Annotated in this window: 39 protein-coding genes; 27 read left to right on the top strand and 12 right to left on the bottom strand. The window is 63.4% G+C overall.

Going from position 1 to position 45,663, the window contains the following annotated elements; all coding sequences use genetic code 11:
• Nucleotides 1–203 precede the first annotated feature (203 nt).
• On the bottom strand, nt 204–665 hold the full coding sequence (locus tag UNPF46_RS25825) for an Lrp/AsnC family transcriptional regulator (protein WP_100180759.1): 462 nt from the start codon (nt 663–665) through the stop codon (nt 204–206).
• Nucleotides 666–799: 134 nt separating this feature from the next.
• Here UNPF46_RS25825 and UNPF46_RS25830 point away from each other — a divergent pair, with 134 nt between their 5' ends.
• Nucleotides 800–3,163, top strand: coding sequence for a thiamine pyrophosphate-binding protein (locus UNPF46_RS25830; RefSeq protein ID WP_142251876.1), 2,364 nt, complete (start codon nt 800–802; stop codon nt 3,161–3,163).
• Between the two features lie 249 nt (nt 3,164–3,412).
• Entirely contained in the window at nt 3,413–4,843 is a 1,431-nt protein-coding gene (locus tag UNPF46_RS25835) for an aldehyde dehydrogenase family protein (RefSeq protein WP_142251877.1), read from the top strand.
• Nucleotides 4,844–5,033: 190 nt separating this feature from the next.
• Here the strand turns inward: UNPF46_RS25835 and UNPF46_RS25840 are convergent, their stop codons facing one another.
• Entirely contained in the window at nt 5,034–6,014 is a 981-nt protein-coding gene (locus tag UNPF46_RS25840) for an SMP-30/gluconolactonase/LRE family protein (protein WP_142251878.1), read from the bottom strand.
• 89 nt (nt 6,015–6,103) lie between these two features.
• Here UNPF46_RS25840 and UNPF46_RS25845 point away from each other — a divergent pair, with 89 nt between their 5' ends.
• Nucleotides 6,104–6,928, top strand: a complete 825-nt coding sequence (locus UNPF46_RS25845; protein ID WP_142251879.1) for an NAD-dependent epimerase/dehydratase family protein — start codon at nt 6,104–6,106, stop codon at nt 6,926–6,928.
• Between the two features lie 142 nt (nt 6,929–7,070).
• On the opposite strand, the gene UNPF46_RS25850 is transcribed toward UNPF46_RS25845, so the two are convergent.
• On the bottom strand, nt 7,071–7,754 hold the full coding sequence (locus UNPF46_RS25850; RefSeq protein WP_100180764.1) for a nitroreductase: 684 nt from the start codon (nt 7,752–7,754) through the stop codon (nt 7,071–7,073).
• A gap of 895 nt (nt 7,755–8,649) precedes the next feature.
• Here UNPF46_RS25850 and UNPF46_RS25855 point away from each other — a divergent pair.
• Nucleotides 8,650–8,916: a hypothetical protein gene (locus tag UNPF46_RS25855; RefSeq protein WP_142251880.1), complete on the top strand. Its 267-nt coding sequence runs from the start codon at nt 8,650–8,652 to the stop codon at nt 8,914–8,916.
• Nucleotides 8,917–8,951: 35 nt separating this feature from the next.
• Here UNPF46_RS25855 and UNPF46_RS25860 read toward each other — a convergent pair whose 3' ends face one another.
• Together UNPF46_RS25860 and UNPF46_RS25865 are read right to left on the bottom strand one after the other, a co-directional pair.
• Nucleotides 8,952–10,508: a deoxyguanosinetriphosphate triphosphohydrolase family protein gene (locus UNPF46_RS25860; RefSeq protein ID WP_100180765.1), complete on the bottom strand. Its 1,557-nt coding sequence runs from the start codon at nt 10,506–10,508 to the stop codon at nt 8,952–8,954.
• A gap of 188 nt (nt 10,509–10,696) precedes the next feature.
• Nucleotides 10,697–11,377, bottom strand: coding sequence for a GntR family transcriptional regulator (locus UNPF46_RS25865; RefSeq protein ID WP_100180766.1), 681 nt, complete (start codon nt 11,375–11,377; stop codon nt 10,697–10,699).
• Nucleotides 11,378–11,551: 174 nt separating this feature from the next.
• Between UNPF46_RS25865 and UNPF46_RS25870 the strand changes: the two genes are divergently transcribed.
• The 4 genes from UNPF46_RS25870 to UNPF46_RS25885 all read left to right on the top strand — a co-directional run bounded on the left by UNPF46_RS25870 (nt 11,552) and on the right by UNPF46_RS25885 (nt 16,374).
• Nucleotides 11,552–13,267 (top strand): IlvD/Edd family dehydratase, encoded by a 1,716-nt coding sequence (locus tag UNPF46_RS25870; RefSeq protein ID WP_174719257.1) that lies wholly within the window; start codon nt 11,552–11,554, stop codon nt 13,265–13,267.
• 57 nt (nt 13,268–13,324) lie between these two features.
• Nucleotides 13,325–14,332 carry a TRAP transporter substrate-binding protein gene (locus UNPF46_RS25875; protein WP_100180768.1) on the top strand — a complete coding sequence of 336 codons (1,008 nt, stop codon included), beginning with the start codon at nt 13,325–13,327 and terminating at the stop codon, nt 14,330–14,332.
• Nucleotides 14,333–14,458: 126 nt separating this feature from the next.
• On the top strand, nt 14,459–15,037 hold the full coding sequence (locus UNPF46_RS25880; RefSeq protein WP_100180769.1) for a TRAP transporter small permease: 579 nt from the start codon (nt 14,459–14,461) through the stop codon (nt 15,035–15,037).
• Entirely contained in the window at nt 15,034–16,374 is a 1,341-nt protein-coding gene (locus UNPF46_RS25885; RefSeq protein WP_100180770.1) for a TRAP transporter large permease, read from the top strand. The genes UNPF46_RS25880 and UNPF46_RS25885 overlap by 4 nt, the downstream gene beginning before the upstream one ends.
• Here UNPF46_RS25885 and UNPF46_RS25890 read toward each other — a convergent pair.
• Both UNPF46_RS25890 and UNPF46_RS25895 read right to left on the bottom strand, forming a co-directional pair.
• Nucleotides 16,334–16,939 carry a histidine phosphatase family protein gene (locus tag UNPF46_RS25890; protein WP_100180771.1) on the bottom strand — a complete coding sequence of 202 codons (606 nt, stop codon included), beginning with the start codon at nt 16,937–16,939 and terminating at the stop codon, nt 16,334–16,336. The genes UNPF46_RS25885 and UNPF46_RS25890 overlap by 41 nt on opposite strands.
• Nucleotides 16,936–17,730, bottom strand: a complete 795-nt coding sequence (locus UNPF46_RS25895) for an enoyl-CoA hydratase/isomerase family protein (protein ID WP_142251881.1) — start codon at nt 17,728–17,730, stop codon at nt 16,936–16,938. The genes UNPF46_RS25890 and UNPF46_RS25895 overlap by 4 nt, the downstream gene beginning before the upstream one ends.
• A gap of 228 nt (nt 17,731–17,958) precedes the next feature.
• Between UNPF46_RS25895 and UNPF46_RS25900 the strand changes: the two genes are divergently transcribed.
• The gene (locus UNPF46_RS25900) at nt 17,959–19,179 is read left to right on the top strand and encodes an NAD(P)/FAD-dependent oxidoreductase (protein WP_100180773.1); all 1,221 of its coding nucleotides are present in this window, start codon (nt 17,959–17,961) and stop codon (nt 19,177–19,179) included.
• Here UNPF46_RS25900 and rbsK read toward each other — a convergent pair whose 3' ends face one another.
• Complete coding sequence (gene rbsK / locus UNPF46_RS25905) at nt 19,180–20,097, bottom strand: ribokinase (RefSeq protein WP_142251882.1); 918 nt, start codon at nt 20,095–20,097, stop codon at nt 19,180–19,182.
• Between the two features lie 18 nt (nt 20,098–20,115).
• Nucleotides 20,116–21,009: a sugar kinase gene (locus tag UNPF46_RS25910; RefSeq protein ID WP_100180775.1), complete on the bottom strand. Its 894-nt coding sequence runs from the start codon at nt 21,007–21,009 to the stop codon at nt 20,116–20,118.
• Between the two features lie 210 nt (nt 21,010–21,219).
• Between UNPF46_RS25910 and UNPF46_RS25915 the strand changes: the two genes are divergently transcribed.
• The 9 genes from UNPF46_RS25915 to UNPF46_RS25955 all read left to right on the top strand — a co-directional run bounded on the left by UNPF46_RS25915 (nt 21,220) and on the right by UNPF46_RS25955 (nt 30,502).
• Nucleotides 21,220–22,068: a VOC family protein gene (locus UNPF46_RS25915; RefSeq protein WP_100180776.1), complete on the top strand. Its 849-nt coding sequence runs from the start codon at nt 21,220–21,222 to the stop codon at nt 22,066–22,068.
• A gap of 248 nt (nt 22,069–22,316) precedes the next feature.
• A complete protein-coding gene (locus UNPF46_RS25920) occupies nt 22,317–22,976 on the top strand; it encodes a TetR/AcrR family transcriptional regulator (RefSeq protein ID WP_100180777.1) in 660 nt (219 codons plus the stop codon).
• Between the two features lie 208 nt (nt 22,977–23,184).
• Entirely contained in the window at nt 23,185–23,994 is an 810-nt protein-coding gene (locus tag UNPF46_RS25925; RefSeq protein ID WP_142251883.1) for an ABC transporter permease, read from the top strand.
• A gap of 62 nt (nt 23,995–24,056) precedes the next feature.
• Entirely contained in the window at nt 24,057–25,049 is a 993-nt protein-coding gene (locus UNPF46_RS25930) for an ABC transporter substrate-binding protein (protein ID WP_181770110.1), read from the top strand.
• Complete coding sequence (locus UNPF46_RS25935) at nt 25,046–25,894, top strand: ABC transporter ATP-binding protein (RefSeq protein ID WP_142251885.1); 849 nt, start codon at nt 25,046–25,048, stop codon at nt 25,892–25,894. Before UNPF46_RS25930 ends, UNPF46_RS25935 begins: the two co-directional genes overlap by 4 nt.
• Nucleotides 25,895–25,898: 4 nt before the next feature.
• Complete coding sequence (locus UNPF46_RS25940) at nt 25,899–27,296, top strand: enolase-like domain-containing protein (protein ID WP_142251886.1); 1,398 nt, start codon at nt 25,899–25,901, stop codon at nt 27,294–27,296.
• Nucleotides 27,293–28,444: a Gfo/Idh/MocA family protein gene (locus tag UNPF46_RS25945; protein WP_142251887.1), complete on the top strand. Its 1,152-nt coding sequence runs from the start codon at nt 27,293–27,295 to the stop codon at nt 28,442–28,444. The genes UNPF46_RS25940 and UNPF46_RS25945 overlap by 4 nt, the downstream gene beginning before the upstream one ends.
• A gap of 4 nt (nt 28,445–28,448) precedes the next feature.
• Entirely contained in the window at nt 28,449–29,639 is a 1,191-nt protein-coding gene (locus tag UNPF46_RS25950) for a dihydrodipicolinate synthase family protein (protein WP_142251888.1), read from the top strand.
• Nucleotides 29,639–30,502 (top strand): sugar phosphate isomerase/epimerase family protein, encoded by an 864-nt coding sequence (locus tag UNPF46_RS25955; protein ID WP_142251889.1) that lies wholly within the window; start codon nt 29,639–29,641, stop codon nt 30,500–30,502. The genes UNPF46_RS25950 and UNPF46_RS25955 overlap by 1 nt, the downstream gene beginning before the upstream one ends.
• Before the next feature lie 47 nt (nt 30,503–30,549).
• Here the strand turns inward: UNPF46_RS25955 and UNPF46_RS25960 are convergent, their stop codons facing one another.
• The 3 genes from UNPF46_RS25960 to UNPF46_RS25970 all read right to left on the bottom strand — a co-directional run bounded on the left by UNPF46_RS25960 (nt 30,550) and on the right by UNPF46_RS25970 (nt 33,986).
• Nucleotides 30,550–30,837: a hypothetical protein gene (locus UNPF46_RS25960; RefSeq protein WP_142251890.1), complete on the bottom strand. Its 288-nt coding sequence runs from the start codon at nt 30,835–30,837 to the stop codon at nt 30,550–30,552.
• A 17-nt stretch (nt 30,838–30,854) separates the two neighbouring features.
• Complete coding sequence (locus tag UNPF46_RS25965) at nt 30,855–32,444, bottom strand: MAC/perforin domain-containing protein (protein ID WP_142251891.1); 1,590 nt, start codon at nt 32,442–32,444, stop codon at nt 30,855–30,857.
• A 321-nt stretch (nt 32,445–32,765) separates the two neighbouring features.
• The gene (locus UNPF46_RS25970; protein ID WP_142251892.1) at nt 32,766–33,986 is read right to left on the bottom strand and encodes a cytochrome P450; all 1,221 of its coding nucleotides are present in this window, start codon (nt 33,984–33,986) and stop codon (nt 32,766–32,768) included.
• Between the two features lie 120 nt (nt 33,987–34,106).
• Here UNPF46_RS25970 and UNPF46_RS25975 point away from each other — a divergent pair, with 120 nt between their 5' ends.
• The 9 genes from UNPF46_RS25975 to cnbZ all read left to right on the top strand — a co-directional run bounded on the left by UNPF46_RS25975 (nt 34,107) and on the right by cnbZ (nt 45,582).
• Nucleotides 34,107–34,649, top strand: coding sequence for a phosphonopyruvate decarboxylase (locus tag UNPF46_RS25975; protein ID WP_142251893.1), 543 nt, complete (start codon nt 34,107–34,109; stop codon nt 34,647–34,649).
• Nucleotides 34,646–35,236 (top strand): thiamine pyrophosphate-dependent enzyme, encoded by a 591-nt coding sequence (locus UNPF46_RS25980; RefSeq protein ID WP_142251894.1) that lies wholly within the window; start codon nt 34,646–34,648, stop codon nt 35,234–35,236. The genes UNPF46_RS25975 and UNPF46_RS25980 overlap by 4 nt, the downstream gene beginning before the upstream one ends.
• Before the next feature lie 146 nt (nt 35,237–35,382).
• Complete coding sequence (locus UNPF46_RS25985) at nt 35,383–36,084, top strand: TetR/AcrR family transcriptional regulator (RefSeq protein WP_142251899.1); 702 nt, start codon at nt 35,383–35,385, stop codon at nt 36,082–36,084.
• Between the two features lies 1 nt (nt 36,085).
• On the top strand, nt 36,086–37,279 hold the full coding sequence (locus UNPF46_RS25990) for an efflux RND transporter periplasmic adaptor subunit (protein WP_174719259.1): 1,194 nt from the start codon (nt 36,086–36,088) through the stop codon (nt 37,277–37,279).
• 70 nt (nt 37,280–37,349) lie between these two features.
• On the top strand, nt 37,350–40,445 hold the full coding sequence (locus tag UNPF46_RS25995) for a MexW/MexI family multidrug efflux RND transporter permease subunit (RefSeq protein WP_142251896.1): 3,096 nt from the start codon (nt 37,350–37,352) through the stop codon (nt 40,443–40,445).
• A gap of 153 nt (nt 40,446–40,598) precedes the next feature.
• Nucleotides 40,599–43,193 carry an ATP-binding protein gene (locus UNPF46_RS26000; RefSeq protein WP_142251897.1) on the top strand — a complete coding sequence of 865 codons (2,595 nt, stop codon included), beginning with the start codon at nt 40,599–40,601 and terminating at the stop codon, nt 43,191–43,193.
• Nucleotides 43,190–43,579: a response regulator gene (locus UNPF46_RS26005; RefSeq protein WP_097659480.1), complete on the top strand. Its 390-nt coding sequence runs from the start codon at nt 43,190–43,192 to the stop codon at nt 43,577–43,579. Before UNPF46_RS26000 ends, UNPF46_RS26005 begins: the two co-directional genes overlap by 4 nt.
• Nucleotides 43,576–44,826 carry an adenylate/guanylate cyclase domain-containing protein gene (locus tag UNPF46_RS26010; RefSeq protein ID WP_142251898.1) on the top strand — a complete coding sequence of 417 codons (1,251 nt, stop codon included), beginning with the start codon at nt 43,576–43,578 and terminating at the stop codon, nt 44,824–44,826. Before UNPF46_RS26005 ends, UNPF46_RS26010 begins: the two co-directional genes overlap by 4 nt.
• 9 nt (nt 44,827–44,835) lie before the next feature.
• On the top strand, nt 44,836–45,582 hold the full coding sequence (gene cnbZ / locus UNPF46_RS26015) for a 2-amino-5-chloromuconate deaminase CnbZ (protein ID WP_100180796.1): 747 nt from the start codon (nt 44,836–44,838) through the stop codon (nt 45,580–45,582).
• The last annotated feature ends 81 nt before the right edge of the window (nt 45,583–45,663 follow it).

The following is a 45,663-nucleotide window of genomic DNA, read 5'->3' on the forward strand; positions in this document are numbered from 1 at the left end:
CCGGGATGTCCTGGCTACACCTGTATGCCGCTGTGCAGCTTCTTGTTACGCAGGATTCGCACAGTGGACCGCGGGTGCCAGCCGGCGCCCGGTCTTCCCTGCGCCCTCTTTCAATTGGGGGGGCCCAACGAAGCAAAGCTCGGGCGAATAAGCCGCGAGAATGAATAGCTATGTCTATCGATGAACACTGGTCTCGTGTCCGTTCACACCGGCAGCGCGATCGAATACTTCACCTGGCTCAGCGCAAAGCTGGACTCGATCGAGGCGATGCCGTCGAGGCGGGTCAGCTTGGTCTTGAGAAACGTCTCGTAGGAGGCGAGGTCGGCCGCAACGACGCGCAGGAGATAGTCGCGGTTGCCGGTCATCAGATAGCACTCCAGGACCTCGTCCCATTTCGAGATCGCGCGGGCGAAGCGATTGAGATCCTCCTCCTTCTGCCGCGCCAGCTTGATCGAGATGAAGACGCTGACATGCAGGCCCAGCGCCTTCTGGTCGACGGTCGCGATGTAGCGCGAGATGACGCCGCGCTCCTCCAATAGCTTGACCCTGCGGTGGCAGGGCGAGACCGACAGCCCAACCTTGTCGGCGAGTTCCTGCATGGTCAGCCGGCTGTCGGCCTGGAGGTAGCTGAGGATCTTGCGGTCGATGGCGTCGAGCTCGGGCATTGGGATGAAACCTGTCATGGGGGCAATCCATTGGTAAAATATCCCAATATCGCCGGGTATGGCGCGAAAAATTGAGAAATTTGGCGCCTCCCGCAGGCGTATCATCGCCCCACCTGATTTCCGGGAGCATTGCCATGCCCGTCGATACCGCCCGCCTCGACACATTGACCGCGCTCAGCCGCAAGGCGCTGTGGCTGTCGTCCTGGACCATCCACCACGCCAACCACATTCGCGCCAATGCGGATGGGCTGAAGGTCGGCGGCCACCAGGCCTCCTCCGCCTCGCTGGCGACCATCATGTCGGCGCTGTACTTCCACGTGCTGCGCCCCGAGGACCGCGTCGCGGTGAAGCCGCATGCGAGCCCGGTGTTCCACGCCATCCAGTATCTGTTCGGCCGGCAGAGCCGCGAGAAGCTGGAGAATTTTCGCGGCTTCAAGGGCGCGCAGTCCTATCCCTCGCGCACCAAGGACGTCGACGACGTCGACTTCTCCACCGGCTCGGTTGGTCTCGGCGTCGCGCAGACGCTGTTCTCCTCGCTGGTGCAGGACTACGTCAAGGCGCATGGCTGGGCGAAGGACCGCCGCGAGGGGCGGATGATCGCGCTGGTCGGCGATGCCGAGATGGACGAAGGCAATATCTGGGAGGCGCTCGCCGAAGGCTGGAAGCACGGCCTGCGCAACACCTGGTGGGTGGTCGACTATAACCGCCAGTCGCTCGACGCCGTCGTGCGCGAGGGTCTGTGGGAAAAATTCGAGACCATGTTCCGCAATTTCGGCTGGGACGTCGTCATCGTGAAGTACGGCCGCCTGATGCGCGAGGCCTTTGCTGAACCCGGCGGTGAAGCCTTGAAGCGCTGGATCGACAATTGCCCGAACGCGCTTTATGCGGCGCTGTGCTTCCAGGGCGGCGCCGCCTTCCGCAAGCACCTGCATGACGAGATCGGCGACCAGGGTCCGATCACGAAACTGATCGACAAGCGCAGTGACGAGGAGCTGCTGGCGCTGATGTCGAATCTCGGCGGCCACGACATGGCGAGCATGCTGGAGGCCTTCGAATCCATCGACCACGATCGTCCGGTCTGCTTCATCGCCTATACCATCAAGGGCGTCGGCCTGCCGTTCCAGGGCCACAAGGACAACCACGCCGGCCTGATGACGGTCGCGCAGATGGAGAAGTATCGCGACAGCCAGAACATCCGGCCCGGCCACGAATGGGACAAGTACGAGGGCTTGCCGCAATTCGCCGCCGAGCTCGACGCGTTCCTCGCGCGCGTGCCCTTCAATCAGGACGGCCGCCGCCTGACCGCGCCCGTGGTCGAAGTGCCCGCCCAGCTCGCCTTCAAGCCGTCGCCGCAGATGTCGACCCAGCAGGGCTTTGGCCTCGTGCTGAACGAGATCGCGCGCGGCGACAGCGAGCTGGCAAAGCGCATCGTCACGACCTCGCCCGATGTCACCGTCTCCACCAATCTCGGTCCCTGGGTGAACCGCCGCGGCCTGTTCGCGCGTGCCGAGAAGGCGGACTTATTCCGCAGCGAGAAAATTCCCTCCACCTACAATTGGGACGCTTCGCCCAAAGGCCAGCACCTCGAGCTCGGCATCGCCGAGATGAACCTGTTCATCATGCTCTCGGCGCTTGGCCTGTCGCACCAGATCAACGGCGAACGGCTTCTGCCGGTCGGCACGCTCTACGATCCCTTCATCGAGCGCGGCCTCGATGCGCTGAACTATGCCTGCTACCAGGATGCGCGCTTCATGGTGGCGGCGACGCCGTCGGGCATCACGCTCGCGCCCGAAGGCGGGGCACACCAGTCGATCGCCACGCCCTTGATCGGCATGGCCCAGGACGGGCTCGCCTCGTTCGAGCCGGCCTTCGTCGACGAGCTCGCCGTGATCATGGGCTGGGGCTTTGAGCACATGCAGCGCGATCCGGGCGAGGGCGGCTCGGTCTATTTGCGGCTCTCCACGCGCAGCATCGAGCAGGCGCAGCGGATCATGACACCTGAGCTGCAGCAGGGCATCACCGACGGCGCCTACTGGCTGCGCAAGCCGGGGCCGAATGCCGAGCTCGTGATCGCCTATACCGGCGCGGTCGCGCCCGAGGCGATCGAGGCCACCGGCTTCATCGGCGAGAGCCGCCGCGACATCGGCCTGCTCGCGATCACGTCGGCGGACCGCCTCCACGCCGGCTGGACCGCCGCACGGAAATTGCGGCGCGACCGCCGCGGCGTGCAGCACCTCAGCCACATCGAGAAACTGCTGGCGCCGCTGCCGCGCGACTGCGGCCTTGTCACCGTGATCGACGGCCACCCGTCCGCGCTCGGCTGGCTCGGCAGCGTCCGCGGCCATCGCGTCGAGGCGCTCGGCGTCGAGCAGTTCGGCCAGACCGGCAGCATCGCCGACCTTTATCGGCACTACGGCATCGACGCCAACGCGATCATCGATGCGGCCGAAAGCCTCACCACCGGCGCGCCGGTGCTGCATCGGAAGATGGCGGTGTAGGCGAGGTAACCGGTCCGTCATTCCGGGGCGCGCGTTAGCGCGAACCCGGAATCTCGAGATTCCGGGTTCGATGCTTCGCATCGCCCCGGAATGACGGCTGCGACAACCTTGCCACGTTCCCGCCATCGGCTCATATAGCCTCCGTCCGCCGCAACGCTGGCCCCGCATATGGCGGGTTCAATTGCCGGCGCTTTCGTGCAAGGATGCCTGCCGAAACGCCCCCACCATGCCCCCAAGAAGAGGTTAACGATGGTCAATCGCATGCAATTCTACATCGACGGCGCCTGGGTCGATCCCGTCGTCAAGAAGTCCACTCCGGTCGTCAATCCCGCGACGGAAGAGGCGATGTACGAGGTTGCTCTGGGCTCCAAGGCCGACGTGGACAAGGCGGTTGCCGCCGCCAAGCGCGCCTTCGCCACCTTCTCTCAGACCAGCCGCGAGGAGCGCGTCGCGCTGCTCACCAAGGTCATCGAGGTCTATAAGGGGCGCCTCAAGGAGATCGGCGCGGCCGTCTCCGACGAAATGGGCGCCCCGCTGCCGATGGCGGAGAAGCTCCAGGCCGGCGCCGGCCTCGGCCATCTCATGACCACGCTCGACGTGCTCAAGAACTATCATTTCGAGGAACCGGTCGGCACCGCCATGGTGCTGCGCGAGCCGATCGGCGTGGTCGGCATGATCACGCCCTGGAACTGGCCGCTCAACCAGATCGCCTGCAAGGTCGCGCCCGCGCTCGCCGCCGGCTGCACCATGATCCTGAAGCCCAGCGAGTTCACCCCGACCTCGGCGCTGATCTTCGCGGAAATCCTCCATGAAGCCGGCGTGCCGAAGGGCGTGTTCAACCTCGTCAACGGCCTCGGCCCCGAGGTCGGCGCCGCCATGAGCGAGCACCCCGATATCGACATGATCTCCTTCACCGGCTCGACCCGCGCCGGCATCGACGTCGCCAAGCGCGCCGCGCCGACCGTCAAGCGCGTCAGCCAGGAGCTCGGTGGCAAGTCGCCGAACGTCATCCTCGAAGGCGCCGACCTCACCAAGGCGGTGACCGGCGGCGTGATGCACATGTTCAACAACTCCGGCCAGTCCTGCAACGCGCCCTCGCGCATGATCGTGCCGTTGTCCAAGATGAAGGACGTCGCCGCGATCGCGAAGGCCGTCGCCGACAAGACCAAGGCCGGCGATCCCCGCGCCGAAGGCACCACCATCGGCCCCGTGGTCAACCGCGGCCAGTGGGACAAGATCCAGGGCCTCATCAAGAAGGGTATCGACGAGGGCGCAACGCTCGTCGCCGGCGGCCCGGGCCTGCCCGAAGGCGTCAACAAGGGCTTCTACGTCCGTCCGACCATCTTCGCCGACGTCACGCCCGACATGACGATCGCGCGCGAAGAGATCTTCGGACCGGTGCTGACCATCATCGGCGCCAAGGACGAAGCCGATGCGGTGAAGATTGCCAACGACACGCCCTACGGCCTCGCGGGCTACGTCTACGGCCCGACGGTCGAGGACGCCAAGCGCGTCGGCCGCCAGATCCGCGCCGGCAACGTCAACCTGCAGGGCGTGCCCAACGACCGCACCGCGCCGTTCGGCGGCTACAAGCAGTCCGGCAACGGCCGCGAGTGGGGCAAGTTCGGCCTCGAGGATTTCCTCGAAGTGAAGGCGGTTGCGGGCTTCAACGCGGCGTAAGCGTCAGCGCGTGAACGAATACGACGCCGGAGCGGGCAACCGCTCCGGCTTTTTTTGTTTTGCTCCGTCGTCATTCCGGGGCGCGCCATCTTCGGCGCGAGCCCGGAATCCATCGTGCAACGGAGTAAGGTGGACAAATGGATTCCGGGCTCGTCGCTCTCGCGACGCCCCGGAATGACGAGCGGAGAAACTATCCCCCCACTGCCCCCTGCGTGTTCACATAAAGCGCGTAGATCGACTGGCTCGCCGCCATGAACAGGCGGTTGCGCTTGAGGCCACCGAAGCAGACATTGGCGCAGCGCTCGGGCAGCGCGATGCGGCCGATCATGACGCCGTCGGGCGCGAACACCACGACGCCGTCGAGCTCGGGATCGCCCATGCCCCAGCCGCACCACAGATTGCCGTCGATGTCGACGCGGAAACCGTCCGGCGTGCCGGGCCCGGCATCGACGAAGACGCGCTTGTTCGAAAGCTTGTCGCCGGACGGGGACACGTCATAGGCGAGAATTTTGCGGGTGGGCACGCCGCGGGATTCGATGAGGTAGAGGATTTTCTCATCCGGTGAGAAGGCGAGCCCGTTCGGCCCGAGCACACCCTCGGCGACGACGGTGGCCTTGCGGGTCTCCGGGTCGAGTCTGTAGACGTTCATGTCGATCTCGGGCTCCGCCTTGTAGCCCTCATAGTTGCCGAGCAGGCCGAAGGTCGGATCGGTGAACCAGATCGAGCCGTCCGATTTAACAACGACATCGTTCGGTGAGTTCAGCCGCTTGCCGTTGAATTGATCCATCAGCACGGTGATGCTGCCGTCATACTCCGTGCGGGTCACGCGCCGCCCGCCATGTTCGCAGGTGACGAGCCGTCCCTGCCGGTCGCGCGTATTGCCGTTGGCAAAATTGGAAGGCTTGCGGAACACGCTGACCGCGCCGGTCTCCTCCTCCCATTTGAGGATGCGCTGGTTCGGGATGTCGCTGCAGAGGAGATAGCGCCCGTCGCCGAACCACACCGGACCCTCAGCCCAGCGCAGGCCGGTCGCGAGCCGCTCCACCGCCGACAGTTTCAGCCAGTATTTTTCGAAGCGGGGATCGAGTGCCTTGATCGCAGGATCAGGGTAATAGGTCGCCGGCCGCCAGCCTTGGCGGAGATCCCCGGAGTGGGACGATGCCTCATTCATGTCGGTTCTCTCGTTTCGTTCCCTCTGGACAATGCTGCTATCATTAGAGACACGTGACCGCAAATCGGTCACCAACGGCGAGGGACAACATGCCGCGTATCTTGATGACGGGGGCTTCGGGCGGAATCGGAACGAGCCTGCGAAAGCTGTTGCCGCCGATCTATCCGGATCTCGTGCTCTCCGACATCAAGCCGCCGGCGGATCTCGGCGCGAACGAGAAATTCAAGGCGGCGGACCTCGCCGATCTCGCGCAATGCGAGGCGATCTGCGAGGGCGTCGACGGCATCGTCCATTTCGGCGGCTATTCGGTCGAAGGCACCTGGGACCAGATCCTGCAGGCCAACATCATCGGCGGCTACAATCTGTTCGAGGCCGCCTACCGCAAGGGCGTCAAGCGCGTGGTGTTCGCCTCCTCGAACCACGCCGTCGGCTTCTATCCGCGCCACCACAAGATCGGAACCGACGTCACGCCGCGCCCCGATGGGCGTTATGGCGTCAGCAAGGTGTTCGGCGAGGCCGTCGGCGCGCTCTATGCCGACAAGCATGGGCTGAAGGTCACGTGCCTGCGCATCGGCAATTTCGGCGACATGCCGCTCGACCAGCGCCGGCTCTCGATCTGGCTCAAGCCCGACGACCTCGTCCAGCTCTGCCGCATCGGGTTAGAGCATCCCGATATCCATTTCGAAGTGTTCTACGGCGCCTCTTTCAACGAGCGCGCCTGGTGGGACAACCATCGCGCCTACGAATTCGGCTATCGCCCCACCGGCCGTGCCGAAGATTTTCGCGAGCACGCGATGGCCGAGCAGGCCAAGCTGAAGCCGGATCCGGTCGGCGACTATTTTCAGGGCGGCGCGTTCTGCAGCATGGAGTACGATGCCGATCCGGGCCGGATCATCGACTGGAAGAAGCGGTAATCCGCGACGGGAGTGTCATTGCGAGCGCAGCGAAGCGATCCAGAATCTCTCTGGAGCGGCAGTCTGGATGGCTTCGCTCACAATGACACGTCGCCGGACCTCGGCAGGAATCGCCTGACAGCCGGTGCAACGTGAGATCAGGCTAGGCCCCGCTCGCAAATCCCACGAACGTCGTCGCTTCATCGACCGACTTGCGCTCGGTGATGACGGCATTGGCAGGAAAGCTGTCATCCGGCCAGCCTAACGCGATGCTTTTCATGATCACTTGATCATCCGCAATTCCGGCATGCTCGCGCACGACGGGGGATTGCATGATGCCCTGGCTGTTGATCACGGCGCCAAGCCCCCGCGACCAGGCCGCGTTGACGAGCGCGGTCGCCACGGCGCCGCAGTCGAAGGCCGTGTCGTCACTCGAAGCCAACTTACGATCGTACGTGATGATCACGCACACGGGCGCGTCGAACTGGCGAAAACCGCGAAGGACCCAATCTTGCCGCTTCTGCTTGTCGTCTCGCGCAATTCCCATCGCGCTGAACAACTGCTTGGCAACGCCAATCTGGCGTTCGCGATGCACGCCTTCGAACGCCTGGCCGGTTCGAAACTCCCGTGAATGCGGCACGCCCGCCCGATTGCGCTCGGTATTGCCCTGACGGATACGATCCAGCGGTGCCCCGGTGACGACATAGAAATTCCACGGTTGGGTATTCATCGACGACGGCGCGCGCATGGCCAGCGCCAGGATTTCCTTGATCAATTCCTGCGGGACGGGGTCGGGCTTGTAGCCGCGAATGCTTCGCCGGCCGAGAATGACATCATCAAATTCCATTTTGCGGCATCCTGAAATTGGCTCGATGCCGCGTTCTCCCTCACGGTTTTGACCGTGTCCACAGCTTTCAGGACAGCAAAAAAGCTCGGTCTTTCCTATTCGCCAATTTCTGCTGGTCGCGCTCGGCAGGTTATTCGCTATTGCATCGCGAATGTCCGTTTTCGCGGTCTTCTCGAATGTTAGTACCGCATTGCGAAGGCGGATACTTACGCGGCGATGGCAGTGATCGATGCCTGCTCTGCGATCAAGGCCTGGTGACAGCTCACATCCGAGCAAGTTTCACCTCGAAGTGTCCAATTTGGTTGGCCAAGGATCGAGAGCGCGGAGCGCGTCTTGGGGGCATTTGATCGGGGATCGAAAGGCGCCTGCCGATTATGGCGGTGCCAGTGCGGATAGCGGTCTGCTTGGGGGTACGGAACAGCCCTTTATCAGGCCAATCTGTCTACGCGGAAATTCAAGGTGCCGCTTACGCGCAGGTGGGTTCTGCCACCTCAATCTTCTCCGCCGAAGCGTGGACGGAGGCAGATGCAGTCCTGCGACGAGCTTGGCTCGTGAGAAGAGGGGGGCTTTTGGCATGATGATCGCCGTTGTCGGCGCACGGAACGATGTCCGCACGTCCTCTTTGAGAGAATTAGGGCGGGAGATGATCCAGAATGACGCCAGGAACTATCATCGGTTAAGATGCCTTTGACGAATCACGATTCATAGTCTGCGTACGGCGGCGTACTGCCGAGTTATGCAATCAGTAGTCGCGCGAGTTGTGCACACCCTCAAAAGAGTGTTGATAGCTTTGTCACAGCTGTCCTTGGCGGCGCGCAGCTCAGGTAAAAGTAGCTCGACAGAGCGAATTGTTCCTGTTATGTTCCAGCCATGAGTCGTACTACTTGGAGATGTCATGTCAACACATGTGCACGTTCAGCGTGACCCAGAGGCTGAGGCCGATCGGCATATCAGCCAAGTGATGGCTCAAATAGCTGACTACAGTCGCGACTATCATCAGCAACAACCAGATGCTCCTCTACGGCATTGTATTGAGATAGGCGCAGGGCGAGTATTCCGCGGCGTGAGTAGTGGTGAAGAAAGCCGTATGGTCGAACTGGCGATCGCGGAGATGGCGGCTCGCTGGCTCTTTGAATCCGCCGCGAAGGAAGCAGCCGAATAAGCAACTATTCTACAAGGGGAGCCCTGCTCCCCTTGTCAAGTTAGTGACGGACCAGCCCAATCTTTGCTGTAGTTACTAAGGTAACGATCCGTCGTTCCAGAAACGAAATCGACCGCTAGTTGAATGAGTCCGTAAGCAAGTTGCTCATCCGTTGCAGTTTGTTCGTCGGCAGGCTGCGCGCCGGCTTCGCAGGGGATCTTGCTGGACGCCACAAATTGAGGGGCTTGGCAGGCCTCGACGAATAGCCTCATCATCTGTCCTTGAGTTTCTGTCGGCATTCTCAAGATGACTTGGACTGACTCTCTACTTCTGATGCCGCGCTCCAGATTGTCGAGTAGATGCTTCGCTAGCTTCTCCAGCGTTGGAGGTCCATCCAACTGGTTTTCTATGTGAGCGGGCATCAGGTCTACTGTTGTCCTGTTGCCCAGCAGATAAATATAAAGATCGTTCAGCGCACGAATCTGCATTTCAAGAACGAACTTTATTATTCGCCCTCCGGCAACCTGCAGTGTCACCTTTCGGCGGCCGCGATAAATGCTCTCATTGCTTTTTGCGCGGATTCGATCTTCGCTGGCCTCAACGCCTTGGGCCGCTTCAGTGCTCCAGAACGAAAATGGTTTGAAGCGGTCCACGACTGATTTGTTCTTGAACACTTCATTGTAAAGCCGTTCCGACGCCAACGTGATCATCTTGTTCACGGCCAAAGATCGAAACTCGGAGATCGTATCGCCTCGGTCCTTGGCTTCCGCGAAGGGGCGGTCGGACTGAGCGAGGAGGGCGAGCTCTCCCAAGGCGAATTTGAAATCGATGTCGCCGTAGATGTAGGCATCTTGTAGATCAGCCGTCAGATAAGCAATATCGTCTGCCGCTTCGACGATCAGTGAGAGCGGGCTCCGATGCAGCACTCCCTTTCCATCCGTTAGTCCGCAAGTCCCGAATACTGTCCTAAAGTACTCGCTTTCGGAATTCATGAAGCCGAATTTTCCTGGCTTGCCACCTTCCTCTGAGCTCCCATAAGGATATTTTACCATGGCGCACAAGGTCGCTGCGCCCAGACGCAATCCTCCATCGTATTTTCTTCCGTTCAATGTGGTGGCGATACGAAAACCCTGAGCGTTACCGTCGAACAAAAGAAAGTCGTTCTTCAGGTCTACGTTACAGAAGGCGTCTTTCACTATCTTGATTGAGTCGGCCGCACGGAAGAACTCGCGGATCGCTTCTTCTCCTCCGTGTCCAAAGGGAGGATTTCCAATATCATGCAGTAAGCATCCGTTGTTGACGATTTGCTGCGCCGCCCGCTTTATCGTTTCCTCACAATTTATCGGGGCAAACACCTTGGTCGCAATAGTCTGGCCAATGTGCGCGACCTCGATCGAGTGAGTGAGGCGATTGCGGACGGCGTCCGTCGTGGGAAATGGATAGACTTGCGTCTTGCCTTGCATTCTTCGGAAGGCCGAGCAGTTAATGATTTTTTCCGTGTTGGCATACGCTATCTCGAACGCGTCTTTCCCCTCTAACGGGAAGAAGCCACCTTCACTTTCTGGGTGGGGCGAGCGCCCGTCACAAATTTCTGTAAAATCGAAGTGTTGCATTTTTCCATAGAGGGTTGGGGTGCAAGAAATCGGTACTGTCCACTCGGGGTTGCATTTTGGCGAGATTTACTAGATGGAACAAGGCCTTTCCGCGATATTCTACGTGCGAAGAAAGGAGGGCCGCTTACCGGCAGGGCAACCTCGCGCAACCGAGATGAGGCGAGTGGCCTCGCTTTGTTGGCTTATTGCTAGCGATCCTCCCCCGCAACCCGCGCCAGATAATCCCTCTTGCTGAACTGCATGTGATCCACGCACAGCTGCGCCAATGCCCAGCTGTCACGGCCTTTCAGCAGCTCGATCATCATCTCATGCTGGCGCCGCGACTGCGCCAAGCCCTCGCGATCGGCGAGATTCTTGGCGCGCATCGGCAAGGTCAGGTTCATGTAGTCCTGCAGCGAGCGCACCAGATAGGGATTGCCGCAAGCCGAGAACAGCGCGAGGTGGAAGGCGTCGTTGGCTTCGTGGATGCCGCGGAGATCCCGCAAGTCGGCCTTCGCGCAATATTGCCGTTGCAATGATGAGATTTCGTCGATCAGGCTTTGCGCTGCGGGCAGGGCGATCATCAGCGCGGCCTGCCGGGTCAGCATCTCCCGGACCTCGTAGATCTGCCGGACCTCCTCGGCCGAGTAGAACCGCACGGTGGCGCCGACATTCTTCTCGCGGCGGACGATGCCGCGGCGTTCGGCGTCCACCAAGGCCTGCCGTACGAAGTGGCGGGAGGTCCCGTAACGCGACATCAGCGCGTCTTCAGTCAGGCGCGCGGCGGGCGCGAGGCGGCCAAAGATGATGTCCTCCTCCAGCCGCGCGACGACGTCGTCCGGATCGTCGAGCCGGATCGGCATGCTGTCTGTGGAGCGAATGTCGGACATGCCCTCAGTCTCCCGGCGTCTGGCCGGCTCGCACTGTGGAGCAGGGAAGGGACAGATTGTCAATAATTCACGCCAAGGAGGGTACGATTTGGCGGAAAATTCGACAATATGGACCAGGCTTATTGACAATCGAGGGGCGGGCTGTACCACAATGGCAACCGCAGGAGTGGCATGATGACGAGTGGGTTGCGCAAGGGTCTGACGAGCTATGGCGATGCCGGCTTCTCGCTGTTCCTGCGCAAAGCGTTCATCAAGGCCATGGGCTATTCCGACGACGCGCTGGAGCGCCCGATCGTCGGCATCACCAACACGTATAGCGACTACAATCCCTGCCACGGCAACGTTCCGCAGATCATCGAAGCCGCCAAGCGCGGGGTGATGCTCTCCGGTGCGATGCCGTTCGTGTTCCCGACCATCTCGATCGCCGAGAGCTTTGCGCATCCGACCTCGATGTATCTGCGCAATCTGATGGCGATGGACACCGAGGAGATGATCCGGGCCCAGCCGATGGATTCGGTGATCGTGATCGGCGGCTGCGACAAGACGCTTCCGGCGCAGGTGATGGCCGCGATCAGCGCCGATCTGCCGACCGTGGTCATTCCCGTCGGCCCGATGGTGGTCGGCCATCACAAGGGCGAGGTGCTGGGCGCCTGCACCGATTGCCGCCGTCTCTGGGGCAAGTACCGCGCCGGCGAGATGGACGACGCCGAGATCGAGGCGGTCAACGGCCGCCTTGCGCCGTCGGTCGGCACCTGCATGGTGATGGGCACGGCCTCGACCATGGCCTGCATGATCGAAGCCATGGGCCTGGCGCTGCCGATGAGCGCGACGATCCCGGCACCGCATGCCGAGCGCTTCCGGCTTGCGGAGGCCAGCGGCAAGGTCGCCGCCGAGATGGCCAAGGCCAAGGGGCCGAAGCCGAGCGAGCTGCTGTCGCCGGCGTCCTTCAAGAACGCGCAAGTGGTGTTGCAGGCGATCGGCGGCTCGACCAACGGCCTGATCCACTTGACCGCGATGGCGCATCGCTCGCCGCATCGGCTCGATCTCGAAAAGTTCGACCAGATCGGCCGCGAGGTGCCGGTGCTGGTCGACCTCAAGCCGTCCGGCGAGCATTACATGGAGCATTTCCACCACGCCGGCGGCGTGCCGAAGCTGCTGGCGCAGCTCGGCGACCTCGTCGATCTCGACGCCAAGACGATCTCGGGCCAGACGCTGCGCGACGTCGTCGCCAATGCGGAAGACGTGCCCGGCCAGGACGCGATCCGTTCGCGCGACAATCCGATCAAGAAGGAAGGCGGCCTCGCCGTCCTGCACGGCAATCTCGCGCCGCGCGGCGCCGTCATCAAGCAGTCGGCCGCGAGCCCCAAGCTCTTGAAGCATACCGGGCGCGCGGTCGTGTTCGAATCCGTCGAGGACATGACCTTGCGGGTCGACGACCCCGAACTCGACGTGAACTCCGACGACGTGCTGGTGCTGCGCAATGCCGGCCCAAAGGGGGCGCCCGGCATGCCCGAGGCGGGCTATCTGCCGATCCCGAAGAAGCTCGCGCGCGGCGGCACCAAGGACATGGTGCGCATTTCCGACGCGCGCATGAGCGGCACCGCGTTCGGCACCATCGTGCTGCACATCACTCCGGAATCCGCCGTGGGCGGGCCGCTGGCGCTGGTGCAGAACGGCGACATGATCAGCCTGGATGTGGCCAAGCGCAGCATCGAGCTTCTGGTCGATGCGGCCGAGCTGGAGCGCCGCCGCGCCGCGTTGAAGCCGGCCGCAGCACCGGAGGAAGCACGGCGCGGCTACGCCTGGCTGTTCAACGAAACCATCATGCAGGCCGACGAGGGCTGCGACTTCGACTTCATGCAGAGGACTGGGAAGACAGAGACGAGCTGACCGAACGACCAACGCTCAGACCGCTCAAAGCGGCGGGCGATAAGACAGGGGGAAACGATGATTGCGCGATCCATGCCAAGATTCTTGAATGGGTTGGCGGCCGTGGCCGCTATGCTTTTCGTCACCGGAGCCGGGGCACAGGAGGTGAAGCATTATCGCTTCGCCTACGACCAGCCGCGCAATACCGGTTATTCCATTGCGGGTGACCTGTTTGCCGAGAAGCTCAAGGAATTGAGCAAAGGCACCATGATCATCGACCAATACCCCGGCGCGCAGCTCGGGCAGGAGCCGCAAGTGCTCCAGCTCGTGAAGGCCGGGGACGTCGAATTCTCGATCATCTCCTCCGCCAACACGGCGACGATCTCGCCGCAGGCGGGCGTGATGTCGCTGCACTATCTGTTCCGCGACGAAAAACACGTGGTCAAGGGGCTGGCCGATCCCCGTGTCTTCGAGGCGCTCAGGACCATGATCGACGAGACCACGCAGGGCCTGCACGTGATCGCGACGGGCTCGCAGGGCGTGCGTCACATGTACTCCAGGAAGGAGATCCATAACGTCGGCGACATCAAGGGCGCGAAGGTCCGTGTGCAGGCGACCGCGACCGAGGACACCATGTTTCCGGCCTATGGCGCCCAGACCGTGCACATGCCGTTCGGCAGCGTCTACACCAGCCTGCAAACCGGCGTCGTCGACGTGGCCGAGAACAGCATCAATGTCTACCTCGTCAACAAGCATTACGAGGTGGCGCCGGTCCTGAACATCACCGAGCACGAAGCCAACAACGCGCTGGTGTTCATCTCCGACAAGCTCTGGCAGAGCCTCTCCGCCGAGCAGAAGGGGTGGGTGCAGACCGCGGCCAACGAGATCAGCACCAAGGAGCCGGCGAAGGCGTTCGAGCTCGAGCGCACCGCGGCTGAGAAGCTGAAGAAGATGGGCGTGAAGATCGTCGACAACGTCGACAAGAAGAGCTTTGCGGCAGTCGCCGATCCCTATCTCGACAAGCTCGCCAAGGAGCTCGGCCCGCACGCCGAGAAGGTCAAGGATCTGATCCGGTCGATTAATTAGTTCCAGCAAGGTCGTCATGCCCGGGCTTGTCCCGGGCATCCACGTTCTTCCTTCCAGCCCGCGCCAAAGTGCGTGGATGGCCGGGACAAGCCCGGCCATGACGGAAAGCCGCAGCCGGGGACAACAATGGCCATCGCCGACAAACTGCTCGTTCAACGCCAGCGCCACCTGAAATGGCGCTGGCTCGACTGGCTCGAGCTTGCGCTGATGATCCTGTGCGGCGTGCTGTGCTTCGGCTTCTCGTTGTCGGTGACCGCCGACATCGTCACCCGCACCATCGGCCATCCCTGGCTGTGGCTCCAGGAAGTGACCTCGACGCTGTTCATCTACGCGATCTTCATCGGAACGGCGGCCGCGACGCGGCGCAACGACCACCTCTATCTCACCGCGATCTCCGAGGCGATGCACGGCACCTCGCGACTGGTCGTCGAAGTCATCATCCGCATCGTCGTGCTCGGCGTTGCCTTCTGCCTCGTCTGGTACGGCTACCAGAATTATCTCCGCGGTTTCGGCAGCTTCCGCCTGCCGTCGGGCACGCCGATCGCCTCGCTCTATGCGATCATTCCATTGTCGGGTGTGCTGATTGGCCTGTTCACCATCGAGCAGCTCGTCAATGGTCTTCGCAACGGCTTCGATCATCCCGAGCCGCCCGAGGAGGATGGAACGCCCGTCGTCACCGATGCGCAGATGAGGGTGCAGCCGTGAGCGCACCCATTGTCCTGGCACTGATGACGATCTGCTTCCTGTCGTTCGGATACCTTGGCGTGCCTGTGCCGTTCTCGCTGATGGCCGGCGTCTTCATCGGCGCGCTGCTGTCCGACGTGTCGCTCGCCGCCATCATCCAGAAGATCTTTGACGGCGTCGATTCCGAGGCGTTGCTGGCGATCCCGTTTTTCCTCCTGGTCGGCGAGCTCATGAGCTCGGCCAATGTGGTGGTGCGAATAGCCAACCTCTCGGTCTCGCTGGTCGGGCACATCAGGGGCGGGCTGTCGCAGGTCGTCGTCGTTTTCAGCATGTTCTTCTCGGAAATGTCTGGCTCGACCACGGCCGACGTCGCCGTGATGAGCCGGGCGCTGGGCGGCCCGATGAAGCGCGAGGGCTATGAGCCCGCCTTCATCGCCGCGATCATCGCCTCGGCCTCGACCATCGCCGCGCTGGTGCCGCCGAGCATCACCGCCGTGGTCTATGGCGCCGTCGGCAACGTCTCGATCGCCGGCCTGTTCATGGCAGGCGTGGTGCCGGGCCTGATGATCGGTTTCGGCCTGATGATCTATTGCTACTTCTTCGGTCCGTCGGGCCTGCGCAAGCCGCGCGCCCCGCTGCGGCAGGTGGTCTTTGCCGCCGGCGATGCGGCCCTGCCGCTGATGATCCCCGTCATCCTGTTAGGGGGCATCCTGACCGGCTGGTTCACGCCGACGGAGGCCGGTGTCGTCGCCGTGGTCTGGATCGTCCTCGTCGTCATCCCTGCGCTCAACCGCGGGCATATCAGGAAGATCCCTTACGATTTCTGTCTCGCCGGTCTGATCTTCTCGCTGCCGCTGATCACGATCGGCGCGGCCAACGCCTTCGGCTGGATGCTCGCTTATTTGCGCGGCGCGACCTACATCGCCGAGTTGATCACGTCGATCGCCGGTAACGACCCGCACCTGATCATGCTGCTGATGGTGCTGCTGTTCACCGTGGTCGGCGACTTCATCGAGCCGGTGCCGACCATCATCATCTTCATGCCGCTGGTCAACGCACTGACAGAAGCCGGCGACATCAACGCCGTGCACATGGGCGTCGTGCTGATCGCAACGCTCGCCTTCGGCCTGATCACGCCGCCTTACGGCCTGGTGCTGCTGATGGCGTCGAAATTCGTCGGCGTCAGTTTTGCCAAGGCGCTGCGCGCGGCCTTGCCGATCTACCTGGTGTTCCTCGGCACGATCGCGTTTGCGATCTATTTCCCGAGCGTGGTGCTGTGGCTGCCGCGGCACGTGCTGCCGGAGTCGGTCGGATGCTTCAAGTCGCCGGCAGGGACGGGCTATATCTGTCCGCAATAGCGACCTGCTCGACGCGCCATTGTCCGGCGTCGCGCAGATAGCGGAACGGGGTGGCGTGGCTGTTCTTGAAATAGCTGCCGGACAGCGCGTTCGCCATCGCCTGCATCACCGCGTCGTGGCAGACGAACAGCAGGTCGTCGTCGGGATGACGTTCCAGCCACGCCGAGACACAAGCCAGCGACCGTCCGGCCATGGCGTCCCAGCTTTCGCCGTCGCCCGTCAGGATCGACACGAGGCCCGTCGCTGATGTGACGCCGTGCTTGATCATGACGTCGCGAACGGGGAGGCCCTCGAGGCTGCCGAAATCGAATTCGATGATGCGATCGTCAATCTCGAGCGGCACCGAGATCGCCGCCGCGATGATCTCGGCGGTTTGTGCCGCGCGCATAAGGGGGCTTGCGACGATGCGGCTGATGCCGACGCCGCGCAGCATGTCGGCTGCCTCGTGCGCTTGCCGCAGGCCGTCCTCGTTCAGCGGGTTGTCGGTCCGGCCCTGGAACAGCCCTTCGCGATTCCAGTCGGTGGCGCCGTGACGAAGGCCGACGAAGCTGCGCGCGGGCGTCACTTCGACTTGCTCGTGAACTTCTTCACGGCAACGCGGAAGTCCTCCGTGTTCATTGCCATGATGATCTTGTGCTCCTCGGCATCGAGCTGCTGCTTCACCGGCGTGGTCGCGGCCTGATAGACCAGCTGCTTGGTGCCGGCGATGGCAGCGGGCGGGTTCTGCGCCAACCGCTCGGCGAGCTGTCGCGTGGCGGCCTTCAGCTCGGCGGCGGGAACGGTCTTGGCGACGAGACCCCATTCATAGGCCTGCTGCGCGGTAAAATTGTCCTCGGCCAGGAAGATCTGCAGCGCGCGGCGCGAGCCGACCGTGCCGACGATACCGACCGTGGAGCCGCCATCCGGCGATACCCCGATCTTGGCATAGGCCGGGGTGAACTTGGCATCGTCGGCTGCGATGCAGAGATCGGTGACGAAAGCGAGGCCCATGCCGGCGCCGGCGGCCGAACCGTGCACGCTTGACAGCGAGATTTTCGGCATGCGCCTGATGATCTCGATGAAGGCATGATAGTGCTTCAACAGCTCGCCGACCACAGGGGTCACCGTGCCGGCCTCGGCGGCCGCCCCGATCGTCTGCAGATCGCCGCCGGCCGAGAAGGCACGGCCTTCGCCTTCGATCACCAGGACCTTGATGGCGTCGTCGCCTTCGATAGCGGCCGCGAGCTGCTCGAGCTTTTGCGCAATCGCAAGGTTGACCGAGTTGAACGCGGCAGGACGGTTGAGCGTGATGGTCGCGATCGGGCCGTCGATCCGCAGCAGGGCGGGATCATCGGGCTGGGAGACTGGTGCTGGCATCCTGGATATCCCCGGCATGAGGTGGTTAGTCGCGACTAAATCGCAGATGGCGAGGGGAGACAATCCCCGCGGTGCACCCTTGCACTGGACAGAACGATAGGCTCAAATGGGCATGCCTTTTCCAAGGGACGGACACGAGCGCCGGCTCCTCGTAAGGTCAGCAACCAAAATCAGCGAGAGAGGAGACGACATGGGTCACGCTCGTGTCTTCCGGAAATGGGCTGTCCAATGAGCGACGGTCCGGTGATCATCGTCGGGGCCGGTCATGGCGGTTACCAGGTCGCGGCATCGCTACGCCAGGCGGGCTTTGCAGGCCGCGTCTGCCTCATCAACGACGAGGCGCATCTGCCCTATCAGCGGCCGCCGCTGTCCAAGGCTTACATCAAGGGCTCCGCCGGGCCCGAGAGCCTGATGTTCCGGCCCGAAAAATTCTACCAGGACCAGAAGATCGAGCTGATCGCGGGGCGCGCGGTGTCGATCGACCGCGCCGCGCGCAACGTGCTCCTCGCCTCGGGCGAGACGCTTGCCTATGGCCATCTCGTGCTGGCGACGGGCGCGCGCAACCGGCTGCTCGATCTGCCCAACGCCAATCTGGCGGACGTGAAATATTTACGCATCCTCGACGAGAGCGAGGCGCTACGCCAGATCATGCCGTCGAAGACGCGGGCGGTGATCATCGGCGCCGGTTTCATCGGCCTCGAATTCGCCGCCACCGCGCGGATCAAGGGTCTCGAGGTCGACGTGCTCGAGCTCGCCCCGCGCGTGATGGCGCGTGCGGTGACGGCCGAGGTCTCCGAGTATTTCCAGGCGCGCCATCGCGAGGCCGGCATCCGCATCCATCTCGGCGTGCAGGCAACCTCCATCGAGGCCGAAGGCGGCAAGGTCACCGGCGTCTCCCTGAGCGACGGACGACATCTGCCGGCCGATCTCGTCGTGGTCGGCGTCGGTGTGCTGCCGAACATCGAGCTTGCGGCGGAGGCCGGACTGCCGGTCGCTGCCGGCATCATCGTCGACGAATATCTTGCAACCGCCGATCCCAATATTTCCGCGATCGGCGATTGCGCGCTGTTTGCCAGCCCCCGCTTCGGCGGATCGCTGCGGCTGGAATCGGTGCAGAACGCCACCGATCACGCCCGCTGCCTCGCGGCACGGCTGACAGGCGACAAGAAGCCTTATGACGGCCATCCGTGGTTCTGGAGCGATCAGGGCGACGACAAGCTCCAGATCGCAGGCCTCACCACCGGCTACGACCGCGTCGTGCTGCGCGGTGATCCCGCCAGGAAGGCGTTTTCGGCGTTCTGCTACAAGGGCGACAGACTGCTCGGCATCGAGTCCATCAACCGCGCCGGCGACCACATGTTCGGCCGCCGCCTGCAGGCCATGGACCGCTCGATCACGCCGGAGCAGGCCGCGGACGAAAGTTTCGACCTGAAGAGCGCGCTGGCGTGATCAACCGGCGCCGAGAACGGTAGCAACCTCCGCAGCCGTCGGCATCGACGGTCCGGCGCCCATGCGCTGCACGCTGATCGAGGCGGCGGCATTGGCGAAGGCGAGGGCGGCGCGCAATGGCACGCCGTCAGCCAGCTGCGCGGCGAGCGCGCCGACGAAGCAGTCGCCGGCGCCGGTGGTATCGACCGCTTTCACCGGCCGCCCGGGCACGACGAGCTCCTCGCCGCCGGCGAGCGCGAGCACGCCGCGCTTGCCGAGCGTGACGCAAATGGTCTGGTCCGCGCGCGCCTGAAGTTTTCGCGCGACCGCGATGATCGTCGCGGCCTCGTCGGCGTCCGTGAGCTCCGCGCCTCCGAGGAAGCCGAGCTCGGTCTCGTTCAGCACGAGGATATCGACCAGCGCAAGCAGCTCGCCGGGCATCGCTTGCGCCGGCGCCGGGTTGAGCACGGTCACGGCACCCGCCTCGCGCGCGCGCCGGAAGAACGCGGCGATGGTCGGCAGCGGAATCTCGAACTGGCTGACCGCGACGTCTCCTTTCAGCATCGGCACGATGCGGACGTCATCGGCGCCGACCAGGCCGTTTGCGCCGGGGATGACGACGATGGTGTTGTCGGATTTGGCCACCGTGATGATGGCCGTGCCGGTGTGCGCCTCGGCCGTGTCCCGGACGTAGCCGAGATCGATGCCTTGATCGCCGAGAAACTGCCTCAGCTCGGCGCCGAACGCATCCTTCCCCAACCGCCCGATCAACGTCGTCCCTGCGCCGAGCCGCGACGCCGCCACCGCCTGGTTGGCGCCCTTGCCGCCGGGGAAATACAACACCTGCCGGCCCGCAACGGTCTCGCCGATGCGCGGGTGGCGATCGGCGGTCGCCACGACATCCATGTTGATGCTGCCGGCGACGAAGACGCGCCCCATGGAGAACCTCGCGCGAATCTAGACCCTGACCTCGAATTCGTGCCTGACCTTGGCGATGTCCACAAGGGTCGGCAGGCCGGCCTCGTTGCCGAGGCGCTGGATCTTGAAGGTCGACGCGGCGCGGGCGAAATCGAAATGCTCGCGCCAGCTTTTGCCGGGATGGGCGAGGTAGGAATAGACATAGGCGCCGTGGAAGACGTCGCCGGCGCCGTTGGTGTCGATCACGCGCTCGCGCGGGATCGGCATCGCCGGCATCACCTGCACCGTCCCGGTTTCGTCGTACCAGAGCAGGCCCTTCTCGCCCATGGTGACGCCGCCGATCTTGCAGCCGCGGCTCTTGAGATAGTCGAGCATCTTCTCCGGCGTCAGGTCCATCTGCTCGCACAGGCGCTCGGCGACGATGGCGACGTCGATGAATTCCAACAGCTCATGCGTGTTGGTGCGCAGGCCGCCGCCGTCGAGCGAGGTCAGGATGCCGGCCTCGCGGCAGACTTTGGCGTAGTGGAGCGCGGCGTCCGGCTGATGGCCGTCGACATGCAGCGCGCGGCAGCCGCCGAGATTGAGCATCGGGAAGGGGTGGATGTGCTCGTCGTCACGGCAGCGGACGATGGCGCGCTTGCCGTCCTTGGGCATGATGAAGGAGAGCGAGGACTGGTTCACCTTCCGCCCGTGCAGCGAGATCGCGTATTTCGCGCACATGTCCTGGAACATGCGTCCCAGCCAGTCATTGGCCGCGGTGGCGATCAGATCCGGCACGATGCCGAGCTTGGCGCAGCAGAATGCCGCCGTCACCGCGTTGCCGCCGAAGGAGACCGCGTAGTCCGAGGCCACGTGCTTCTCGTCGCCGGTCGGCATGTGGTCGGTGATGAAGACGACGTCGATATAGGTCTGTCCGATGAAGAGAGCCTGCATTGCCTGTCCGTCATGCGCTTTGTGGTCCCGGCCGACGCGCGTACTTTAGCACCGGTTCCGCCGAGGGATCGCTGAAATTATTCGCAAAACTGCCGCCCGAAGCGCTTGAGGTCAGCATGCGGCCGGAATACGACCATCACCGGGCAATGCCAAGCCCGGACAAACGCCGTGTTTCGGCTCACAGGTTCCAGGCCAATCAAAGGGGGAGAGATGATCACGGGCCTCGATCACGTCGTCGTCCTGGTCAGGGACATCGATGCGGCCAGGGCGGCCTATCAGACACTGCTTGCCCGCGCGCCTGCCTGGCAGAATTCCGGCGAGGGCGCCGATCGCGTGCTGTTCACTCTCGAAAACATGACGATCGAGCTGATGGCGCCGAGCGGCTTCACCGCGACGGCGGACCGGATGCGCGCGCTGCTCGACGACCAGGAGGGCATGCTCGCCAGCCTGTGCTTCCGTGTCGCGGACATCAGCCGGATGCACCGGCGGCTGGAGCGGGTGGCCTTGGAGCCGGATCCGGTCACCGAGGTGGAGAGCAGCGACGTCGAATCGGGGGCAGTCCTGCATTGGAAGCGTACCCGCGCCGCCACGGAACTCACGCGCGGCGTGCGCATGTTCTTCCTCGAGCTCGCCGACGAGCGACCGCTCTCGGTTGCGACCGACATCGCGCCGATCGACGGGCTCGACCATGTCGTGGTCACCACCGAGGATTCCGAACGGGCCGCCGCGCTCTACGGCGCGCGGCTCGGCCTCGACCTGGCGCTCGACCGCTCGCACCAGGATTGGGGCCAACTGATGTTCTTCCGCTGCGGCGATCTCATTGTCGAGGTGGTGCGCCGGCCCGTCGCCGGCGGTGATCCCCAGCATGACCGGCTCTGGGGCCTGAGCTGGCGCGTCGCCGACATCGACGCCACCCGCGCCCGCCTGATCGCCGCCGGCCTCGACGTCACCGAGGTCCGCAACGGCCGCAAGCCGGGCACGCGGATCATGACGGTGCGGAGCGGCACCTGCGGGATCCAGACCGTGCTGCTGGAGCGGTCGCCGAAGCCGGCGGAGTGATTCTGTCATTCCGGGGCGTCGCGAAGCGACCAGCCCGGAATCCATTCAGCCGCCCGGCCCTGCGGCCCGATGGATTCCGGGCTCGCGCCCAAGAGGGCGCGCCCCGGAATGACGGAGCCAACCAGCATCCTTGCGTTCTCAAGCGCACGCCCGCGTGTTACACGCGTATCGACAGCACCCAGCGAGCACCCGGTTTGGCGAAGGCGAAGGCAAAGCGAACTCTGAAATGGCAGCGCGATCCCGAGGGGATGCGGCTGCGCATTCTCGAAGCCGCCAAGCAGGAGTTCTCCGCCCACGGCCTCGCCGGCGCGCGGGTCGACCGCATCGCGGCCAAGGCCGGCGCCAACAAGCGCATGCTGTACTATCACGTCGGCAACAAGGACGAGCTCTATCTCGCCGTGCTCGAAGGCGCCTATGACAAGATCCGCAGCGAGGAGCGGGGGCTCGATCTCGAACATCTCGATCCGCCCGAGGCGATCAGGCGGCTGATCGAGTTCACCTGGAATTACTTCCTGCGCAATCCCGAATTCCTGTCGCTGCTCCAGACCGAGAACCTAGCGCGCGCAAAACACCTGAAGAAATCGACCAAGGTCAAGTCGATGCATTCGCCCTTCGTCGAGATGATCCGCACCGTGGTGCGGCGCGGCGTCGATAGTGGCGACTTCCAGGTCGCGGTCGATCCGGTGCAGCTCTACATTTCGATCGCAGGGCTCTGCTTCTTCTATCTCTCGAACTCGGCAACGCTCAGCGTGATCTTCGGCCGCGATCTCCTGGACAAAAAGGCCAAGGACGAGCGGCTGGCGCATATGGTCGGTCTCGTGCTGGCTGCGCTGACCGGACAATCCGTGGCGCTGTTCGAGGTCGCGAAGGCACCGAAGTCCCGCGCCGCGGTGGCGCAGACGGCTTAGTCCTACATTCCCTCTGCTGTCATTCCGGGGCGGTCCGTAGGACCGAACCCGGAATCTCGAGATCCCGGGTTCGATGCTTCGCATCGCCCCGGAATGACTCCGTTGGTTTACCGGAACCCGCCGCAAAAAGTCACAGGGAAAGCTCTGGACAGTATTTATCCAACGGGTTAATTTCTCTCCACAACGAAGAAAATGCCGGGAGTGAAAATTGGCCGAGCCGAAGCCGCAACATGCGGTCTCCAGGATGTTGAATGCGGCCTGGGTTCGGCCGTTCTTGTTCCTGGTCTTCATCGTCATCGCCTGGGATCTTTCGATCCGGCTGTTCAGGATTCCCGCCTATCAGATCCCGGCGCCGCTCGACGTCGTCGCGGTGCTGCGCACGGAATGGCCGGAGCTGCTGCGCCAGTCCTGGCCGACCACTTATGCGACGGTCTGCGGCTTCCTGCTGTCGGCGCTGTTCGGCATTCCCGTGGCGATGCTGATCGCGGGCTCGAAGACGGTGGAGAGTTACGTCTACCCGCTGCTGGTGTTCTCGCAATCCGTGCCCAAGATCGCGATCGCGCCGCTGTTCGTGGTCTGGTTCGGCTTCGGCATCATTCCGAAAGTGATCTCGGCGTTTCTGCTCGGCTTCTTTCCCGTGGTGGTCTCGGCGGTGCAGGGCTTCAAATCGGTCGATCCTGACATGGTCGATCTCGCCCGCGCCATGCAGGGCAACCGCTTCCAGGTGTTTTGCGCGGTGAATCTGCCGCATGCTTTGCCCGCGATCTTTTCAGGTCTCAAAGTATCGGTGACGCTCGCCGTGGTCGGCGCCGTCGTCGGCGAATTCGTCGGCTCCAATTCCGGCATCGGTTATGTGATGCAGCGTTCGATCGGTACCTTCGACCTGCCGACGATGTTCGCGGCCCTGGTGATCCTGGCGCTGCTCGGCGTGGTCCTGTTCTGGGTCGTGGACCGGATCGAGAAGCTGGTCATTCCCTGGCACGTCAGCCAGCGCGAGGACATGATTTTCGCCTCGTAACAACAATCAAGGCAACGATTGGCCACCAACGGCCTACGCAACAAAGGCAAGGGAGAGTGACGATGAAGCGGTGGATTGGGGCTGCATCCGTGGCACTGATGGCGTTCGCGGCCATGCCGGCGCAGGCGGCCGACAAGGTCGTGCTGATGCTCAACTGGTACGTCTATGGCGAGCACGCGCCGTTCTATTACGGCAAGGCCAAGGGCATCTATGCCGCCGAGGGCATCGAGCTCGAGATCCAGGAAGGCCGCGGCTCGGCTGCGACCACGCAGGCCGTCGCCGCCAAGACCGCCGATTTCGGCTATGTCGACGTTCCCACCATGATGCGTGCCGCCATCAAGGGCGCGCCCGTGGTTGCGACCGGTGTGCTGCTGCAGACATCGCCAATGTCCGCCATGGGCTTCGTCGACAAGAACATCAGGAAGCCCGAGGATATCAAAGGCAAGACGGTCGCGATCACGCCGGCCGACTCCATGACCCAGATCTGGCCGCTGTTCCTGAAGAAGACCGGCCTGAAGGAGAGCGACTTCAAGACCGTCGCCGGCGACGGCCAGACCAAGCTCAACGCCGTCATCAACGGCCAGGCCGACCTCTTGCTCGGCTACGTCATGGACCAGTCGATGAAGATCAAGGACGCCACCGGCAAGGACGTCTATCCGATCAAGTTCGCCGACTACGGCATCAACATGGTTTCCTCGGGCATCATTGCCAACACCGACTATGTGAAGGCCAATGCCGACCTCGTCCGCCGCTTCATGTCGGCAACCACCAAGGCGGTGGAAGCCGCCGAGAAGGAACCGAAGGCGGCGGCGCAGTCGATCCTCGATGCCAATCCCAAGGGTGGCAAGATCGACACGCTGACGCAGGGCTTTGAGCTGACGATTCCGCTCTACCGGACCGCGGAGACCAAGGGCAAGCGCCCGTTCCAGGTCACCGACCAGAACATGACCGAGACCGTCAATCTGCTGGTCGAATATGGCGGTCTCGATGCCAAGGCCAAGGAGAACCCGAAGGCCTTCTACACCAACGACTATCTGCCGAAGAGTGGCTCGTGAAACCTGCGACAGCCACGAATGAAACCGCGCAGCCGGCCGCGCATCTGAGATTGGTGAGCGACCGGGCTGCCGGCGATGCGTCGGGCATCAGGTTGTCGGGCGTGTCCAAGACCTACCGGACGCGCGACGGCGACGTGCCGTCGCTGCGGCCGCTCGACTTCCACATCAATGACGGCGAATTCTTCGTCGTGGTCGGCCCCAGCGGCTGCGGCAAGTCCACGCTGCTCAAGCTGATCTCGGGTCTGCTGCCGCCGACATCGGGCGAGATCCTGGTCGAAGGCGAGAAGGTGACGACGCCGCACGGCAATGTCGGCATCGTGTTCCAGAACGCGCTGCTGCTGCCCTGGCGCAACATCCTCAAGAACGTGATGTTGCCGATCGACATGAAGCGGCTGCCGCGGGAGCAATATCTCACCCGCGCCAAGGAATTGCTGAAGCTGGTCGGCCTCGAAGGATTCGAGAAGAAGCTGCCATGGCAGCTCTCCGGCGGCATGCAGCAGCGCGCCTCGATCTGCCGCGCGCTGGTGCACGATCCCAAGATCATGCTGATGGACGAGCCGTTCGGCGCGCTCGACGCGCTGACGCGCGAGCGCATGAATGTCGAATTGATGCGGATCCAGCGTGAGACCAGGAAGACGGTGCTGCTGATCACGCATTCGATTCCCGAGGCTGTGTTCCTCGCCGACCGCGTGCTGGTCATGACCGAGCGGCCCGGTGCCGTCGCCGCGATCTACGACGTGCCGCTGCCGCGCCCGCGCTCGCTCGACGTGATGGCCGATCCTGTCTTCACCGAGCTCGTGCAACGCATCCGCAAGCATTTCTTCTCGCAAGGTTCGCTGGACTGAAACCATGGCGCCGCGCCTGAAGCTGCGAGACATCGCCTTCTTCGAACGACCCGTGCAGTTCGCGCGGCCGTTCCGCTTTGGTGCGATCACGATCAACGCGACGCCGCAGCTGTTCGTGCGGGTCGAGATCGAGGTCGAAGGGAAGGGGGCCGCCGTGGGGGCCGGCGCCGAGCTGCTGGTGCCGAAATGGTTCGACAAGCGGCCGGAGCTGTCGCCGGACCAGACGGTCGATGGTTTGCGCCGGTCGCTGGAGATCGCGCGCGGTCTTTACCTGGCGCGCACCGGATTCCAGACCGCGTTCGATCTGCATGCGTCGTGCATCGGTGCGCAGATCGCGACCTGTGCGAAGAAGAACATCCCGGCGCTTGCCGCCGGTTATGGTCCAGCCGAGATCGACAAGGCGATCCTCGATGCGTCGCTGCGTGCCGTCGAGACCAATTTCTTCGACGGGATGGCCGGTAACGTCGCCGGCATCGATGCACGGCTTTCGCCTGATCTGGAGGACGCGGATCTCGCGACGTTTCTCGCCGGCCGCAAGCCGCTGCCGCGTGTTGCGATCAGGCATACCGTGGGCCTCGACGACATCGTTGAAGGTGAGGGCGGTGTGGCCGATGCACGTGAGAACGCCGGTGCAAATTACTTCAAGCTGAAACTGTCGGGCGATCCCACGGCCGACGCAGTGCGGCTGGTGCGCATCGGCAAGGAGCTCGATACACTCCGGCGCGACACCAAGGTGACGCTCGACGCCAACGAGCAATACGCCGATCTCGCGGCGCTGCGGGCGCTGATGGATCGGCTCGATCGCGATGTAGCATTGCGACCGATCGCTTCGCGCCTGCTCTATGTCGAGCAGCCGATGCCGCGCGACATCACCCGGCAGTCGCCGCTCGGCTCGCTCGCCGCGCGCGGCTTCATCATCGACGAGGCCGACGATTCCTACGATGCATTCCCGGCGGCGCGGGCGCTCGGCTATCGCGGCATTTCCTCGAAGTCCTGCAAGGGACTCTACAAATCCATCGTCAACGCGACGCGGGCGGCGAAGTGGAGCGCGGGCGGCGAGAGCTTCTTCGTGACCGGCGAGGACCTGACCTGCCAGGTCGGCCTCGCCGTGCAGCAGGACCTCGCGCTCGGCGCCTTCATCGGCGTCACCCATGCCGAACGCAACGGCCATCACTACGTCGACGGCTTCGGCGACGCGCTGGCCACGGAGGCTGCGGCCTTCGCCGCCGCGCATCCCGATCTCTATGCCGATGCCGGGCAGGGCATCCGCCTCTCGATTCACAACGGCGATCTCCTGACGGAATCGCTCAACACAACGGGCTTTGCGACGTCGGTCCATCCGGACTGGTCGGCGCTTCGTCCGCTCGAACAGCCGAAATCACTTCAGGAGAATCCGGCATGACCACCCAACGCCTCGGTCTCATCATGAACGGCGTCACCGGCCGCATGGGGCTCAACCAGCATCTGATCCGCTCGATCGTCGCGATCCGCGACCAGGGCGGTGTCCGACTCAAGAACGGCGACCGCATCATGCCCGATCCGATCCTGGTCGGCCGCAGCGCGGAGAAGGTCGAGGCGCTCGCCAAGCGCTTCAACATCACGCGCTGGACAACCGATCTCGATGCCGCGCTCGCCGACAAGAACGACACCATGTTCTTCGACGCCGCGACCACGCAGGCGCGCCCGGGTCTGCTGACCCAGGCGATCAATGCCGGCAAGCACGTCTATTGCGAGAAGCCGATCGCGACGAATTTCGAGGAGGCGCTCGAAGTCGTCAAGCATGCCAATTCGAAGGGTGTCAAGCACGGCACGGTGCAGGACAAGCTGTTCCTGCCGGGGTTGAAGAAGATCGCCTTCCTGCGCGACAGCGGCTTCTTCGGCCGCATCCTCTCGGTGCGCGGCGAGTTCGGCTATTGGGTGTTCGAAGGCGGCTGGCAGGAGGCGCAGCGGCCGTCCTGGAACTACCGCGACGAGGACGGCGGCGGCATCATCCTCGATATGGTCTGCCACTGGCGCTATGTGCTCGATAATCTCTTCGGCAATGTTAGAAGCGTGGTCTGCATCGGCAACACCGACATTCCCGAGCGCTTTGACGAGCAGGGCAAGAAGTACAAGGCGACGGCGGACGATTCCGCCTACGCGACCTTCCAGCTCGAAGGCGGCATCATCGCGCACATCAACATGTCCTGGGTCACGCGCGTCTATCGCGACGACCTCGTCACCTTCCAGGTCGACGGCACGCTCGGCTCGGCGGTCGCGGGCCTCACCGACTGCATGATCCAGGCGCGGCAGGCGACCCCGCGTCCGGTGTGGAATCCCGACGAGAAGCGGTTGCACGATTTCTACGGCGACTGGCAGAAGCTGCCCGACAACGTCGCTTACGACAACGGCTTCAAGGAACAGTGGGAGATGTTCATCCGCCACGTCTACGAGGATGCGCCCTACAAATTCACCCTGCTCGAAGGCGCCAAGGGCGTGCAGCTCGCCGAATGCGCGTTGAAGAGCTGGAAGGAGCGCCGCTGGATCGACGTCGCCCCGATCAAGGTCTGAAATCATGAACAAGCCCGTGTTGCCCATGTCATCCCTATCGCTCAAGCTGCCGAGGGCCGATCGCTCCATCGAGACCTACCGGCTCGCGGCCTCGCGTACTTTCCCCGCAAAGCTCGAGGGGCCGCTGAACCGCATCGCCTTCTCGGCCGTGCACACGGTCGCCGATCCCTTTGCGGACAACGACCCATGGCTGTCGGTCGCCGTCGATTGGGACAAGACCATCGCATTCCGCGAACACGTCTGGGACCTCGGCCTCGGCGTTGCCGAAGCCATGGACACCGCCCAGCGCGGCATGGGCTTGGACTGGCCGACGTCACTGGAGCTGATCACCCGCTCGGTCGGCGCCGCCAAGCGCCGCAACGCCCTGGTGTTCTCGGGTGCCGGCACCGATCATCTGGCGGTTGAGGATGCCAGGAACCTCGACGACGTGATCCGCGCCTATGAGGAGCAGATTGCGGCGGTCGAGAAGGTCGGCGGCCGCATCATCCTGATGGCCTCGCGTGCGCTGGCAAAACTCGGCCGCAACGCCGACGATTACGCCAAGGTCTATGATCGCGTGCTGTCGCAGGTCCGCGAGCCCGTGATCATCCACTGGCTCGGCGACATGTTCGATCCCGCGCTTTCAGGCTATTGGGGCACGCAAGATCTCGACAAGGCCATGGACACGGCCGTCGCCATCATCAACGGCAACGCCGCCAAGGTTGACGGCGTCAAGGTCTCGCTGCTCGACAAGCAGCGCGAGATCGACATGCGCCGCCGCCTGGACAAGCGCATCAAGATGTACACGGGCGACGACTTCAACTACGCGGAGCTGATCGCGGGCGACGAACAGGGCTTCTCGCATGCGCTGCTTGGCATTTTCGACGCGATCGCGCCGGCAGCCTCCTACGCGCTGTCGCGGCTGGCGGCCGGCGACGCAGCCGGCTTCCACGACGTGCTGGGCCCGACGGTGCCGCTGTCGCGCCACATCTTCAAGGCGCCGACGCGGTTCTACAAGACCGGCGTGGTGTTCATGGCCTATCTCAACGGCCACCAGGATCATTTCACCATGGTCGGCGGGCAGGAGAGTACGCGCTCCACGCTGCATCTGGCCGAGCTGTTCCGTCTGGCGGACAAGGCCGGCCTGCTCGCCAACCCTGAACTCGCGACGCAGCGGATGAAGACCGTGCTCGCCACCCACGGTATCGAATCCTGATGCGCGATTTCTCGTCCGACCACCGCTGGCTGTCGCTCAACACGGCGACCGTCCGCAAGCAGGGTGACCTCGTCGCCATCGTCGAGGCCTGCGCAAAGTACGGCATCCGCGCCATCGATCCCTGGCGCGACCAGGTCGCCGCCGTGGGTCTCGACCGTGCCGCGCGCGCGGTGCGTGATGCCGGCCTTGAATTGTCAGGCTATTGCCGCGGCGGTATGTTCACCTCGGACGCATCGCGCCGGGGTGAAGTGCGTGACGACAACCGCCGCTGCGTCGATGAAGCCAAGGCGCTCGGTGCGCCCTGCATCGTCCTGGTCGTCGGCGGCCTGCCGCAATATTCGCGGCCCGGCAGCGAGGCGTCGAAGGACATCGCGGCAGCGCGCGGACAGGTCGAGGAGGCGCTGGCCGACATGCTGGATTACGCCAGACAGGCAAAGCTGCCGCTGGCGATCGAGCCCTTGCATCCGGCCTATGCAGCCGACCGGGCCTGCGTGAACACGACGCAGCAGGCGCTCGACATCTGCGACCGGCTCGATCCCGGCCGCAGCGGCATGCTCGGCGTCGCGCTCGATGTTTATCACATCTGGTGGGACCCTGAGCTGATGGGGCAGATCGCCCGCGCGGGCCGGGATCGTCTCCTCGCGTTCCACGTCTGCGACTGGCTTGTCCCGACCAGGGACATCCTCAACGACCGCGGCATGATGGGTGACGGCGTCATCGACATCAGATCGGTGCGTGCCGCCGTCGAAGCGCAGGGCTTTGCCGGCTATTCCGAGATCGAAATCTTCTCCAACGACTGGTGGGGCAGGTCGATGGACGAGGTGCTCAGTACCTGCATTACCAGGCACAGGACGGTGGTGTAGCTCCCGACGGGGATGAAGATCGCTGCGCTGTCACTGCAACGCCGGCGCTACTGGAAGCCAATGACCATCACTTGCGTGGCCACATATGTCTTCCTGATAATTCCTGTCTTCTTCATGGCGCTTACATACGCCCTGGCGATGACCATTGGCCAGCGCGGGTCTTGGATAGTAAGTGAGAAGTACTTCGCTTCGGTATCGTGACGTTCTGGATTGTCCCGCACGTATGCATTGGTCTGCATCTGCTGGGCAATCTCGTCAAAAAGTGCGTTGTGATTTTGAGGCGGACACTGAGCGTTCACCTGGAGCAAGGCAGCGTTCGAGTATATGACCTGCATGCTGGTCCATCCCTGTATTAGCGCGCACCGGAAAGACTGAAGGGATCGGACGGCCCATTTGCGAACGCCGTCCATTTCTCTCCTTCCGCCGCCACTATTTCAGTGGCTGGCACCGGTGGAGCGTCCGGGTCCAGGCCGAAACAATGGCCGCCATCTCGGAGGGCCCAGCGGTAAACGGTCGCGAGCGCGTTCGATTGCAGGCCCTGGGGCTGCAAGGGCAGGGCTTTGCTGAAATAGCTCAGGTCTTCGGTGTAACGTCCGTCCGCTATGACGGCCGCATCGCTCGCAGTGTCTGTCGTGAAGAAGTGGACCGACTTGTTGTAATAGCGATGCAGTGTCGTTGCCGTTTGGCAATTTGTCGTTTGCGGCAATACGTAGAATGGAGTGCCAATCAGCTTGTAGCTTGAAAATTTTATGTGGGTCGGTGTGCCCTCCGGGTTTTCCAATGTGGTATATAGATAGTCGGCACTGTTGCTTCCGACGTAGCTGTAGAATGGCAGGACGCTGTTAGGCAGCGAGAAGTAGACATAGGCCGCTTTGAGCGCGGTCTTGACGGTCTCCGGAAAGACGCACAACTCCCACATTCCGACGAGCGTGATCGAAATTGTGGCTGGGTTTGCGCCGGTGCTGGCGATCCAAGCTTCATAGTTTGTCAGTTTCGCGTCTGTATTGGACTGTGCAGATGGCGCGTTCGACGCGAGGGATGCCAGCGTCTCGTTGCCGCCGATCGCCAGGAACTTGCTCTTTCGATCGCTCTCGTAATTGTTATTCGTATAGGAGCTCTTCATCCCGAGCGAGCCGGTGACGAGGTCGTACTCAGCGGAGATATCGAGAGACGCGTCGGTCTCGCTGATATTCGACGATCGTTCGATGGCAACGCTCAGGCTGCTGCGGGCGCCGACGAACACTGAGGCCACGACGTGGGTGCCGTACTTGGTGAAGAAGGTCTGATATCGATCGACGCATGACTTCTCCGTCGGATCGAACGTGGCCGGAAGAGCCTTGGCCACCTGGGAAAAAACAGCGTCCCACGATGATCCGTTGGTCTGCGACTGCGCATACAGCAGCGCATTGTCGAGAGTGAGGCTCCACCTCTCCGAGAGTGTCTCCTTGATGCCATAGAAGTACGAGCTGCTCTCGCAGTTTTGTGACGAGAAGGCGGAATTTGCGGACGCCCAGAAGAGCCCGTCTCCGCCTTCGAGGCCGGCCTGAACGCTATAATAGTCGGCAATTTGCTGGTAGGTGTAGAACGTCTGCGCCGAACTGGTCGCGCTGAAGACCCCGGCGACGTGTACATCGGCGGGGACCTGATATGCCGTTCCCGCCAACGGATCGCCGCTGCCAGGCGGGACGGGCCATATGCCGCCAACGTCATCCTGATACGGCACTGTGGTCGTCATGAAGTCGGTCCCCCCGGCCCCCATGAACGTCACCAGCGATCCGCGCAGCGACGATGGGGCAAACACCGAAGCGTTGACATCGAAGGGATTGAAGCCCGACCCCAGCAGCTCGAGTCCTGGGATGGCCGCATAGCTCGGCTGCCCCGTGCCAGGCTCCGTCGTGCCGGCGGCGGGAGAAGGCACGGATCGCGCGCTGGAATCGACCATATCGGGACCTCTTTCAAAATCAGAATCCAGGAGTTACCTGGATCGTGTATAAATAAGAAAACATCACCTGACGTTGAATGTTGGCAAATGTCGCGAGCACGACGCAAGCGTTCATTTGCCGTTTAGTGCAACTTCACTTCAAACAATTGCGTGAAGAGGTCGGCGCGGTGCGGCGCCGGGCGCAGCCATGACAGGCGCGAATGCGGGCTGCGCGTTCATCCCCTCGGCGGCCGCCGACGGGCAACGACTGCACTCTGGCGCCGATGTCGCGGCGGCTGGATCACCCCAACGTCCGCGCAATCGGCCGATGGTGGTGGCACCTCAGCGAAGCGCGCATGGCACGCTCAAAAAGCCCCGAAACCGCACCCGTCCGCCCCGCACAGGCTTCCCGCTCACCGCGTAGTTCGGGAAGCGCGCCAGAAAGCGCGAGATCGCAATGGCGCCCTCCAGCCGCGCCAGCGCCATGCCGGCGCATTGATGCGCGCCGGAGGCAAAGGCGAGATGCCGGTTCGGCGTGCGCGCGATGTCGAAACGTTCGGGGTCCGGAAATTGCGCGGGATCGCGATTGGCCGCGCCAATGCACAGCGTCACCGACGTGCCGGCCTCGAGCATGACGCCGCCGAGCTCGACATTCTCGGTGGTCATGCGGTTGCCGAGCTGGTTCGAGCTTTCGAAACGCAGCATCTCCTCGACCGCGGTCTTGATCAGGTTGGGATTGTCGATCAGCCGTTGCTTCTGGTCCGGGTGACGGTCCAGTGCGACCAGGCCGTTGCCGATCAGGTTCGTCGTGGTCTCGTGGCCGGCGTTGAGCAGGAAGATGCAATTGTGCAGCAGCTCCTTCTCGGTCAGCCGCTCGCCGTTCTCCTCGCCCTGGATCAGCCGCGTCAGCACGTCGCGCTCGGGATTACCGGGCTTCTCGCGCCGGCGCGCAACCAGCGTTTCGAGATAGGCCAGGAAATCCGTCACGGCCTTGTTGCCCCGCGCGGCCGCGTCGGGCGACACCACGGGTTCGAGCGCGCCGAGGATCGCCAGCGACCAGTCGCGCAGCGGCCCGCGTTCGTCATGGGGGACGTCGAGTAGATTGCCGATCACCTCGATGGGGATGGACGCGGCGAAATCCTCGATCAGCTCGCAACTCCCCTTGGCGGCGATGGCGTCGAGCAGGCCGTCGACCAGCTTGACGAGATCGCCCTCCATGCCTGCGATCGCCCGCGGCGACAGCGCGCCCATGATCAGCCGGCGGACGCGGGTGTGCGACGGCGGGTCGTTGAAGACGAGGCTGGTGGTGTGATGCTCGTAGAGCGGAGTGTCGCCGTATTTCGGCGCGAACTCGCGTTTCTTGTCCGAGCTGAATGACTTGGTATTCTTGTAGGTGGTGACGAGGTCGTTGTAGCGGGTCAGGAACACGGTGCCGCTGCGCAGGCGCTTGACCGGCTCGTTCTCCCGCAGTGCACGATAGGTCGGATAGGGGTCGTCGTAAAATTCCGGCGTCAGCTTCTCGAGGTCGAAGCTGGCTGCCAGCGCCTTCGCATCTGCGTTCATCCCGTTATACTCGCCGGTTAAAGCCGTTATGCCGTTTTTGTTGTTCTGATCGGCGCATGCATGCGTCTACAGTCTTGGCATCTAGAGTCTTGGCACCTTGCTAGCCGACTGGACAGGAAAATGCACGCCCACGCTGAGGCTGCCGACACGGCGCCGAATTGGCCCGATGATATCTTCGCAACCTTGCAACGCTTCGACGTCCGGCAGGTGGCTTACGTGCCTGACGCCGGCCATTCGAAGCTGATCCAACGCGTGCTGGCATCCTCCACCATGCGCGGCATTCCGCTGACGACGGAGGAGGAGGGCGTGGCGCTGCTCGCGGGCGCCTGGGCGGGCGGCCAGCGCGGCGTGCTGCTGATGCAGTCGAGTGGCGTCGGAAATTGCATCAACATGCTGTCGCTGATCCCGATCCTGCGCTTTCCCTTCCTCACCCTCGTGACCATGCGCGGCGAGTGGGGCGAGTTCAATCCGTGGCAGGTGCCGATGGGCTCGACCACGCAGGGCGTGTTCGAGCTCTCGGGCGTCCAGGTGCTGCGCGCCTCGAACGCGGCCGAGGTACCGGCCGTGCTCGAAGCTGCTGCATCGCAAGCCTACAACGCGCTGACCCCCACCGCCGTCCTGCTGTCGCAGCGCCTGATCGGCGCCAAGGTTTTCACCAAATGAGCAAGGCCAATCTCCTCGACCGCCGGCAGGTGGTGTCCACGCTGCTGGCGAACCGCAAGGATGTCGTTGCGATCGGCGGCCTCGGGGCCTCCACCAACGACATGTGCGCAGCCGGTGACCACGCTCGCAACTTCTATCTCTGGGGCGGCATGGGCGGTGCGGCGATGATCGGGCTGGGCTTGGCGCTGGCGCAGCCGAAATTGCCGGTGCTGGTCATCACCGGCGACGGCGAAATGCTGATGGGCCTGGGCAGCCTTGCCACCATCGGCCTTCAGAAGCCGGCCAATCTCTCGATCGTGGTGCTCGACAACGAAGCCTATGGCGAGACCGGCGGCCAGACCAGCCACACCTCCGCGACCGCCGACCTCGTCGGCGTCGCCAGGGCCTGCGGCATCGCGGACAGCCGGGCTGTTACGACCATGGCCGAGGTCGACGCCTTCGCCAAAGCCGTCCATGACGTCTCGGCCGGGCCGCGCTTTGCCAATGTGAAGATCGACAGCGCCAGCCTGGAGCGGATTCTGCCCACCCGGGACGGAACCTACATCCTCAACCGCATCCGGGGGGACCTCGGCTTTCAGCCGATCTAGCGGCGGGTCAGTCCGTCCCAGCCGGGCCCTGGTCCTGCACGCGACCCGCGCAGGCGGCGCCAATTTCCACTGAATTTCCAACGCACTTAGGTTGCGATGCAACATAGTGCTTGACTTTTACGTAGGTGAGTGCTTACTCACTAGGCATGAGCTCATTGCGTATGACGAGCGACCTGAGGCGTCAATTGATCCTCGGTGCCGCGAAGCGCTGCTTTGCCCGACATGGCTATACCGGCACCACGACGAAGAGCGTGGCGGCTGCGGCTGCCATTTCCGAGGCGTTGCTGTTCAAGCATTTCCCATCCAAGGCGGCGCTCTACGCCGAGATCCTGAGCGACGAGTGCGAGGCGGATCCGGCGCTGACCGAACTGCTCGAGCGCGAGCCCTCGACCGCCACGCTGGTCGAGGTGATCCGCAGCATGGTCCAGCATTTCCTCCACATCGCCGACGGTCCCGATCAGGAAGAGGCGCAGCGCCTGCGACTGATGGCCACCAGTCATTTGGACGATGGCGAATTCGCCCGTTTGCTGTATGCCAAGATCGAGACGCTGATCGGCGCGATCTTCGTCGCCTCGCTCGAACGTGCCGTTGCCAGTGGTGACGCGCGGCCATGCAACGGCGAACCGCTCAACCTGTTCTGGTTTGCGCATCACACGGTGATGACCGCAGCGCTGACCAGGCTGCCGTCTACACCTTGCCTCGTCTACGGCAAGGCTGAAGACCTCGAGCGGCAGCTGTGTGAGTTTCTCCTGAGGGGTATCGGACTTAACGACGCCGCAATTGCTTCGCATCTGGGCCACAATCAGGCCGCGGATGCCGGCAGGACGGCGATTGCAGAAAGTGCATGACATGAACATCGTAACCGAACACAAGATTTCGGGCGAACCGATCGACAACAAGGCTCCCAAGCGTCCGGTCCGGCCGGTGCTCTGGTTCATCATCGTCGGCACGCTGCTGGCCGTGCTCGTGGGCGGCCTCGTCTGGTTCAATTACTTCCGCGGCCAGATGATCAAGCAGTTCTTCGCCAACAACAAGCCGCCGCCGACCGCGGTCAGCGCGGCCGAGGCGAAGTCCGAGGTGGTGCCGAACCTGCTCACCGCGGTCGGCGGCCTCGTTGCCGTGCATCAGGTCGATGTCAGCGCCGACGTCAACGGCCGCGTCACCGAGATCAAGTTCGAGCCTGGCACGCGTGTCGAGGCCGGCACGCCGCTGGTGCAGCTGTTCGACGCGCCCGAGCAGGGCGACCTTGCCAACTACAAGGCCCAGGCCACCGTCGCGCAGCTGTCGCTCGATCGCGCCAAGCAGCTGGCCTCGCGCCAGTTCGGTCCGCAGGCGACCGTCGATTCCGCCCAGGCCGCCTATGACCAGGCGCAGGCCGGCATCGCCAAGACCGAAGCGCTGATCTCGCAGAAGCTGGTGCGTGCGCCGTTCGCCGGCGATCTCGGCGTCCGCAAGGTCGAAGTCGGCCAGTATCTGACGGCCGGCACCGCCATCGTCTCGCTGACCGACCTGTCGGAGCTGTGGGCCAACTTCACCGTGACCGAAAAGGATTCCGGCAACCTCAAGGTCGGCCAGACCGTCCGGCTGAAGGTCGACGCCTATCCGGGCCGCACCTTCGAGGGCAAGGTCACCACGATCGAGCCGCAGATCGCAACCGACACCCGCAACATCCGGGTGCAGGCGACGATCGCCAATCCGGAAAAAATCCTCAAGCCCGGCATGTTCGTGACCACCACGGTGGTTCTGCCGGACAAGCCGGCCGTGATCACCGTTCCGGAGACGGCGGTCGACTACACGCTGTACGGCGACTCCGTATTCGTGATCACCGAGAAGAAGGGTGACGACGGCAAGACCAGCCTCTCCGCTGTGCGCACCTTCGTGCAGACCGGCAGCCGTGTCGAAGGCCGTGTCGAGATCGTCAAGGGTCTCAAGGCGGGCGACAAGGTCGTCGCCGTCGGTCAGCTCAAGCTGCAATCGGGTGCGGCGGTGTCGATCTCGACCGACCCCGCTCCGCAGATCCCGGCGCAGCCGCCGCGTTACTGATCCAATACATCCAAGTGATCCGGCCCGGCCGGATCACTTTACTTGAGACAAAGAAATCGAGATCGCCGCGATGCGCTTTACCGATATTTTCATCAAACGCCCGGTCCTGTCGGTCGTGGTCAGCCTGCTGATCCTGCTGATCGGCCTGCGCGCGGCGATGGTGCTGCCGATCCGGCAATATCCGAAGCTGTCGAACACGGTCATCAACATCACGACCGTGTATCCCGGCGCGTCCGCAGACCTGATCCAGGGCTTCATCACCACGCCGATCGAGCAGGCGGTCGCCTCCGCCGAAGGCGTCGACTACATGACCTCGTCCTCGGTGCTCGGCACCTCGACGATTCAGGTCTACATCAAGCTGAACTTCGATCCGAACCAGGCGCTCACCGAGGTGCTGGCCAAGACAAACTCGGTCAAATACCTGATCCCGAAGGAATCGAACGACCCGATCGTCACCAAGACGACGGGCCAGACCACGGCCGTGATGTATCTCGGATTCTCCTCCGAGGAACTGTCGGGCTCGGCGATCTCGGACTATCTGACGCGCGTGGTGCAGCCGGTGCTGTCGACCGTCGACGGCGTTGCCTCGGCCGACATTCTCGGCGGCCAGACCTTTGCGATGCGGTTGTGGCTTGATCCCATGAAGATGGCCGGCCGCAACGTGTCGCCGGCGGACGTCGCCGCTGCCATCCAGGCCAACAACTTCCAGTCCGCGGCGGGCCAGACCAAGGGCTATCTGATCGTTTCCAACATCTCGACCAACACCAGCCTCACCGACGTCAACCAGTTCAGGAAGATGATCGTGAAGGCCAAGGACGGCGGCTTCGTCCGGATGGAGGATATCGCCACCGTCGAGCTCGCCGCGCAGAGCACGGATGCGAGCGTGGCCTTCAACGGCGAGCACGCGATCTTCATCGGCGTGAACGCGACGCCGCAAGGCAATCCGCTGACGCTGGTCAAGGGCGTGCGAGCGCTGTTCCCGGAGCTCGAGCGCAACCTTCCGCCGTCGATGAAGATGAAGGTCGCCTACGATTCGACCAAGTTCATTCAGTCCTCGATCGACGAGGTCGAGAAGACGCTGGGCGAAGCCGTGATCATCGTGATCGTGGTCATCTTCCTGTTCCTGGCCTCGCTGCGCTCGGTCATCATCCCGGTCGTCACCATCCCGCTGTCGATGATCGGCGTCTGCACGCTGATGCTGGCGCTGGGCTTCAGCTTCAATCTGCTGACCCTGCTCGCGATGGTGCTCGCGATCGGCCTTGTGGTCGACGACGCCATTGTGGTGGTTGAAAACATCCACCGCCATCTGGAAGAAGGAAAGACGCCGGTGCAGGCGGCGATGGAGGGCGCGCGCGAGATCGTCGGCCCCGTCGTGTCGATGACCATCACGCTCGCGGCGGTGTACGCTCCGATCGGTTTCCTCGGGGGCCTCACCGGCTCGCTGTTCCGCGAGTTCGCCTTCACGCTCGCGGGCTCGGTGATCGTGTCGGGCGTAATCGCCCTGACGCTGTCGCCGATGATGTGCTCGGTGCTCCTCAAGAACACCGAGGAGGGCCGTTTCGCCAAGCTCGTGAACCGGGTGTTCGGCGCGCTGACGCGCTGGTATGGCCGCAGACTCGATCGGTCGCTCGACTACAAGGCGATCACCGGGCTGTTCGCGATCACGATCCTCGGCCTCGTCGGTTTCCTCTACATGCACACGTCGAAGGAACTGGCGCCCGAGGAGGACCAGGGCATCGTGTTCGCGGTGACCAAGGCGCCGAAATACGCCAACATCGACTACGTCGATTTCTACGGCGACAAGCTCGACAAGGAATTCCAGAAATTCCCCGAGACCGATTTGCGCTTCGTGCTGAACGGCATCAACGGTCCACAGGGCGGCATCGCCGGCATGCTGCTGAAGCCGTGGGAGGAGCGCAAGCGCTCGTCGATCCAGCTGAAGCCGCTGGTGCAGGCCGAGCTCTCGAAGATCGAAGGCGTGCAGGCCTTTGCGTTCAACCTGCCGCCGCTGCCGGGCGGTCCGGGTGGTCTGCCGGTGCAGATGGTCATCAACTCGACCGCGGGCTACCAAACCGTCTATGAGCAGATGGAGAAGCTGAAGGATGCTGCGCGCAAGAGCGGCATGTTCATCGTCTCCGACAGCGACCTCGCCTACAACCAGCCGAACGTTCAGGTTACGATCGACCGGAGCAAGGCGCAGGATCTCGGCGTCAACATGCAGAACCTCGGCTCTACGCTCGCGGTGCTGCTCGGCGGCAACTACATCAACCGCTTCAATCTCGAAGGCCGGTCCTACCAAGTGATCCCGCAGGTGCCGCGCGCCAACAGGCTGTCACCGGACTCGCTCGGCGGCTATTATGTGACGACCAGCACCGGCCAGCAGCTCCCGCTGTCGACCGTGGTTTCGATCAAGACCAAGACCGATCCAAACTCGTTGACCCACTATAATCAGCTCAATTCGGCCACGTTCTCGGCCGTGCCGATGCCGGGTGTGACAGTGGGCGCAGCGGTCGACTTCCTCGAAGGTGAAGCCAAGAAGCTGCCCGCGGGTTTCAGCCACGATTATCTGGCCGACTCCCGGCAATATGTACAGGAAGGCAACCAGCTCGCGATCACCTTCGGCTTCGCGCTGATCATCATCTTCCTGGTGCTGGCAGCGCAGTTCGAGAGCCTGCGCGACCCGTTCGTGATCATGATCTCGGTGCCGATGGCGATCGTCGGCGCGCTGATCCCGCTGTTCTTCGGCGTGGCGACCATGAACATCTACACGCAGGTCGGTCTGCTCACTCTCGTTGGCCTGATCACCAAGCACGGCATTCTGATGGTGGAGTTCGCCAACGAGCTCCAGGTCAAGGAGCGGCTCGATCGCCGCTCGGCCATCGAAATGTCGGCCCGCATCCGCCTGCGGCCGATCCTGATGACCACGGCCGCGATGGTGACCGGCCTGATCCCGCTGTTGACCGCGACCGGCGCAGGCGCGGCCAGCCGCTTCTCGATCGGCCTGGTCGTCGTCGCCGGCATGTCGATCGGTACGCTGTTCACGCTGTTCGTGCTGCCGGCAGTGTATGTCGTGCTGGCGACCGACCACCGCGCTGCGGCCGATTCCGAGCGGAATAGGCAGGTCGATGAGCTCGATCTCGGCACCAAGGCCCTGCGGCCGACTTGAGGCGGCTGGGAAGCAAACAAAAGGGGCGGCAGCGGCGGGTCCGTTGCCGCCCCTTTTTCGTTCCGTCACCTTAATAGCCATCCGGCGCCGCGGCCTGTGGTCTTCCCGCGCCTGCGAGAGACAAGGGCAGGTCTTCTTGCTAGGTTCCGCGGGATGAGCCTTTCCCTCCATCCCGATACCCCGCGAGTGAGCACGCTGCCGAGCCCCGCTCCGGCCGGCGCTGCCTCTGGCGCGGCCGCGGGACCGGGGATCAGGACTAGGCTGTTCACCAAATATGTCGCGCTGTTCGTCGCCGTCGTCGCCATCGCGCTGCTCGCCAACGGCCTGTTCGAGGTCTTCTTCTATTATCGCGAGCACAAGGCTTCGCTGATCAGGGTCCAGCATGAGCAGGCCGAGGCGGCTGCGGCCAAGATCGGCCAGTTCGTCAAGGAGATCGAGAGCCAGCTCGGCTGGACCACGCAACTGCCGTGGTCGGCGGGCTCGATCGAGCAGCGCCGGTTCGACGCGCTGCGGCTGCTGCGCCAGGTGCCTGCCATCACCGAGCTTGCCCAGGTGGATTCGACCGGCAAGGAACGGTTGCGGGTCTCGCGGCTCGCCATGGACGCGATCGAGAGCGGGATCGACCTGTCCAGCGATCCGAAGTTTATCGAAGCCGTCGCGCACAAGGTCTATTACGGCCCGGTGTACTTCCGCCGGGAGTCCGAGCCCTACATGACGCTGGCGCTCGCCGGCGCGCGCAAGGACGCCGGTGTCAGCATCGCCGAGGTCAATCTCAAGCTGATCTGGGACGTGGTTTCGCAGATCAAGGTCGGCCAGCACGGGCATGCCTATGTGGTCGGTCCGGAAGGCCGCCTGATCGCGCATCCCGACATCAGCCTCGTGCTCCGCAACACGGACATGTCAGGCCTCGCACAGGTGCACGCCGCGCAGGCTGCCGGCGGCACGATGCCGGATGCGCTCGAGGAAGCGCGCAACATCCAGGGCCAGAAGGTCCTGACCGCATCGGCGCCGATCGAGCCGCTGCACTGGACCATGTTCGTCGAGCTGCCGGTCGAGGAGGCTTATGCATCGCTCTACGCTTCGCTGCAGCGGCTCGCGATCGTGCTGCTCGCGGCGTCGATCTTCGCGGTGCTAGCGGGGATATTCCTCGCGCGCCGCATGGTCGGGCCGATCCAGGCGCTGCGCAGCGGCGCCGAGCGAATGGGCGGCGGTGATTTCTCGCAACGCATCTCGATCAAGACCGGCGACGAGCTCGAGGGATTGGCGGACCAGTTCAACGACATGGGCGCGCGCCTGCAGGAATCCTATGCGGACTTGGAGCAGAAGGTTGAGCGGCGGACAACAGAACTGCGCGAGTCTCTCGAACAGCAAACCGCGACTGCGGAAGTATTGAGCGTCATCAGCAGTTCGCCAGGTGACCTGGCTCCCGTGTTCGACGCGATGCTGGACAAAGCCATGCAGCTTTGTGATGCAGATTTTGGTGTACTTAATACCTTTGACGGGCATTTCCATACCGCGGCTACCCGAGGGCTCTCTCCCGCTTACGAACAGTATCGGCGATCGCAACCGCTGCGTTATGGGCCGGCCACGGCGCCGGCGCGGCTGTTGGAAGGCGCCGACTTTGTAGAGATCACCGATCTTCTCCACTCCGAACCCTACCGCAACGGCGAACCAAATCGGCGCGCATTGGTCGACCTTGGCGGCGCTCGATGCCTGCTCGCTGTGCCATTGAAGAAGGATGACCGCGTCGTCGGAAACGTCATGATCTTTCGACAGGAGGATCGATCATTTTCGCAGAAGCAGGTGAAGCTGCTTCAGCAGTTTGCATCACAAGCCGTGATTGCCATTGAGAACGCGCGGTTGTTGGCCGAATTGCGCAAACGCACTGAAGAATTGTCACACTCTCTCGAAGAGCTGCGCACCGCGCAGGACCGCCTGGTGCAGACCGAAAAGCTCGCTTCTCTCGGCCAGCTCACCGCCGGCATCGCTCACGAGATCAAAAATCCGCTCAATTTCATCAACAATTTCTCCGCTCTCTCGACCGAGCTGATCGACGAGCTCAACGAGGTGCTCGAAGCGGCAAAGCTCGACGGCAAGACCAGGGAAGAAGTCGACGAGCTGACCGGCATGCTCAGGGGCAACCTCGAAAAGGTCGTGCAGCACGGCAAGCGCGCCGATTCCATCGTCAGGAACATGCTGCTGCATTCGCGCGAGGGCTCCGGCGAGCATCGCGCCGCTGACATCAATGCGGTCGTGGAGGAAAGCCTCAACCTGGCCTATCACGGCGCGCGCGCTGAACGGCCGTCCTTCAACGTCACCCTCGAACGCGCGCTAGATCCTGCCGCCGGCATGGTCGACATCTATCCGCAGGAAATCACGCGCGTCTTGCTCAACCTGATTTCGAACGGTCTCTACGCTACCGCCAAGCGCAAGGAGGGCGCAGGCGAGGCCTTCGAGCCCGCCATGCACGTGACGACCAAAGACCGCGGGACCATGGTCGAGATCCGGATCCGCGACAACGGCACCGGAATTCCGCCGGAAGTGAAAGAGAAGATGTTCAATCCCTTCTTCACCACCAAGCCGGCCGGCGAGGGCACCGGGCTCGGCCTGTCCATGAGCCACGATATCGTCGTGAAGCAGCACGGCGGCACCATCGACGTGAACACAGAGCCCGGTGTATTCACCGAATTCATCATCACCCTGCCGCGCACGATGGCGGCGGGTGGCACTTCCGGAGGCAAGTCGTGAACGTTTACATCCTGGTCGTCGACGACGAGCCCGACGTCGAGGCGCTGTTCCGGCAGCAGTTCCGGCGCGAGTTGCGCGCCGGCCGCTTCCAGATGGAGTTCGCTGCGTCCGCGCCCGATGCGCTCAAGCGCGCGGCGGAGGTTCGCGATCCCTCGCTGATCCTGATCCTGTCCGACATCAACATGCCGGGCATGAGCGGGCTGGACATGCTGCCGAAGGTCCGCGCCGCACATCCGGACGTTCCCGTCATCATGATCACGGCCTATGGCGACGCCGAGACGCGGCGGAAGGCGATCGAGCGCGGCGCCGTCGGGCTGCTCACCAAGCCGATCGACTTTGCCCTACTGCGGCAGGAGATCGACACGAGGCTCGAGCAAGCCGCATGACTGCGACCATCCTCTTCGTCGACGACGAGCCGGATCTCGAGGCGCTGGTCCTGCAAAAATTCCGCAGGCAGATCCGCGAGGGGCAGTTCGCGCTCGTGTTCGCGCGCGATGGTCTCGAGGCGCTGGAATCGCTCGAGCAGAACCCCCATGTCGACATGGTCGTCTCCGACATCAACATGCCCCGGATGGACGGCCTGTCGCTGCTGGCGAAGCTCCAGGAGGCCGAAGACAAGAAATCGACCATCATCGTCTCCGCCTATGGTGACATGAGCAACATCCGAACCGCCATGAACCGCGGCGCGTTCGACTTCCTGACCAAGCCGATCGACTTCGCCGATCTGGAAGCCACGATCGGCAAGACCATCCGCCACATCGAGATGCTGCGCGAGGTGCGCCGGCGCCAGACGGAAGCCGAGCGCGCCCACGCCGCGCTATCGCGTCATTTCTCGCCCGAGCTTGCCAAGCGTCTGGCCGCCAGCGGTGAGGGTGAGGGAATCGAAGTGCAGTGGCGCGAAGTCGCCACCATCTTCACCGACATTACCGGCTTCACCTCGCTGGTCGAGACCGCGCCACCCGAGACGTTGGGCAAGCTGCTCAACGAGTATGTCGGCGGCATGACCGAAATCGTCTTCGCTCACGAGGGAACGGTCGCAAAGATCATCGGCGACGCGATCCAGGTGCTCTTCAACGCGCCCGGCGATCAGCCGGACTATGCCACGCGCGCGGTTGCCTGTGCCCACGAGCTCGATGCCTGGGCGCAAGACTTTCGCGCGCGCCAGAGTGCCATGGGCGTCACTTTCGGCGCCACCCGCATCGGCATTCACGCCGGTCCCGCGCTGGTCGGCAATTTCGGCGGTAACCGCTTCTTCGACTACACTGCGTATGGGGACTCCATCAACATCGCGGCGCGGTTGGAGGCCGCCAACAAGCATCTGGGCAGCCGCATTTGCGTCAGCGCCAGCGTCGCCGAGGCGGCTGAGAATTTTCAAGGCCGCCCCGTGGGGGAACTGATGCTGCGCGGACGCAGCGAGCCGTTGCGCGCGTTCGAGCCGCTGCTGCCGGCCAAATACGAAGCCCCGGAAACGGCGCTGTACTTGGAGGCTTTCGCCAAGATGGCGGCCGGCGACGCCGCGGCCATGCCGGCCTTCGCCGCGCTGGTCGGCATGCACGCCGACGACTCCCTGGCCGGCTTTCATCTGAAGCGCCTACTCAACGGCGCCAAGGGCGTTCGTATGCAGCTTGAATAGGAGTTCGTCATGATCCGTGAGTTCTCTGCCGGAAATTACCGTTTCATTCCGTCCGTGTTTCAATATTCGGCGGGTGCCGCCGCGGATGATGGCTACGAGATCGAGCGCGTCCGCTTCGACCGTCTGGTGCCGCTTGCGGAAGGGTTCGCGCTGGCTGCGAAGTTCATCCAGGAGGCAGGGCGTCCACTGACCGCGTTCTGCGCCTGCGAGCTGCGTTCGCCGGCGGCCTTCAGCGAGGAGGGGTTTCGCGCGTTCAACCTGCACTATGTGAAGACGCTGTCCGAATGGGGCATCTTCGACGGTACCACCAATCCCGTGGCGCGCAGCAATGTCTGTCCCGAGATTGATCCGCCGTCCGAGCCGTCGTTCTATGCGTTCTCGTTCACCCGCCCGACACGCTCGAAGGCACCGAGCTTCGTGATCGCCGGCGGCGCCGAGGCGCGCGAGGGTAGCGGCACCTATGTCGAGCGCACCGTACGCTACCGCGATCTCAGCCCGGAAGGGCTGCGCGAGAAGGTGCGCTTCACCACGACGTCGCAGATGGAAAGCCGGATGGCGGCCTTCGGCTTCGGCTGGAAGGACACCACGGGTGTGCAGGCCTATTCCGTGCACGATTTCCACCATGCGCTCGTCGACGAGTTGGTCCGCCGCGGCGCGTTGCGCTCGGGCCTGACCTGGCATTTCGCGCGGCCGCCGGTGGTCGATCTCGAATACGAGATGGATTGCCGCCGCGTGATGCGCGAGGTGGTGATCTAGCAGTCTGCTGAAAAACCGGCAAATTCGTTGCTGATTGGCGTTTGGGTTGGACCTTGGTCGGAAGTTTGATGTCGGAGCGGC

Source organism: Bradyrhizobium sp. UNPF46 (genome assembly GCF_006658625.1).
GTDB lineage: Bacteria > Pseudomonadota > Alphaproteobacteria > Rhizobiales > Xanthobacteraceae > Bradyrhizobium > Bradyrhizobium nitroreducens.

Coding starts and splice junctions, on each gene's coding strand:
- UNPF46_RS25825 (WP_100180759.1), bottom strand. CDS start 665: ATGCCCGAGCTCGACGCCATCGACCGCAAGATCCTCAGCTACCTCCAG.
- UNPF46_RS25830 (WP_142251876.1), top strand. CDS start 800: ATGCCCGTCGATACCGCCCGCCTCGACACATTGACCGCGCTCAGCCGC.
- UNPF46_RS25835 (WP_142251877.1), top strand. CDS start 3,413: ATGGTCAATCGCATGCAATTCTACATCGACGGCGCCTGGGTCGATCCC.
- UNPF46_RS25840 (WP_142251878.1), bottom strand. CDS start 6,014: ATGAATGAGGCATCGTCCCACTCCGGGGATCTCCGCCAAGGCTGGCGG.
- UNPF46_RS25845 (WP_142251879.1), top strand. CDS start 6,104: ATGCCGCGTATCTTGATGACGGGGGCTTCGGGCGGAATCGGAACGAGC.
- UNPF46_RS25850 (WP_100180764.1), bottom strand. CDS start 7,754: ATGGAATTTGATGATGTCATTCTCGGCCGGCGAAGCATTCGCGGCTAC.
- UNPF46_RS25855 (WP_142251880.1), top strand. CDS start 8,650: ATGTCAACACATGTGCACGTTCAGCGTGACCCAGAGGCTGAGGCCGAT.
- UNPF46_RS25860 (WP_100180765.1), bottom strand. CDS start 10,508: ATGCAACACTTCGATTTTACAGAAATTTGTGACGGGCGCTCGCCCCAC.
- UNPF46_RS25865 (WP_100180766.1), bottom strand. CDS start 11,377: ATGTCCGACATTCGCTCCACAGACAGCATGCCGATCCGGCTCGACGAT.
- UNPF46_RS25870 (WP_174719257.1), top strand. CDS start 11,552: ATGACGAGTGGGTTGCGCAAGGGTCTGACGAGCTATGGCGATGCCGGC.
- UNPF46_RS25875 (WP_100180768.1), top strand. CDS start 13,325: ATGATTGCGCGATCCATGCCAAGATTCTTGAATGGGTTGGCGGCCGTG.
- UNPF46_RS25880 (WP_100180769.1), top strand. CDS start 14,459: ATGGCCATCGCCGACAAACTGCTCGTTCAACGCCAGCGCCACCTGAAA.
- UNPF46_RS25895 (WP_142251881.1), bottom strand. CDS start 17,730: ATGCCAGCACCAGTCTCCCAGCCCGATGATCCCGCCCTGCTGCGGATC.
- UNPF46_RS25900 (WP_100180773.1), top strand. CDS start 17,959: ATGAGCGACGGTCCGGTGATCATCGTCGGGGCCGGTCATGGCGGTTAC.
- rbsK (WP_142251882.1), bottom strand. CDS start 20,097: ATGGGGCGCGTCTTCGTCGCCGGCAGCATCAACATGGATGTCGTGGCG.
- UNPF46_RS25910 (WP_100180775.1), bottom strand. CDS start 21,009: ATGCAGGCTCTCTTCATCGGACAGACCTATATCGACGTCGTCTTCATC.
- UNPF46_RS25915 (WP_100180776.1), top strand. CDS start 21,220: ATGATCACGGGCCTCGATCACGTCGTCGTCCTGGTCAGGGACATCGAT.
- UNPF46_RS25920 (WP_100180777.1), top strand. CDS start 22,317: ATGCGGCTGCGCATTCTCGAAGCCGCCAAGCAGGAGTTCTCCGCCCAC.
- UNPF46_RS25930 (WP_181770110.1), top strand. CDS start 24,057: ATGAAGCGGTGGATTGGGGCTGCATCCGTGGCACTGATGGCGTTCGCG.
- UNPF46_RS25940 (WP_142251886.1), top strand. CDS start 25,899: ATGGCGCCGCGCCTGAAGCTGCGAGACATCGCCTTCTTCGAACGACCC.
- UNPF46_RS25945 (WP_142251887.1), top strand. CDS start 27,293: ATGACCACCCAACGCCTCGGTCTCATCATGAACGGCGTCACCGGCCGC.
- UNPF46_RS25950 (WP_142251888.1), top strand. CDS start 28,449: ATGAACAAGCCCGTGTTGCCCATGTCATCCCTATCGCTCAAGCTGCCG.
- UNPF46_RS25955 (WP_142251889.1), top strand. CDS start 29,639: ATGCGCGATTTCTCGTCCGACCACCGCTGGCTGTCGCTCAACACGGCG.
- UNPF46_RS25960 (WP_142251890.1), bottom strand. CDS start 30,837: ATGCAGGTCATATACTCGAACGCTGCCTTGCTCCAGGTGAACGCTCAG.
- UNPF46_RS25965 (WP_142251891.1), bottom strand. CDS start 32,444: ATGGTCGATTCCAGCGCGCGATCCGTGCCTTCTCCCGCCGCCGGCACG.
- UNPF46_RS25970 (WP_142251892.1), bottom strand. CDS start 33,986: ATGAACGCAGATGCGAAGGCGCTGGCAGCCAGCTTCGACCTCGAGAAG.
- UNPF46_RS25975 (WP_142251893.1), top strand. CDS start 34,107: ATGCACGCCCACGCTGAGGCTGCCGACACGGCGCCGAATTGGCCCGAT.
- UNPF46_RS25980 (WP_142251894.1), top strand. CDS start 34,646: ATGAGCAAGGCCAATCTCCTCGACCGCCGGCAGGTGGTGTCCACGCTG.
- UNPF46_RS25985 (WP_142251899.1), top strand. CDS start 35,383: ATGAGCTCATTGCGTATGACGAGCGACCTGAGGCGTCAATTGATCCTC.
- UNPF46_RS25990 (WP_174719259.1), top strand. CDS start 36,086: ATGAACATCGTAACCGAACACAAGATTTCGGGCGAACCGATCGACAAC.
- UNPF46_RS25995 (WP_142251896.1), top strand. CDS start 37,350: ATGCGCTTTACCGATATTTTCATCAAACGCCCGGTCCTGTCGGTCGTG.
- UNPF46_RS26000 (WP_142251897.1), top strand. CDS start 40,599: ATGAGCCTTTCCCTCCATCCCGATACCCCGCGAGTGAGCACGCTGCCG.
- UNPF46_RS26010 (WP_142251898.1), top strand. CDS start 43,576: ATGACTGCGACCATCCTCTTCGTCGACGACGAGCCGGATCTCGAGGCG.
- cnbZ (WP_100180796.1), top strand. CDS start 44,836: ATGATCCGTGAGTTCTCTGCCGGAAATTACCGTTTCATTCCGTCCGTG.